This window comes from Sulfitobacter alexandrii, assembly GCF_001886735.1.
Taxonomy (GTDB): Bacteria; Pseudomonadota; Alphaproteobacteria; order Rhodobacterales; family Rhodobacteraceae; genus Sulfitobacter; species Sulfitobacter alexandrii.
The window spans coordinates 1,119,797-1,177,467 of the sequence record NZ_CP018076.1; the positions used below are offsets into that span (position 1 = coordinate 1,119,797).

48 protein-coding genes and 1 pseudogene (2 of these 49 running past the window's edge) are annotated in these 57,671 nt (G+C 66.2%); 25 read left to right on the forward strand and 24 right to left on the reverse strand.

Annotated features, from left to right (window positions below; translation table 11 throughout):
* Positions 1-267: the 5' portion of a polyhydroxyalkanoate depolymerase gene (phaZ, locus tag BOO69_RS05505; protein ID WP_071971045.1), read on the reverse strand. It extends 1,068 nt beyond the left edge of the window; only the first 267 of its 1,335 coding nucleotides appear in the window; it begins with the start codon at positions 265-267; the stop codon falls past the left edge of the window.
* 99 nt (positions 268-366) lie between these two features.
* Between phaZ and BOO69_RS05510 the strand changes: the two genes are divergently transcribed.
* From BOO69_RS05510 to phaR, 3 genes are all read left to right on the forward strand, one after another.
* Entirely contained in the window at positions 367-2,172 is a 1,806-nt protein-coding gene (locus BOO69_RS05510) for a PHA/PHB synthase family protein (protein WP_071971046.1), read from the forward strand.
* 181 nt (positions 2,173-2,353) lie between these two features.
* The gene (locus BOO69_RS05515) at positions 2,354-2,797 is read left to right on the forward strand and encodes a phasin family protein (protein WP_071971049.1); all 444 of its coding nucleotides are present in this window, start codon (positions 2,354-2,356) and stop codon (positions 2,795-2,797) included.
* 124 nt (positions 2,798-2,921) lie between these two features.
* Positions 2,922-3,494 (forward strand): polyhydroxyalkanoate synthesis repressor PhaR, encoded by a 573-nt coding sequence (phaR, locus tag BOO69_RS05520; RefSeq protein WP_071973658.1) that lies wholly within the window; start codon positions 2,922-2,924, stop codon positions 3,492-3,494.
* A 21-nt stretch (positions 3,495-3,515) separates the two neighbouring features.
* On the opposite strand, the gene BOO69_RS05525 is transcribed toward phaR, so the two are convergent.
* The 17 genes and pseudogenes from BOO69_RS05525 to secG all read right to left on the reverse strand — a co-directional run bounded on the left by BOO69_RS05525 (position 3,516) and on the right by secG (position 19,843).
* Entirely contained in the window at positions 3,516-4,691 is a 1,176-nt protein-coding gene (locus BOO69_RS05525; RefSeq protein WP_071971050.1) for a DegT/DnrJ/EryC1/StrS family aminotransferase, read from the reverse strand.
* A 100-nt stretch (positions 4,692-4,791) separates the two neighbouring features.
* Positions 4,792-6,096, reverse strand: coding sequence for an NAD(P)/FAD-dependent oxidoreductase (locus BOO69_RS05530; protein WP_071971052.1), 1,305 nt, complete (start codon positions 6,094-6,096; stop codon positions 4,792-4,794).
* Between the two features lie 22 nt (positions 6,097-6,118).
* Positions 6,119-7,477, reverse strand: coding sequence for a glutamine synthetase family protein (locus tag BOO69_RS05535; protein ID WP_071971053.1), 1,359 nt, complete (start codon positions 7,475-7,477; stop codon positions 6,119-6,121).
* On the reverse strand, positions 7,477-8,154 hold the full coding sequence (locus BOO69_RS05540; protein WP_071971055.1) for a type 1 glutamine amidotransferase: 678 nt from the start codon (positions 8,152-8,154) through the stop codon (positions 7,477-7,479). Before BOO69_RS05540 ends, BOO69_RS05535 begins: the two co-directional genes overlap by 1 nt.
* Before the next feature lie 8 nt (positions 8,155-8,162).
* The gene (locus BOO69_RS05545) at positions 8,163-9,497 is read right to left on the reverse strand and encodes a glutamine synthetase family protein (protein WP_071971057.1); all 1,335 of its coding nucleotides are present in this window, start codon (positions 9,495-9,497) and stop codon (positions 8,163-8,165) included.
* 92 nt (positions 9,498-9,589) lie between these two features.
* The gene (locus BOO69_RS05550) at positions 9,590-10,396 is read right to left on the reverse strand and encodes an ABC transporter permease (RefSeq protein ID WP_071971059.1); all 807 of its coding nucleotides are present in this window, start codon (positions 10,394-10,396) and stop codon (positions 9,590-9,592) included.
* The gene (locus tag BOO69_RS05555; protein ID WP_071971061.1) at positions 10,393-11,274 is read right to left on the reverse strand and encodes an ABC transporter permease; all 882 of its coding nucleotides are present in this window, start codon (positions 11,272-11,274) and stop codon (positions 10,393-10,395) included. Before BOO69_RS05555 ends, BOO69_RS05550 begins: the two co-directional genes overlap by 4 nt.
* A 107-nt stretch (positions 11,275-11,381) precedes the next feature.
* A complete protein-coding gene (locus BOO69_RS05560; protein ID WP_071971063.1) occupies positions 11,382-12,116 on the reverse strand; it encodes a transporter substrate-binding domain-containing protein in 735 nt (244 codons plus the stop codon).
* Positions 12,117-12,150: 34 nt separating this feature from the next.
* Positions 12,151-12,927, reverse strand: a complete 777-nt coding sequence (locus tag BOO69_RS05565) for an ABC transporter ATP-binding protein (RefSeq protein WP_071971065.1) — start codon at positions 12,925-12,927, stop codon at positions 12,151-12,153.
* Positions 12,928-13,082: 155 nt separating this feature from the next.
* Complete coding sequence (locus BOO69_RS05570; RefSeq protein WP_071971067.1) at positions 13,083-13,520, reverse strand: tellurite resistance TerB family protein; 438 nt, start codon at positions 13,518-13,520, stop codon at positions 13,083-13,085.
* Positions 13,521-13,556: 36 nt separating this feature from the next.
* Positions 13,557-13,994, reverse strand: coding sequence for a tellurite resistance TerB family protein (locus BOO69_RS05575; RefSeq protein ID WP_071971069.1), 438 nt, complete (start codon positions 13,992-13,994; stop codon positions 13,557-13,559).
* 10 nt (positions 13,995-14,004) lie between these two features.
* Positions 14,005-14,655: a hypothetical protein gene (locus BOO69_RS05580; protein WP_083545456.1), complete on the reverse strand. Its 651-nt coding sequence runs from the start codon at positions 14,653-14,655 to the stop codon at positions 14,005-14,007.
* A gap of 21 nt (positions 14,656-14,676) precedes the next feature.
* Positions 14,677-14,970: a DUF1330 domain-containing protein gene (locus BOO69_RS05585; protein WP_071971071.1), complete on the reverse strand. Its 294-nt coding sequence runs from the start codon at positions 14,968-14,970 to the stop codon at positions 14,677-14,679.
* 9 nt (positions 14,971-14,979) lie between these two features.
* Positions 14,980-15,758, reverse strand: a pseudogene (gene rlmJ, locus BOO69_RS05590) (23S rRNA (adenine(2030)-N(6))-methyltransferase RlmJ).
* Between the two features lie 192 nt (positions 15,759-15,950).
* Positions 15,951-17,309 carry a biosynthetic peptidoglycan transglycosylase gene (locus BOO69_RS22825; protein WP_083545457.1) on the reverse strand — a complete coding sequence of 453 codons (1,359 nt, stop codon included), beginning with the start codon at positions 17,307-17,309 and terminating at the stop codon, positions 15,951-15,953.
* A 353-nt stretch (positions 17,310-17,662) separates the two neighbouring features.
* A complete protein-coding gene (locus BOO69_RS05600) occupies positions 17,663-19,309 on the reverse strand; it encodes a CTP synthase (protein WP_071971075.1) in 1,647 nt (548 codons plus the stop codon).
* 174 nt (positions 19,310-19,483) lie between these two features.
* Positions 19,484-19,843: a preprotein translocase subunit SecG gene (secG, locus tag BOO69_RS05605; protein ID WP_071971077.1), complete on the reverse strand. Its 360-nt coding sequence runs from the start codon at positions 19,841-19,843 to the stop codon at positions 19,484-19,486.
* 363 nt (positions 19,844-20,206) lie between these two features.
* Here secG and nthA point away from each other — a divergent pair, with 363 nt between their 5' ends.
* From nthA to BOO69_RS05620, 3 genes are all read left to right on the forward strand, one after another.
* On the forward strand, positions 20,207-20,821 hold the full coding sequence (nthA, locus tag BOO69_RS05610; protein WP_071973660.1) for a nitrile hydratase subunit alpha: 615 nt from the start codon (positions 20,207-20,209) through the stop codon (positions 20,819-20,821).
* A gap of 67 nt (positions 20,822-20,888) precedes the next feature.
* Entirely contained in the window at positions 20,889-21,566 is a 678-nt protein-coding gene (gene nthB / locus BOO69_RS05615; protein ID WP_071971078.1) for a nitrile hydratase subunit beta, read from the forward strand.
* Positions 21,563-21,886: a nitrile hydratase accessory protein gene (locus tag BOO69_RS05620; RefSeq protein ID WP_071971080.1), complete on the forward strand. Its 324-nt coding sequence runs from the start codon at positions 21,563-21,565 to the stop codon at positions 21,884-21,886. The genes nthB and BOO69_RS05620 overlap by 4 nt, the downstream gene beginning before the upstream one ends.
* A gap of 27 nt (positions 21,887-21,913) precedes the next feature.
* Here BOO69_RS05620 and BOO69_RS05625 read toward each other — a convergent pair whose 3' ends face one another.
* A complete protein-coding gene (locus BOO69_RS05625; RefSeq protein ID WP_071971082.1) occupies positions 21,914-22,309 on the reverse strand; it encodes a DUF6524 family protein in 396 nt (131 codons plus the stop codon).
* Between the two features lie 169 nt (positions 22,310-22,478).
* On the opposite strand from BOO69_RS05625, the gene BOO69_RS05630 reads away from it, so the two are divergent.
* Together BOO69_RS05630 and BOO69_RS05635 are read left to right on the forward strand one after the other, a co-directional pair.
* Positions 22,479-23,771 (forward strand): adenylosuccinate synthase, encoded by a 1,293-nt coding sequence (locus BOO69_RS05630; RefSeq protein ID WP_071971084.1) that lies wholly within the window; start codon positions 22,479-22,481, stop codon positions 23,769-23,771.
* Between the two features lie 9 nt (positions 23,772-23,780).
* Positions 23,781-24,005, forward strand: coding sequence for a DUF2842 domain-containing protein (locus BOO69_RS05635; protein ID WP_071971086.1), 225 nt, complete (start codon positions 23,781-23,783; stop codon positions 24,003-24,005).
* 102 nt (positions 24,006-24,107) lie between these two features.
* Here BOO69_RS05635 and BOO69_RS05640 read toward each other — a convergent pair whose 3' ends face one another.
* Positions 24,108-26,468, reverse strand: a complete 2,361-nt coding sequence (locus tag BOO69_RS05640; protein ID WP_237267573.1) for a hypothetical protein — start codon at positions 26,466-26,468, stop codon at positions 24,108-24,110.
* A gap of 141 nt (positions 26,469-26,609) precedes the next feature.
* On the opposite strand from BOO69_RS05640, the gene BOO69_RS05645 reads away from it, so the two are divergent.
* Complete coding sequence (locus BOO69_RS05645; RefSeq protein WP_071971090.1) at positions 26,610-27,323, forward strand: thiamine diphosphokinase; 714 nt, start codon at positions 26,610-26,612, stop codon at positions 27,321-27,323.
* On the opposite strand, the gene BOO69_RS05650 is transcribed toward BOO69_RS05645, so the two are convergent.
* Together BOO69_RS05650 and BOO69_RS05655 are read right to left on the reverse strand one after the other, a co-directional pair.
* The gene (locus BOO69_RS05650) at positions 27,259-28,182 is read right to left on the reverse strand and encodes a DMT family transporter (RefSeq protein WP_071971092.1); all 924 of its coding nucleotides are present in this window, start codon (positions 28,180-28,182) and stop codon (positions 27,259-27,261) included. The two genes, BOO69_RS05645 and BOO69_RS05650, sit on opposite strands and share 65 nt — an antisense overlap.
* Positions 28,183-28,223: 41 nt before the next feature.
* Positions 28,224-29,645: a diguanylate cyclase domain-containing protein gene (locus BOO69_RS05655; protein WP_071971094.1), complete on the reverse strand. Its 1,422-nt coding sequence runs from the start codon at positions 29,643-29,645 to the stop codon at positions 28,224-28,226.
* 100 nt (positions 29,646-29,745) lie between these two features.
* On the opposite strand from BOO69_RS05655, the gene BOO69_RS05660 reads away from it, so the two are divergent.
* The 7 genes from BOO69_RS05660 to BOO69_RS05690 all read left to right on the forward strand — a co-directional run bounded on the left by BOO69_RS05660 (position 29,746) and on the right by BOO69_RS05690 (position 36,165).
* Positions 29,746-30,030: a DUF3572 domain-containing protein gene (locus tag BOO69_RS05660; RefSeq protein ID WP_071971096.1), complete on the forward strand. Its 285-nt coding sequence runs from the start codon at positions 29,746-29,748 to the stop codon at positions 30,028-30,030.
* Positions 30,027-30,737, forward strand: a complete 711-nt coding sequence (locus BOO69_RS05665; protein ID WP_156874867.1) for an HAD family hydrolase — start codon at positions 30,027-30,029, stop codon at positions 30,735-30,737. Before BOO69_RS05660 ends, BOO69_RS05665 begins: the two co-directional genes overlap by 4 nt.
* 91 nt (positions 30,738-30,828) lie before the next feature.
* The gene (locus BOO69_RS05670; protein ID WP_071971100.1) at positions 30,829-32,391 is read left to right on the forward strand and encodes a trimethylamine methyltransferase family protein; all 1,563 of its coding nucleotides are present in this window, start codon (positions 30,829-30,831) and stop codon (positions 32,389-32,391) included.
* A gap of 102 nt (positions 32,392-32,493) precedes the next feature.
* Entirely contained in the window at positions 32,494-33,081 is a 588-nt protein-coding gene (locus tag BOO69_RS05675; protein ID WP_071973661.1) for a heme NO-binding domain-containing protein, read from the forward strand.
* Positions 33,078-34,112: a GGDEF domain-containing protein gene (locus BOO69_RS05680; protein ID WP_071971102.1), complete on the forward strand. Its 1,035-nt coding sequence runs from the start codon at positions 33,078-33,080 to the stop codon at positions 34,110-34,112. Before BOO69_RS05675 ends, BOO69_RS05680 begins: the two co-directional genes overlap by 4 nt.
* Before the next feature lie 77 nt (positions 34,113-34,189).
* Entirely contained in the window at positions 34,190-35,233 is a 1,044-nt protein-coding gene (locus tag BOO69_RS05685) for a glycosyltransferase family 2 protein (protein ID WP_071971104.1), read from the forward strand.
* Entirely contained in the window at positions 35,230-36,165 is a 936-nt protein-coding gene (locus BOO69_RS05690) for a glycosyltransferase family 2 protein (protein WP_083545458.1), read from the forward strand. The genes BOO69_RS05685 and BOO69_RS05690 overlap by 4 nt, the downstream gene beginning before the upstream one ends.
* 5 nt (positions 36,166-36,170) lie before the next feature.
* Here the strand turns inward: BOO69_RS05690 and BOO69_RS05695 are convergent, their stop codons facing one another.
* The gene (locus BOO69_RS05695) at positions 36,171-36,917 is read right to left on the reverse strand and encodes a WecB/TagA/CpsF family glycosyltransferase (protein WP_071971108.1); all 747 of its coding nucleotides are present in this window, start codon (positions 36,915-36,917) and stop codon (positions 36,171-36,173) included.
* A 205-nt stretch (positions 36,918-37,122) separates the two neighbouring features.
* Here BOO69_RS05695 and BOO69_RS05700 point away from each other — a divergent pair, with 205 nt between their 5' ends.
* The 8 genes from BOO69_RS05700 to BOO69_RS05735 all read left to right on the forward strand — a co-directional run bounded on the left by BOO69_RS05700 (position 37,123) and on the right by BOO69_RS05735 (position 55,887).
* Entirely contained in the window at positions 37,123-38,580 is a 1,458-nt protein-coding gene (locus tag BOO69_RS05700) for a hypothetical protein (RefSeq protein ID WP_071971110.1), read from the forward strand.
* A gap of 257 nt (positions 38,581-38,837) precedes the next feature.
* Positions 38,838-45,287, forward strand: coding sequence for a type I polyketide synthase (locus BOO69_RS05705; protein WP_071971112.1), 6,450 nt, complete (start codon positions 38,838-38,840; stop codon positions 45,285-45,287).
* The gene (locus BOO69_RS05710; RefSeq protein ID WP_071973662.1) at positions 45,287-46,279 is read left to right on the forward strand and encodes a glycosyltransferase family 2 protein; all 993 of its coding nucleotides are present in this window, start codon (positions 45,287-45,289) and stop codon (positions 46,277-46,279) included. The genes BOO69_RS05705 and BOO69_RS05710 overlap by 1 nt, the downstream gene beginning before the upstream one ends.
* Positions 46,276-50,895: a MupA/Atu3671 family FMN-dependent luciferase-like monooxygenase gene (locus BOO69_RS05715; RefSeq protein ID WP_071971114.1), complete on the forward strand. Its 4,620-nt coding sequence runs from the start codon at positions 46,276-46,278 to the stop codon at positions 50,893-50,895. Before BOO69_RS05710 ends, BOO69_RS05715 begins: the two co-directional genes overlap by 4 nt.
* Positions 50,888-51,565 carry a 4'-phosphopantetheinyl transferase family protein gene (locus BOO69_RS05720; protein ID WP_071971117.1) on the forward strand — a complete coding sequence of 226 codons (678 nt, stop codon included), beginning with the start codon at positions 50,888-50,890 and terminating at the stop codon, positions 51,563-51,565. Before BOO69_RS05715 ends, BOO69_RS05720 begins: the two co-directional genes overlap by 8 nt.
* 4 nt (positions 51,566-51,569) lie before the next feature.
* Positions 51,570-52,526, forward strand: coding sequence for a hypothetical protein (locus BOO69_RS05725; protein ID WP_071971119.1), 957 nt, complete (start codon positions 51,570-51,572; stop codon positions 52,524-52,526).
* Positions 52,523-55,060 carry a hypothetical protein gene (locus tag BOO69_RS05730; RefSeq protein ID WP_071971121.1) on the forward strand — a complete coding sequence of 846 codons (2,538 nt, stop codon included), beginning with the start codon at positions 52,523-52,525 and terminating at the stop codon, positions 55,058-55,060. Before BOO69_RS05725 ends, BOO69_RS05730 begins: the two co-directional genes overlap by 4 nt.
* Positions 55,033-55,887: a glycosyltransferase family 2 protein gene (locus BOO69_RS05735; RefSeq protein ID WP_071971123.1), complete on the forward strand. Its 855-nt coding sequence runs from the start codon at positions 55,033-55,035 to the stop codon at positions 55,885-55,887. The genes BOO69_RS05730 and BOO69_RS05735 overlap by 28 nt, the downstream gene beginning before the upstream one ends.
* Here the strand turns inward: BOO69_RS05735 and BOO69_RS05740 are convergent.
* Complete coding sequence (locus tag BOO69_RS05740; RefSeq protein ID WP_071973663.1) at positions 55,884-57,080, reverse strand: glycosyltransferase; 1,197 nt, start codon at positions 57,078-57,080, stop codon at positions 55,884-55,886. The two genes, BOO69_RS05735 and BOO69_RS05740, sit on opposite strands and share 4 nt — an antisense overlap.
* Positions 57,081-57,231: 151 nt before the next feature.
* Between BOO69_RS05740 and BOO69_RS05745 the strand changes: the two genes are divergently transcribed.
* Positions 57,232-57,671, forward strand: the beginning of a protein-coding gene (locus tag BOO69_RS05745; RefSeq protein WP_071973664.1) for an oligosaccharide flippase family protein. It continues 865 nt past the right edge of the window; 440 of the gene's 1,305 nt are visible here — the first part of the coding sequence; its start codon is at positions 57,232-57,234; its stop codon lies beyond the right edge, outside the window.

The following is a 57,671-nucleotide window of genomic DNA, read 5'->3' on the forward strand; positions in this document are numbered from 1 at the left end:
GAAATCGCGCGAGAGCACCACTTCGGCCGTGACGACGTGATCCTGCCCGTCCTCGGCGGGGATGGGGGGAATGTTCCAGTCCGGCTTGACGACCATCCGGCTGAAGGTGCGTTCCGCCACTTCGCCCCACGCGGCCATCCAGTTCAAGCCAGGGTTTGGAAACATCGAGAAAGCAGGGTAGGATGCAAAGGCAAGCGCCGATGCGCCGAGCCATTGATTGGTATTCCTGACGGTCTCCATCAGGTCGTAAGATGCCATAGTCCGCATTTGGGTCTCCTTTGGGACCTGATTTGCGCATTCACCGGCCCGGTCCCTGAAGCGGTTCTTCAAATGCTGCACCTGCAAAGATAGGAGCAAAAGGTTAAGATGACAACTAAAAGCACAGGCGATACCGGATTGAGCGAGGCATCCCTGGCACGGATGGCGGCGAACATGAAGAAGGTCGAGCAGCTGACGGAACGCCTCGGGCAGGTCATGGCGCACCGCAAGACCCACCGGCAGGCGCTCGATGGACCGAACCACGATCTCTTTGCCAAGGCGCAGCAGGCCTACCTGACGGAGGCGATGACGAATCCCGCGAAGCTGATGGAACATCAGCTGGGTTTCTGGACCAAGACGATGACCCATTTCGTGGAGGCGCAGCAGGCGCTGGCCAAGGGGACGCTGTCCGCGCCCGAGGACAAGACACCGAGCGACCGGCGGTTCACCAATCCGCTGTGGCAGACGCATCCCTATTTCAATTTCGTCAAGCAGCAGTACCTCATCAACGCGCAGGCACTGGAGCAGGCCGTCGAGGACGTGACCGACATGGACCCGCGCGAGAAGAAGCGGCTGGCCTATTTCAGTCGGCAGATCATCGACATGATGAGTCCGACCAACTTCCTTGCCACCAACCCCGATGCGCTGGAGCGGGCGATCGAAACCGAGGGCGAGAGCCTGGTGAAGGGGATCGAGAACCTGATCTCGGACCTCGAGGCCAACGACGGCGAACTGATCGTGCGGCTGGCGGACGAGAAGGCGTTCAAGCTGGGCGAGAACATCGCGACCACGCCGGGCAAGGTCGTCTACCGCAACAAGATGCTGGAACTGATCCAGTACACGCCGACCACCGAGAAGGTGCACAAGACGCCGCTGCTCGTGTTCCCGCCATGGATCAACAAGTTCTACATCCTCGACCTGAAGGAACAGAACTCGCTGGTGAAATGGGTGGTCGACCAGGGCTATACGCTGTTCATGGTGTCCTGGGTCAACCCCGACAGCACCTACCGCGACGTCGGGATGGAGGACTACATCGAGGACGGGTACCTGGCCGCGATGCGCGAGGTCAAGGAGATCACCGGCGAGGATCGCATCAACGTCGTGGGCTACTGCATCGCGGGCACGACACTGGCGATGGTGCTGTCGCTACTCAAGCAGCGCGGCGACGATACGGTGAAATCCGCGACCTTCTTCACCGCGCTGACCGATTTCTCGGACCAGGGCGAATTCCAGCCCTTCCTGACCGACGATTTCATCGACGGGATCGAAGGCGAGACCAGGGACAAGGGGATCCTGCCATCGGTCATCATGGCGCGGACCTTCTCGTTCCTGCGGTCGAACGACCTGGTCTATGGCCCGGCCGTGAAGCACTACATCATGGGGGAGACACCCCCGGCGTTCGATCTTCTCTACTGGAACGGGGACGGGGCGAACCTGCCCGCGAAGATGGCGATGCAGTACCTGCGCGGTCTGTGCCAGCGCAACGAGCTGGCCGAGGGCGGCTATGACCTGCTGGGCCACACCCTGAAACTGGACGATGTCGACGTGCCGCTGTGCGCGGTCGCCTGCGAGACCGACCACATCGCGCCGTGGAAGGACAGTTTCCGCGGGGTGCAGAAGATGGGATCCAGCGACCGGACCTTCATCATGACGCAGTCGGGTCATATCGCGGGGATCGTCAACCCGCCGTCCAAGAAGAAATACGGCCACTACGTGAACCCGTCGCTGGAAGGGGATCACACGCGCTGGCTGGAAGAGGCGAAGTTCCACGAGGGGTCGTGGTGGCCGCGCTGGGAAAAGTGGCTGAAGAAGCGGTCGGGCACGCGGATTTCGGCACGCACGCCGGGCGACGACGGGCGCAAGATCCTGTGCGATGCCCCGGGCGACTACGTGGCGAAGAAGGCAAATAGCTGATCTCGCTGTCATTTTCTGCATGCGCGAGGAATTATGCTGCAATGCAGAAAAAACCTTGAAATGCTGCGACGCAGCATGTATATACTTTAGGCAGACGCGGAAAGCTGGGTTCACCACTGGACGCGGAAGGCGGGGATCGCCCCCGTTGAAGTAAACAGAGTAACCTGAAGGATATACAGAGATGACCAAGACACCTGATATGACCGCGATGTTCAAAGACGTTATGGGCTCCTTCCCGGTCGACACCGCCGCAATGGAAGGCGCGTTCAAGACAAGCGCGACCCTGAACGAGAAACTGTCCGGCGTGGCGCTGAACGCCGTCGAGAAATCCACCGAGGTTTCCTCCAAGTGGACCAAGGACACCATCGCCAAGATGACCGAGATGTCCAAGGCGAAGGCCGAGCCTGCCGACTATGCCAAGGCGATGTCCGAGTTCGCATCGGCGTCGGCCGAATCCGCCGCCGAGCACATGGCCGCCTTTGCCGAGATCGCGAAGAAGGTCCAGATGGACACCGTCGAACTGATGATGGCCGCCGGCAAGGACATGCAGGAAGAAACGACCGCCGCCATGAAGAAGGCGTCGAACGACGTGCAGGCCGCCACCAAGAAGGCGACCGCGAAGTAAGAGAAGACGCGCGACCCCATTCCCTGATCGGGGGAGCCGAAGGGCGGGTGCTGATGCACCCGCCCTTTCTTTTTGTGAAACATGGGCCTAAGCTGCAATGCAGCACGTATTCGGGAGGATGACTGTGGCGGACCAACCCAAGCCTTTGCTGATCAAGCGCTACGCGTCTCGGAGGCTTTATAACACCGAGACCAGCGATTACGTCACGCTGGAGGATATCGCGGGATTCATCCGCGATGGCCGCGAAGTGCAGATCGTGGATCTCAAGTCGGGCGACGACCTGACGCGGCAATACCTGTTGCAGATCATCGCCGAGCACGAGAGCCGGGGCGAGAGTGTGCTGCCGGTGGAAGTGCTGAACGACCTGGTCCGCAGCTACATGTCCGGCAACGTATCGGTCGTGCCGCAATTCCTGCAGGCGTCCTTCGACATGCTGCGCGACGGTCAGGCCAAGATGATGGAGAACATGTCGTCGATGAACCCGATGGCGACGATGCCGGGGATGGAGGCGGTCAAGGCGCAGCAGGAAGCCTTCATGAAGGCGATGACCGCCGGATGGGGCGGCAAGGGCGGGATGGGGACCACGATGCCCGAGATGCCGTCGAAGGACTCCGAGCCGTCAGAGAGCGCCGAGGATCTTGACGCGATCAAGAAGCAGCTGGCCGAGCTGCAGGACAAGCTCTCACGGATGAAGTGATCCGACAGCCGGGGTGCGCGGTCAGGCGGCGGCCCGTGCCGTACGGTCGAGCGCCCTGAGGATCACGTCGCACACCGCGTCGAGCTGTGCGGGTGCCAGATGCACGGGCAGACGCAGATCGCAGGCGCGCATCAGCATGGCGCGGGTCCGCGGCAATTCCGGCAGGTCGGGGATGAACCGCCAGTTCCAGAAGGCGCGCGCGTTGTCGGTGCTCTGCCCGAAGACCTGAACCTTGATCCCCATCTCTGCCGTGGTGGCGGCGAAATCGCGGATCGCGCCGTCGTCCATGCCGACAAGGTTGAACTGGATCGAATCCGGCGCGCGTTCCTCGCCCGTCAGGGGGGCGGGGACCTGCACGTGGGGCGACACGGACAGCCGTGCCGCGACGTGGTCGTGGTTGCGCTGTCCATCGCGTACCCGGCGGGGCAACTGCGGCAGTTGCGGCCGGATCACTGCGGCGGCAAGGTTGGACATGCGCATGTTGTAGAGCGGGAGCGTGTTCTGCAACGGCGCGAAAGCCTCCGCCAGCACGGGGTGCTTGTTCCAATTGTGCTCGTAGGCGCCTGACATGATGACCGCGCGGGCCGCCAGATCGGCGTCGTCGGTGATCAGTATGCCACCTTCGCCCGCGTTGATCATCTTGTAGGACTGGAAGGAAAAGCAGCCGATCCGCCCGATGGTGCCGATCTTGCGCCCCCGCCAGACCGTGCCGAGAGAGTGGGCCGCGTCCTCGATCACCGGGATGCCAGCGGTATCGCACAGCGACATGATGGCATCCATGTCCGAGGTATGGCCGCGCATGTGGCTGACGATGACGGCATCGACGCCGGGCAGTTTCACCGCGAAATCATCCATGTCGATGCGGTAGGTGTCGCCGACCTCGCAAAGCACGGGGCGGCAGCCGGCATGCAGGACCGCCGACGGGACGGCGGCAAAGGTGAAACCGGGTATCAGGACGCGCGCATTTTCCGGCAGGTTCAGGGCCTTGAGTGACAGGAACAATGCGGCGGAGCAGGACGAGACCGCAAGGGCATAGGTGCTGCCCATCATATGCGCGAATTCCCGTTCCAGCAGGCTAACCGGCGCCTTGGTGGCGGCGGTGTAGCGAAAGAGGTCCGCATCCTGCATCAGGCGCGTGATTTCGGCCAGGGCCTCGGGCGGGATGGGTTCGGCGCGGTGCAGATCCGGAAGGTTCATTTCACATTTCCCAAATTGGACTTTCCGTTTTTGTAAAACAAAAAGGCGCGCGCAAAAAGCGTTTTCAGGATCTGGATCGTGAAGGTTTGGTGACGTCCGGTCAGATGCCGAGGCGGTCCCGCAGGCTGTACCAGCTCATCGCCAGGACAAGCAGGGGGGTGCGCATCGCGGGGCCGCCGGGGAACGGGGTGTTGGGAATGGCCGCCATGGTGTCGAAGCCGTCGCTGTCGCCCATCACCGCCTTGGCCATCAGCGCCCCGGCGTGCGTGGCGGTGCCCAGTCCGTGACCCGAATAGCCGGACGCGGAAAGCGTATTCCGCCCGACGCGCGCGACGAACGGCAGGCGTTTCATCGTGATGCCCAGCGTGCCGCCCCATGCGTAGTCGATGCGCACGTCACGCAACTGCGGAAAGATCTTCGACATCGGTTCGCGGACCTTGGCGGCGATGTCGGCGGGAAACTTGTAGCCGTAGCTTTCGCCACCGCCAAAGAGCAGCCGGCCATCGTGCGACAGGCGGAAGTAGTTGACGACGAAACGGCTGTCGGCCACCGCCACGTCGCGGGGCAGCACGTCCCTTGTGCGGTCGCCCAGCGGTTCGGTTGCCGCGACGAAGTTGTTGATCGGCATGACCCGCGCCGCGACCTTGCGGTTCAGACCGCCCAGATACCCGTTGCAGGCGAGGATCACGTGTTCGGCCTCGATCCGGCCAGCGTCGGTGCGCACCGTGCAGGGGGTTCCGTCTTCGACGTGATGGGCCGGAGAGGTTTCAAAGATCCGTACCCCGGCAGCCGCGGCGGCCCGCGCGAGGCCAAGCGCGAAGTTCAGCGGGTGCAGGTGCGCGGCGCCCATGTCGAGGATGCCGCCCACGTAATCGGGGGAGGGGCAGACGCCCTGAAGCGCCGCGTGATCCAGCACTTCGATCTGGTCGTAGCCATAGCGTTTCTCGAGATGCGCGGCGTAGGCGTGCAGGTGGTTCAGGTCGCCCTTGTCCGAGGCGGTCCAGGCCACGCCGGGCTTCAGGTGGCAGTCGATCCCGTGTTCCGCGATCAGCGACTTGACCAGTGCCTTGGCGTCCTCGCCCATCTGCCAGAGGCGGGCGGCGTGGTCCTGCCCCACCATGCGTTCCAGCGAATCCTGTTCGACCCTTTGTCCGCTGCCAAGCTGGCCCCCGTTGCGGCCCGAGGCGCCGAAACCCACGCGCTGGGCGTCGATCAGGATCACCTTGCGCCCGCCCTTGGCGAGGTGCAGCGCGGCCGACAGACCGGTGTAGCCCCCGCCGATCACGCAGACATCGGCCTTGTGGTCGCCCTTGAGCGCGGGGAAACGCTCGTGCGGGGTCGCGGTGGCGGCGTACCAGCTTTGGGGATACTCGCCGCGGCGGTCGTTGGCGTAGAGCAGGTTCACATCGGTCTCCGGCGGGGGCGGTTCAGACGTTCATCAAGAGGTGTTCACGCTCCCAAGGGGAAATCACCTGCAGAAATTCGTCGTATTCGGCGCGTTTCACGATGGCGTAGACACGGGCGAATTCCGGGCCGAGCACCTCGTGCAGCTTCGTCGCTTCCTCAAAGAGGTCGAGCGCGTTGCCCAGAACCTGCGGAATGTCCCCGTCGCCGTCATAAGCATCGCCCTTGAACTCGGGCTTGGGCTTCTTGCCCTCCATCAGGCCGAGGTAGCCGCAGGCGAGGCTGGCGGCAATGCCGAGATACGGGTTGCAGTCCATCCCGGCGAGCCGGTTTTCCACCCGGCGGGATTCGGGCTTGGACAGCGGCACGCGGATGCCGGTCGTGCGGTTGTCGCGGCCCCATTCGAGGTTGATCGGCGCCGCGTGGTCCTTGACGTACCGGCGGTAGCTGTTGACGTAGGGCGCGATCACCGCGAGCGCGTCCGGCATGTGGTTCTGAAGCCCGGCGATGAAATGCGAAAAGGCGTCGGTCTCTCCGCCTTGCGGCCCGGCGAACAGGTTCTTGCCGGTTTCGAGGTCGAGGATCGAATGGTGGATGTGCATGGCACTGCCGGGTTCGTCCGCGATCGGCTTGGCCATGAACGTGGCGTAGCAGTCGTGGCGCAGCGCGGCCTCGCGGATCAGGCGCTTGAAGTAGAACACCTCGTCCGCCAGCTTGACCGGGTCTCCGTGTATCAGGTTGATCTCGAGCTGGCCCGCCCCGCCTTCCTGCGTGATGCCGTCGATCTCGAAGCCCTGCGCCTCGGCGAAGTCGTAGATGTCGTCGATCACCGGGCCGAATTCGTCCACCGCGGTCATCGAGTAGGCCTGCCGCGCGGCGGCGGGCCGGCCGGAGCGTCCCATCATCGGCTTGATCTCGTGCGCGGGGTCGAGATTGCGCGCCACCAGGAAAAATTCCATTTCCGGCGCCACGACCGGTTCCCAGCCCTGTTCGCGATAGAGGCCGACGACCCGCTTGAGCACGTTGCGCGGCGAGTAGGGCACGGGGTTGTTGTCGCGGTCGTAGGCGTCGTGGATCACCTGCAGGGTCCAGTCCGCCGTCCAGGGTGCCGCCGTGGCGGTATTCATGTCCGGGCGCAGGATCATGTCCTTTTCGATGAACCCGTCGTCGCCCGCGGCCTCGCCCCAGTCGCCGGTGATGGTCTGGAAAAAGATGCTGTCGGGCAGGTGGAAGTATTCCTGACGCTCGAACTTGGAGGCGGGCACCGCCTTGCCGCGCGCGATGCCGGGGAGGTCGGATATGATGCACTCGATCTCGTCAAGGCGTTTGCCTTCGAGGTAGAGTTGTGCTGCCGGGGGCAGCTCGGTCATCCAGTCGGCCATCAGGCCCTCTCTTTCTTGAAGAATTCGGCCATCTTTTCGGCGATGGCGTGGTTGTCGAGCGGCTGGTCCAGAAGGGTGGTCGCGGCATCGAGCTGGGCGTCGGGGACAACGCCCCGGCCCCTGTGACGGATCAGCCCGTCGATGAAGTCGGATTCGTATTCGGGGTGGGGCTGGATCGTCCAGATCCGGTCGTCGTAGAGCAGGGCCGCGTTGGCACAGAATTCGGTCGCACCGATGACCTTTGCGGTGTCGGGCTTTTCCACGACCTGGTCCTGGTGCCAGGCATTGATCGCATAGTTCTGTCCCTCGATCGGGTAGACCACCCGCCCGACGGACCAGCCGCCCTTGAACTTTTCGACCTTTCCGCCCATTGCCTGCGCGATGATCTGGTGGCCGAAGCAGACGCCGATCATCGGCACATGCGCGGCATAGCAATCGCGAATGAACTGTTCGAGCGGGGGGATCCACGGATGCGGCTCGTAGGCGCCGTGCCGCGAGCCCGTGATGAGCCAGCCCTCGGCGTCGTGGATGCTGTCGGGCATTTCGCCGTCGACGACGGACCAGGCCTGGTAGGTGAAATCGCGGTCGCCCAGCAGGCGGGCGAAATAGGCGTCGTAGCGCCCGCCGGACGAAAGTTCTTCGGGCGGGTGGCCGGTGATGAGAATGCCGATCTTCATGACTTCTCCTATACCGTGTCGAGGTAGATGATGACCCGCTCCTCCGGGGTCAGTTCCTGCATGTAATGCACTTCCTGCCGCTTTGTCAGCACGAGGTTGCGGATCAGCTCGGGCGCGAAGATGCGGGCAACCAGGGGGTCGGTCTCGAAGGCGTCGATCGCGGCTTCCCAGGTGGCGGGAATTTGCGGCAGGTTGGCCTCGTAGGCGTTTCCGGTGACGGGGGCGGGCGGGGTCGCCGCATCCTCGATCCCGGTGATCGCGGCCCCGAGAACGGCGGCCAGCATCAGGTAGGGGTTCACGTCGCCGCCCGACACCCGGTGTTCGATCCGCCGCGCGGCGCTGCTGCCCGAGGGGATCCGAATCGACGATGTCCGGTTCTCGTAGGCCCAGCTCACGCCGGTGGGCGCATGGTTTCCGGGAACAAGCCGGTCGTAGCTGTTGAGATGCGGCGCAAAGACCAGCGCGGAGCCCGGCATCGCCGCAAGGCAGCCTGCGACGGCGTTCTTCATCAGGTCGGTGCCCTCGGGCCCGCCGTTGTCGAAGACGTTCCTGCCGTTCTGGTCCAGCACCGAAAAATGCGTGTGCAGCCCCGATCCGGGATAATCCTCGTACGGTTTGGCCATGAAGGAGGCGGCAAAGCCGTGACGCCGCGCCAGTCCCTTGACCAGCATCTTGAACAGCCAGGCATCGTCGGCGGCGCGCAGGGCGTCGTCGGAATGCATCATGTTGATCTCGAACTGGCCCAGACCCGCCTCGGAAATGGCGGTATCGGCGGGAATGTCCATTTCCTCGCAGGCGTCGTAGAGATCGGTGAAGAAGTTGTCGAACTGGTCCAGTGCCCGGATCGACAGCGTTTCCGCCGCCTTGCGCCGCTTGCCGGAGCGCGGGCTGACGGGCACTTGCAGGTTGCGGCCCGAATCGTCGATCAGGAAGAATTCCAGTTCCACCGCGCAGACCGGCGTCAGGCCGCGGGCCTTGAATCGGTCCAGCACGGCGCGCAGCGCGTGTCGCGGATCGCCATCGTAGGGGCGGCCATCCTCGTGGAACATCCAGATGGGGAGCAGGGCCGAGGGCGTTTCGAGCCATGGCATCGGGAGGAAGCCCCGTTCGGTCGGCCGCAGCACCCCGTCGCGGTCGCCGCTGTCAAAGACCAGCGGGCTGTCGTCGATGTCCTCGCCCCAGATGTCGAGATTCAGGACAGAGAAGGGGAACCGGGTGCCCTCTGTCGTTACCTTTTCGGCAAAGCGGGTCGGAATACGCTTGCCGCGCGCTTGCCCGTTGAGGTCGGCCGCCGCCACACGGATGGTGCGGACATGCGGGTTCTTGCGGAGCCAGTTCTTCATTTCTCACCTGTCGGGCGGTGGGCCGGGCCTTGCGGTGGTGCCACGCGGCCAGTGCCGCCCATACGCCGGATAATTTGATCAAAAGTTTGATACTACCGGATCAGATTGGGGCGCAAGCGTATTTTTTGGCGGCCGTCCCGGGGCAGGTGCCGGTTGAGCCGGGCGTTGACGAGGCCGAAGAGCCCGATGATGACCAGTGTCAGCAGGATGAAATAGCCCGCGAGGATCGGGTACGGAATGAAGGGGTTGAAGGTCTTGTCCGCGAAATAGCTGGCGTAATACAGCGCGTCGCCTTTCTGCTGGACCGCCGGAAAACCGCTGAAGAACACCAGCGTGGTGGCGTGGAACAGGAAAATGGCCTCGTTCGTGTAGGCGGGCCACGCAAGGCGCAGCATGGTGGGCCAGATCACCCGGCGAAATCGTTTCCAGCCCGACAGGCCATAGGCGTCGGCCGCTTCTATGTCGCCCTTGGGAACCGATTGCAGCGCCCCGTAGAAGATCTCGCCCGTGTAGGCGGCCGTGTTGCAGAACAGCACGACCAGTGCCCCGAGCCACGCGGCGGAAAAGGGATCGAAGATCGCCGCCTGCTGCTTGAGCGTGAGGAACAGGAAATAGCCGAAGAAGAACTGGATGAAGAGCGGCGAGCCGCGGAAGATGAAGATGAACCACTCCGACGGTTTGCGCAGGAGCGGGTTCGGGCTGGCCTTGCCCACGCCCAGAGCGGTGGCCAGAAAGAAACCGCTGAGCAGCGCGAGGGTGCCGAAATAGATGTTCCACAGCATCCCCGAGCCGATCAGCGTGAACTGGTCGCACAGGGTGAAGTTGTCGCGTGGCAGGAGGCGTTCGCCGATGCCGAGCGATCTCAGCCCGTAATCCTGGATGGTCTGCAGGCAGCTCATGCCGCTTTCCTTTGCGCTTCGCCGCCCATGGTGGCCTGGCCCCGCGTCAACCTGTTCATCAGGCGGCCCAGCACGATTTCCGACACCCGCGTGAAGACAAGGTAGAAGACCAGCAGCGCGAGGAAGTACCACACCCGCCAGTCGCCATGCGGATAATCGGTGAAGCGCGGGGTCTTGGCCGCCCCGAGCTCCCGCGCCCAGTAGACGATGTCCTCGACCCCGAGCAGGAAGAGCAGGGGGGTCGACTTGATGAGCACCATCCACAGGTTCGACAGGCCGGGCAGGGCGTAAACCCACATCTGCGGCACGAGAATGCGCCAGAAGGTCTGGCGCGGCGACATGCCGTAGCTTTCGGCGGTCTCGAGCTGCGCGCGGGGCACGGCACGCATCGCGCCGAACAACACGTTGGCCGCGAAGGCACCGAAAACGATGGCAAAGGTCAGCACCGCAAGTGCGAAACCGTAGGTTTCGTGCACCCACTGCGGGGAATTGCCGAGCGGCATCTTTGCGGCCTGGCAGACCAGAAAGTCGCTGCCCTGCCGGATCGGCTGGTCCCAGTCGGGGCATTTCCACAGGTGGCGCAGGTATTCGATTGCCTGGTCCAGCGCGATGACGAAGAAAAGGAAAAAGGCGATGTCGGGCACGCCGCGGACGATGGCGATGTATCCCTTGCCGAACCAGCGCAGCGGCGCGAAACGCGCCCTGGCTGCCATGGCCCCGCCAAAGCCGAAGGCCAGCGCGGTCGGCGCGGTGATCGCCAGCAGCAGCAGCACGGTCCCGAAGGCGGTGTAGAAGGCGAGATGCTTGCCCGTCGTCAGGTAGCACCACAGCCAGCCGAACCCCTCCAGCGTCGACGGATCGGCGCAGGCTTCAAACATGGCGCGGTCCGGTGCTGGCGCCCGTGGCCGCGAGGCGGAAAAGGGGAAGGTCAGGTATCATCGTGCAGAAGGGGCGGACCGCCGGCCCGCCCCGTTCCCTTTTGGGATCAGAATGTCTTGGCGTCTTCGCCGAACCACTTGATGATGAGTTCGTTCAGGCTGCCGTCATCCTTCATGGACTGGATCGCCGCGTCGAGCTTTTCCTTCAGCTCGGTATCGCTTTCGCGGACGCCAACGCCGATGCCGCCACCGAGCGGCACATCATCGCCGACAAAGCTCAGTTCGCCGCCGGATTCCTCGACCGTGGGGGCCAGGGCGTCCTTGTCGGCGAAGACCGCATCGGCTTCGCCCGACATCACGGCGGCGACGGTTTCGTCGTAGGTTGCGAATTCCAGCAGGGTTGCGCCGGATTCGGCGACATGCGCCGCCTGGATGGTGCTGGTCTGTGCCGCGACGACGCCGCCGGTCAGGTCCGCGTCGGCGGATTTCGCGACATAGGCGGAAGCGGCGGGCGGGAAGTAGTTCTGGGTGAAGTCGATGACCTCGTCCCGTTCATCGGTGATCGACATGCCGGCGATGATGGTGTCGTAGTTGCCGGAGGTCAGGTTGGGGATGATGCTGTCCCACTCGTTGGTGACCCATTCGCAGGTCAGCTCGGCACGCGCGCAGAGCTCATCGCCCACTTCACGCTCGAACCCGTCCACTTCGCCCGCGTCATTGAGGAAGTTGTAGGGAGGGTAGGCGCCCTCGGTGCCCATGCGGACGGTGCTGGAATGCGCGTCGGCGAATGCCGATCCGGCCATCATGGCCAGCGCCGTGGCGGAAAGGATGATCTTTTTCATAACTGGATACTCCCGTTGTGTTTTTCGTTGCGGTTTACGTTGCGTGGGTTGCCGAAAGGAACCCGCGCAGGCGTTCTGATTTGGGGGCGCCGAACAGGGCGTCCGGCGCGCCTTCTTCCTCGATCAGGCCCTGATGCAGGAAGATCACGTGGTCCGACACGTCGGCGGCGAGCTTCATGTCGTGGGTGACGATGAGCATGGTCCGCCCTTCGTTCGCCAGATCCTTGATGACCTTGACCACTTCCTGCTCCAGCTCCGGGTCGAGTGCGCTCGTCGGTTCGTCGAAGAGCAGCGCCTCGGGTTCCATGCACAGGCCGCGTGCGATGGCCGCGCGCTGCTGCTGGCCACCGGAAAGCTGGGCGGGGTAGACATCGCACTTGTCGCCGATGCCGACCTTTTCCAGATAGCCGCGGGCCGATTTCTCGACCTCCGCCCGGTCGCGTCCAAGCACGGTGAGCGGCGCCTCCATCACGTTCTGGAGGATGGTCATGTGAGACCACAGGTTGAACTGCTGGAACACCATGCTGAGATTCGTGCGAATGCGCAGCACCTGTTTGGGATCGCTGGGGCGGCGCGCATGGCCGCTGCCCTTCCAGGTCACCGGTTCCCCCTTGAACAGCACCTCGCCCTGCTGGCTGTCTTCGAGCAGGTTGCAGCATCGCAGCAGCGTGGATTTGCCTGACCCGGACGATCCGATGAGAGAGATCACGTTGCCCTTCGGCGCGCTCAGGCTGACGCCCTTGAGCACCTCCAGCGCCCCATAGGCCTTGTGCAGGTTCTTGATCTGGATAACCGGGGTCTCGGGGGCCACGTGTGTCACTTCTTGTCGTTTCGATGTGACATAAGGGAATAATTTCCCCCGGATTGCAACGCCGCGTTTGGGAAGGGCGCCCATGAAACGGGCTGACCAAGGGTCAAGTGCCCACGGGCAGGGCGGTCGGCCGTGTCGCGGGCCGGATCGACCCGTCAATCGCCCTCGACCCGCTGGCGCGCCATGGCGCTGTCCTTGTCCTCGACCCCCAGCAGGTTGGTCACCAGTCGCAGCAGCGCGTCTTCCTCGTCGGCGCGGGTGCCGTCGGCGAGGACAACCTTCCAAAGCGCCTCGATCACGGCGACGCGATTCTCGTAAGGCACCGCGTCCTTGATCGCGCGGGTGAAGCGGACGGTATCCGGCGCCTGCGATTCGAGTTCTTCGGCATCGGCCCGCAGGGCGGTCGCCTCGTTCTCGGTCAGACCGTAGCGGTCGCGGCAGATCTGCTCGATCCGTAGCACCTCGTCCGCGTCGTAGTCGTTGTCGGACCGGGCCACGCGCACGAGAAGCGCCGTCAGCGCAAGACGGGCATCCGTGTCGGCAAGGGGGGCGGGATCGGGCTGGGTCAGCCGTTTGATGAAATCTGCGAACATGCGCAGGATATAGAGCCCGGTGCGGGGCTTGCCAACTCAGAGATTGCGCAAGGCATCCTCGCGGGCGATCTGCATGTCCTGATCGGTCAGCCCCAGCGCGGTTTCGATGGCGAGAAGCTGGATTTCCTCCTTCTCGTCCCGCGCGCCGTCGGCCAGCGCGACGGACCACATCGCTTCTCCCAGTGCCTTGCGGTCGGCATAGTCGACTTCCTCGCGCAGGAGTTCGACGAACTCCGGCGTTCCGGGCGCATCCCGCTCGAGCGCCTCGCAGGTGGCACGCAGCTTGGCGGCCTCCAGCGGTTTCAGCCCGAAGGTCCGTGCCAGGATCCGGTCGATCTGGCCCACCTCGGCGGCGTTGTAGTTGCGGTCCGCCAGGGCCACGCGCACCAGAAGCGCCCCAAGCGCAAGTTGGGCGTTGGGCTGGGGCAGGGGTTTGGGGGCCGGTTTGCGGCGGGGAAAGAGGCGTTCGAACATGACGGTCTACCTAACTCAGGTCCGGTGGATTGCCAAAGCGTAAAGTGTCGATCGCGATGCCCTGCGGATCGGTATTCGTCAAGACCACGCCGGCGATGTCGCGGATGTCGCCCGCGCGGGCGAAGCCGAGCGTCATTTCGCCCAAGGGTTCGACAGGCACGGCCCCGATCACCGAACCGTCCCGGCGCAGGAACTGCGCCAGCGCGGCACCCTCCTCGCCGCCGCGCAACTCGAAGGACAGCGCGCTCTGGTCGTTGTCGAATAGCCACGCGATCGCGCCCTCGCCCTGTCCCTCGCGGCGCGGATAGCCGGCCGGGCCGTAGCCGTTCAGAACCGAGTTGCCATAGAAATGCACGACGGACAGGTTCTGCCCCGGGGCCCCCGGCAGCAGGATCAGCGGCCCCAGCGCCGCCCCGATCACCTGATCGTGGGTGTCAGCCGCCGCGAGACCCTGACCGGCGAACCGTTCGCCGAATCCCGCGCCGTCCAGTATCAGGACATCATCCATGCGCAGGCCGGGGCCCCCGCCGGACCGGATATCGTCGAACGTGATGACCCGCGTCAGCGCGAGGCTGTCGGGATCGACGAGGCAGACCGGCGCGCCGCAGGCCAGCAGGCCCGTGGGCGTCAGGGACAGAAGGAGTGCGCGCAACAGCATCATGCGCGCAGATTAGCACGAATTTCAGCCGTCGTATCCTTCGACGATCACGAGATCGCCTTCGGAGACGGGCAGGCGTATGTCCTTGGCGCTTTGGTAGGCATCGCTCTCGTAGCAGGCGATGGCTGCGGCGAGGCTGGGAAACTCCAGCACCACGGTGCGTGCGCGCCAGTCGCCTTCGCGCAGGTCCTGCGCGCCGCCCCGCACGAGGAACCGCGCCCCGTATTCGGCGAAGGGCGCGGCATTCGCCGCCCGGTAACGGTCGTAGGTTTCGGCGTCTTTGACGTCCATCCGGGCGATCCAGTATCCCTTTGGCATCGGGGTCTCCTATCCGAGGTTGGCGAAATGAGAGGCAAGGCGTTTCGCTTCGCCCTCCAGCCCGTAGGGCGGGTTGAGGATGAAAAGGCCCGATCCGACCATGCCGTGTCCGGGCCGCGCGGGGGGAAGCGGACCTCGTGACGCAGGGCCTGCGGATGCGCCCCCGCCAGCGCGGCGAGCATGGGCTGGTGCGCCTGCGTCGTCAGGATGGGATACCACAGGGCGATGATGCCGACGTTCCAGGCGCGTGCCAGCCTTTGGATGGTGCGCGGCAGGGTCTCGTAGTCCGACTTGATCTCGTAGCTGGGGTCGATCAGCATCAGGCCCCTTCGCGGGGTCGGCGGGACGAGGGCGAAGGCCGTTTCGATCCCGTCGCGCAGGTGGCACTTCGCCGGGTAGGGCGACATGGCGAGGTCCAGCGCGGCGTGTTCGGCGGGGTGCAGTTCCGCCAAGTGGATCCGGTCGTCGGGGCGCAGCAGCCGCGCGGCGATCAGCGGCGAGCCGGGATACGCGCTTGGCCCATGATCAGCCCGCACGGCATCCAGCACGCGGAGGTAGGGGTGATCCGCCGGGAACCAGCCACGGGCGCGGTCGATGCCCTGCGCCGCCTCGCCGGTCTTGCGCGCCGCGGCATCGGCCAGATCATAAAGCGCCCGCCCGCCGTGGGTTTCCATGTAGGTCAGCGGCTTGTCCTTGGCGGTCAGGTAATCGAGCATCCAGGCCAGCAGCCCGTGCTTGTGAACGTCCGCAAGGTTCCCCGCGTGATAGATGTGCTGGTAGGAGAGCATGGGGTGGTTCTAAGGGATGGGATGGGAGAGGGGAAGGGTGGGTTAAGGGTTAGAGCGGGCCGGTTAGGTCTTTCGCGCTGAACGCGGCAAAGAAGGGCTTGGAGTCAAAATTGATGGCGTCGACACTAGTTGAGTTCGGAATTGCGGCGTCCAAATGGCTCGGCGAATGAGCGGCCTAAGGAATTGGCCTATTTAGGCCTTTGCGAAGCACGCCACGATGTCCGAAGGAGTTATGGTAGTATTATTAATGATCTTCTGTGCGTTAATCAGCTGCTCATAGAGTAGCCCGACCCTCTTAACGTCGTCGACGCTCATAAGGCCTTCCGACACTAACCGCTCTAAAAGTTGCCGGATACGTTCAGCTAGAAAGAGCGAGCGAATATTTCCTAAGCGTTCGACTAGAATGAACGAAACGGCTCGATCAATTTCCGGCTCCTCAGGGAAGAAGTGACGGTGAGCTCTATGGAATCCGTATATGCCCGGATCAAACCTAGCGGTGGTCAAATAAATCCGAATGATCTCTTCTTTACTCAATACGCTTTCGAGCCATCTAGCCAAAGCGAACTCAACAATTTTTCTTCGCCACGCAGGCGAAAGTTTAGCAAGGAAATTTGTACGAGCGCACTGCTGAGTTATTGAAGAACCGCCGGATATCCGGCGTCGGCGAGCGAACTGCCAACTGGCTCGAGCGACCCCCCGCCAATTTATGCCACGGTGACTATAGAAAGCCTGATCTTCAATCGACAGTGCGAACGGAATAATAATATCAGTCCGGGCACCGATTCTTGCTGCTTCGGAAATCTCAAGTTTGCTCCGGTACAAATTGTACTCGACGTTGCTTACCAGTGGAATTCTTGCCAAAAACGAAGTCACTCGAGCGCCCCAAAGAAACAAGTTTTCGTTTTGCTCCCTTAGGCTTAATCGAAAAATAAAGGTTCCGATTAAAAACCAGACAGCGCCTGCGACCACGGCAGTTTGGGAAGGATCAATCAGCTCAAATTCATTAGGAGAAAATTCACCGAGTGGAATATTATCAAAGAGCAGTATGATAGATAGAGCCGAAAAGCTAAGCAATAGAAAGACTGGAAAGGAGGAATATGAAAAGTAACCAGAAAAAAGTTTCAATCCAAATGGATTGTCTGCGCCTTCCAGCCTCCAAGACGGCAGCACCAGAGAGTTTTCTCCATATCGAACTCCCATAGAGCGTCGCAGAAGAACAATCTTTCTCTCAGCAAAAACTCTATTCCGTCGCGAGCTTGCAACGTGATTTATCGACATTACGGAGAAAAATGTTGAGAATATGATAAATGCGGTTGTAATCAAAGGCAGCACATCGGGCTGAACGTCGTTCGCAGTCCAGTCTACGTGCAACTGGTATCCAAAGAACCAGATGACTGGGGCGAGCAATGAAGTAGTATTGGTCGCCCACAGAAATGCTTTCTCTTCGGCGTCAAGTCTTTTCGCGGCTAGCTCGAACTCGGCTAAGCCTATGCCGTCGTCGAACCTGTGCCCCGCATAGAACCGTTCGTCCAGATCAAGCTTGTTTTCCAATGAATTTGCGCCCGACCGCTATAGTTTCTTCCACGTCCAAGCTACGCATAGACAGAACAAAAGACAATTCAGCACCATTCATCGAAACGCTGTTGCGTGAGACTTAGCAAATCCCGCTATATTTGCATATGCCTTTGATAGCCGGCGCAGCATGAATGACGTCTCTATGTCATTTGAATGCTCGCTTTCCTCGAACTGAGGCAACAGACGCAGCGAACCTCCGCTTTCCGTTCCTTTTGACTATGCCCGCTGTCGGCTATGCGTCGACTAAGCGCATGAAGCAAACGGCAGAAAGGTCCCACATAGGCGTTGATGCCTAATGCCGGGAACGTCCGCCCTCCACCAACTCCTCGTCAAACCAACCGCGAGACTTCCTTCGCCGCCCGGACGAAATCCTTGAACAGCGGGTGCGGGGCAAAGGGTTTCGATTTCAGCTCGGGGTGGAACTGGACGCCGATGAACCACGGGTGGTCGGGCCACTCGATGATCTCGGGCAGGCGGCCGTCCGGGGACATGCCGGAGAAGACGAGGCCGGTGTCCTCGAGCTTTTCCTTGTAGGCGATATCGACCTCGTAGCGGTGCCGGTGGCGTTCGTCGATCTCGGTGGCGCCATAGGCTTCGGCCACGCGGGAGCCGGGGGTCAGCACCGCGTCGTAGGCGCCGAGCCGCATGGTCCCGCCCTTGTCGTCGCCGACCTTGCGCTCGACCTTGTGGTTGCCCTGCACCCATTCCTTGAGGTGGTAGACGACCGGTTCGAACCGTTTCCTGCCGGCCTCGTGGTCGAATTCCTCGGACCCCGCGGTCTTGAGCCCGGCGAGGTTGCGCGCGGCCTCGATCACCGCCATCTGCATGCCGAGGCATATCCCGAGGTAGGGCACCTTGTGCTCGCGCGCGTATTGCGCCGCCTTGATCTTGCCCTCGGTGCCGCGTTCGCCGAAGCCGCCGGGCACGAGGATGGCGTGGAAGCCTTCGAGGTGGGGCGCCACGTCCTGCGCCTTGTCGAAGATCTCGGAATCGACCCATTCCACGCGCACCTTCACGCGGTTGGCCATGCCGCCGTGGGTCAGCGCCTCGGCGATGGATTTGTAGGCGTCCTCGAGCTGGGTGTACTTGCCCACGATCGCGACCTTGACCTCACCTTCGGGGTTGTGGATGCGGTCGTAGACGTCGTGCCACATGGCAAGGTCGGGCCGGGGGGCCGGCGAGATGTCGAAGGCGTCGAGCACCGCCTGGTCCAGCCCTTGGGCGTGGTAGGCGAGCGGCGCCTCGTAGATGGATTTCAGATCGTAGGCGGCGACCACGGCCTCCTTGCGAACGTTGCAGAACAGCGCGATCTTCTCGCGTTCCTTTTCCGGGATCGGCTGCTCGGAGCGGCAGACGAGGATGTCCGGGGCGATCCCGATGCTTTGCAGTTCCTTGACGGAGTGCTGGGTCGGCTTGGTCTTGAGTTCGCCCGAGGCGGCGAGATAGGGCAGCAGGGTCAGGTGCATGAAGATGCACTGGCCGCGCGGCTTGTCGTGGCTGAACTGGCGGATCGCCTCGAAGAAGGGCAGGCCTTCGATGTCGCCCACGGTGCCGCCGATCTCGCAGAGCATGAAATCGACCTCGTCATCCCCGATGTGTAGGAAGTCCTTGATTTCATTGGTGACATGGGGAACCACCTGGATGGTCTTCCCGAGGTAGTCGCCGCGGCGTTCCTTTTCCAGCACGTTGGAATAGATGCGCCCCGACGAGACGGAGTCGGTCATGCGGGCTGGCACGCCGGTGAACCGTTCGTAATGGCCGAGATCGAGGTCGGTTTCCGCCCCGTCGTCGGTCACGAAGACCTCGCCGTGTTCGAAGGGCGACATGGTGCCGGGGTCGACGTTCAGGTAGGGATCGAGCTTGCGCAGCCGCACGGAGAAGCCGCGCGCCTGCAGCAGGGCCCCCAGCGCCGCCGAGGCCAGTCCCTTGCCCAGCGAGGAGACCACACCGCCGGTGATGAAGATGTAACGCGCCATGTTCTGGAAAGCCCCCGTGTTGTCGCATTTCTGTGGCAAAACAAGCCTGACGCGCTGCGGAAAACCGCAGCACCACGGGACTTAAGCCTTACAGGATTCGGTTGTTCTAGGCAAGGGCATCCGCAACATCATGTTGCGAAAAACGTCCCCGCCTCAAGGTGTTGTGTTTTCAGATCAATCTGCCGCCGGGACGAGCGGTGCGTCGTCGCCCGCGGTGGGTGGCAGCAGGCTGTCACCGGCCGGTGCGGTGCCGTCCGTGTCGGACTGGCTGGCAGGCGCCACGCCCAGACGGTCGATGACGGAAGCGCCCGAGGATTTCTGCGCCACGATGATGGTCAGCGAGATGGAGGTGACGAGAAACGCCGCGCCCAGCAGCCACGTCAGCTTGCCCAGCGCCGTCGCCGCCGCGCGGCCCGAGACGGCACCGCCGCCGCCGCCCATGCCAAGACCGCCACCTTCGGATCTCTGGAGCAGGACGACCGCGATCAGGCCGAGGGCCAGCAGAAGGTGAATGATCAGAAGGACGTTTTCCATGACACCGCTTTCGTTTCCGTTTGGGGGTATCTAGGCGTCTTTTTTCCGCGGGGCAAGGGAGGATTGGCCCTGCCGCGTGGCCCGGTGGCCCTCCGCCGACGGCCAAGACAAAGACCGCCCAACGGGGTGGGCGGCCTTTCTCGAAGCGGTTCTCGACCACGCCTGAGGTTAAGAGGGCTATCCTGGAATTGAGGTGTATCAGACTCGCTTCTTGCAACCAAGATACCACAATTCGCGGTGGATTTCGCCTGCAAAGTGACGGGCGATCAGAAGGGGTTGGCCGATTTGCCGCTTACCGGCGCCCCGCGATCTCGGCATGTCGCGGATATGGACAAGCGCGGGGGACTGGGGCACTGTCGGCCCATGCCGCACGACCATTCCTCCGACGATCCCCATGCGCTCCTGCCGCCGGAACCGGCGCTGCGGGTCAAGGCGCTGGAGACCTTGCTGACGCGGAAGGGATTGATAGACCCCGCCGCGCTGGACGAGATCATAGACACCTACGAGAACCGCATCGGCCCGCAAAACGGGGCGCTCGTGGTGGCGCGGGCGTGGTCGGACGCGGGGTTTCGCGCAGCACTGTTAGAGGACGCAACCGCTGTCGTGGCCGAACTGGGGTTCTTCGGCCGGCAGGGCGAGCACATGATGGCGGTGGAGAACACGCCGGCGCAGCACAACATGGTCGTCTGCACCCTGTGCAGTTGCTACCCCTGGCCGCTGCTGGGCATCCCGCCCGGCTGGTACAAGTCCGACGCCTACCGGGCCCGCGCGGTGCGCGAACCGCGCAGGGTGCTGGCGGATTTCGGGGTGGAGCTGCCCGCCGAAACCGCGGTGCGGGTGTGGGATTCGACCGCCGAGATGCGCTATCTCGTAATACCGCGCAGGCCGGAGGGGACCGACGGCATGGACGAGGAGGCGCTGATGAAACTCGTGACCCGGGACAGCATGATCGGCACGGGCCTCGCGAGGACGCCATGAGACCACGCATGGATCGCACCGGAACCGACCGTACGGGCGCTGACCCGGTCCTTTCGGGGGCGCTGCCGTGACCCGCGTGCATGACATGGGCGGACGCTACGGGGACGGGCCGGTCGTGCCCGAAGAGGAAGGCGTGCTGTTTCACGCCGACTGGCACCCGCGGGCGATGGCGGTGACACTGGCGGCCGGGGTGCTGGGGCAATGGAACCTCGACATGTCGCGCCACGCGCGCGAACGGCTGGCGCCGCAAACCTACATGCGCTTTTCGTACTACGAGAAATGGATGGCCGCGCTGGCGAACCTGCTGGTGGAGCAGGGGGTGGTGACGCGGGGCGAATTGTCGGGCGAGACCGAGCCGCAACGCAGTCCCCTGGCCGAAAAGGCGCTGAAACCCGCAGAGGTGGCGGCCGTGCTGGCGCGCGGGGGGGCGGTGGACCGGCCCGGCGGGCCTGCGCCCGTTTTTGCGGTGGGCGATGCCGTGATGACGCGCGCGCCCGCCGAGAATCCGCAGGTGCGGGGAGGGCATACCCGGCTGCCCGCCTATGCGGCGGGTGCGCGGGGGCGCATCCTGCGGCTGCATGGCACCCATGTGCTGCCCGACAGCAATGCCCACGGGAAGGGCGAGGCGCCCGAGCCGCTTTACGCGGTGGCGTTCCCGGCCTCGGAACTCTGGGCGCATCCCGAACATCCGGGCGACGAGGTCGTGCTGGACCTGTGGCAGAGCTACCTGCGCCCCGCGCCATGACGCGGCCCGAACCGGTCTTCGAGGCGCCCTGGCATGCGCAGGTCTTTGCGCTGACGGTCCATCTGAACGAGGCCGGGCAATTCAGCTGGCCGGACTGGGCCGACCGGTTCGGCGCGACCCTTCAGCGGCACGGGATGGACCGTGACCTGAACGGAGGGGAGGATTACTTTGCGGCCTGGCTGGAAACGCTGGAGGCGCTGCTGGCCGAGCGGGGGATGGCGGACACGGGCGATGTCGGCGCGCTGCGGGACGCCTGGGAAGCGGCCTACCTGCGCACGCCGCACGGGGCGCCGGTCCGGCTGGACGACGCTCCCGGCTGACGCCGGGTCGCCCCGCCCGCCGTCCCGTCATTCGTCGACGTCGTCGATGTCGGCCTGACCCGAGAGCGCGCGGCGCACGTGGCTCCAGCTCAGCCCGATGCCGAGCACGAGGCTCAGCGCCCCCAGCGCCAGCCAGACGTTGAAACTCGAATTGTCGAGCCGCAGCACCTGCAGGTCATACAGCACCCAAAGCGCCGCACCGACCACCGCCAGCACCAGCAACATGCCGAAAGCCCCGATGGAGCGGAGCGTGGCGCGCAGGTAGATGATGTAGCCGATCAGCAGGAGCAGCCCCAGCAGGACCGCGATCGACAGGTTGGCGCCGCCGTAGTCCATCACCCAGTTGGTGTAGTTGTACTCCGTCGGATTGAAGGTCGCCGCCAGAAGCAGGAAGGCGCAGAGCCAGCGCGTCATGAAACCCATCTTGAGACCCCTCTTTGCCGTGTGGCGCCGTGCATAACGCCTCGGCCCGGACAAAGTCCATGTTTCCGACGGGCCGCCGCGCATGTCCCGCGGGTTTCGGCGTTTTTCAGTTTCACCCGGCCGGCTTCGACGTTATAGCGAGGCCGGTTGCCAAAAGGGGAAATTCATCATGGCCAATGTCGTTGTTGTCGGTGCCCAGTGGGGAGACGAGGGGAAAGGCAAGATTGTCGACTGGCTGTCCGAGCGCGCCGACGTGATCGCGCGGTTCCAGGGCGGGCATAACGCGGGCCACACGCTGGTGATCGACGGCGAGGTCTTCAAGCTGAGCCTGCTGCCCTCGGGCATCGTGCGGGGCGGAAAGCTGAGCGTGATCGGCAATGGCGTGGTGCTGGATCCGTGGCATCTGGTCAAGGAGATTGAGGGGCTGCGGGGACAGGGTGTCACCATCAGCCCAGAGACGCTCATGATCGCGGAGAACACGCCGCTGATCCTGCCGATTCACGGCGAGCTGGACCGCGCGCGCGAGGCGCAGAATTCGGTGGCCAAGATCGGCACCACCGGGCGCGGCATCGGCCCGGCCTACGAGGACAAGGTGGGGCGCCGCGCGGTGCGTGTGGCGGACCTGGCCGACGAGGCGACGCTGGAACTGCGCGTCGACCGCGCGCTGGTGCACCACGACGCGCTGCGCCGCGGGCTGGGGCTGGACCCGGTGGACCGCGACGCGCTGCTCGCCGCGCTCAAGGAGATCGCACCGGCGGTGCTGGAATACGCGGCACCCGTCTGGAAAGTCCTGAACGAGCAGCGCAAGGCCGGCAAGCGTATCCTGTTCGAGGGCGCGCAGGGTGCGCTTCTGGACATCGACTTCGGCACCTACCCCTTCGTGACCTCGTCGAACGTGATCGCCGGGCAGGCGGCGACGGGGACAGGCATCGGGCCCGGCTCCATCGACTTTGTCCTTGGCATCGTGAAGGCGTACACCACGCGGGTCGGCGAAGGGCCGTTCCCGGCGGAACTGCACGACGCGGACGGCCAGCGGCTGGGCGAGAGGGGGCACGAGTTCGGCACCGTTACGGGACGAAAGCGCCGTTGCGGCTGGTTCGACGCGGTTCTGGTGCGCCAGACCTGTGCCACATCCGGCGTGAACGGCATCGCGCTGACCAAGCTCGACGTGCTCGACGGCTTCGAGACGCTGAAGATCTGCGTCGGCTACGAGCTTGACGGCGAGACGTTGGAGCATCTGCCGACCGCCGCGGATCAGCAGGCGCGCTGCACCCCGATCTTCGAGGAGATGCCGGGCTGGTCCCAGTCGACCGAAGGCGCACGCAGCTGGGCCGATCTGCCGGCGGAAGCGATCAAGTACGTGCGCCGGGTGGAGGAGTTGATCCAGTGTCCGGTGGCGCTACTCTCCACCTCGCCGGAGCGTGAAGACACCATCCTGGTGACCGACCCCTTCGCGGACTGAGGAGGTTCCATGGCCCTGAGTTACAAGGCCCGGCGCCGCTGGGCGCTCGTCATCCTGCTGATCGGGCTGCCGCTGTACATCGTGGTGGCGCTGAACGTGGTGGCGATGTTCGATCGCCCGTCGATCCTCGTGGAACTGGCGATCTACGTCGGGCTTGGCATTCTCTGGGCGATCCCTTTCAAGTTCGTGTTCAAGGGGATCGGGCAGGCCGACCCCGAGACGCGGGACGACTGAGGCCACCCTCTCGGCAAGGGCCGGACCACCTGCACAGGCCTGCCGCGCATATGAAAAGGGCCGCCCTGGTGGGCGGCCCTTTTCATGAGGTGGTATCGGGTCTCAACCGGCGGCGCGCTGGTCCGGCCGGTAGCCGATATCCTCCGACACGGTGAAACGGCCGCCCTTGATCTTCTCGATCTTGCCCGCGCGCAGAAGCTGGCCGAACGAGCGCAGCCCGTCCTCCCGGCTGAAGCCGTCCTCGGGGCCCACCTGGCGCACCTTGGTCATCAGTTGCGGGCGCGAGAACTGTTCGAAACCCTCGACGAAAGACATGTAGGCGGCTGCGGCCTCAAGCAGTTCGGACAGGGAATGGGCGCCCATTTCCTCGGCGTATTCGGCGAAACTGACAGCGCCGTTCGCGGGCGCCTTGGGTTCGGCCACAACGGCGGAGACGCGCCGGGGCCGTACCGGCCCCTCGGCGCGCGGACGGTCCACGTCGATCCGCTGTTCGGCGACCAGTTTCAGCGGGGCGGGGCGCGCCTCGCCCGGTCGGGCGGTGCGGCTGCCCGACCCGACGGGCCGGCGGGGGCGCACGACCTCTGCCAGGTCCGAGCGGAAGGCGCGGTCCTTTTCCTCGCGCTCCGTGTCGGTGCCGATGGCGCTGTCCGCCTTCTTGGCCGCCACGGCGGCGCGCAGATGGGCAAAGGCATTGCGGCGGGTCGTGCTTTCGGGCTCGTCCATCTGGTGGTCGGCCTCGGCCATCAGACGTGTCATGTCGCCGCTGCTCTCGTCTTCGATCGCGGGCAGGGTGTGGCGGGAGCTGCCGGCGACATGGCCAGACGCGGGATTGCGGTCCAGCGCCGCGCTGTCGCCCTCGATGTCCTTTTCCAGCTCGGCCAGTTCGCGGGCCAGTTCGCGCTCGTCCTCGGGCGACAGCGAGGTGCTGCCGCTCTTGGCGGGCGCGAGATCGTCGAGGTCCATGTCGCCGTCGGCGTCATCGTCGGAGAGCGAGAAGTCGTCCTCATCGTCGTCCAGCGACATTTCGAGGTCGTCCTCGTCGTCGTATTCCTCGAGCTGGCCGCGCGCGATCGCGGCTTCGAGGTCGGCGCGTTTGACCTTGATGACGCGCGCGCGGGGCTGTGGCGCCTGCGTGTCGGCCTCTTCGGTCTCCTGTGCCGTCTCGGCGTCGGCGACGTCGCTGTCCTCCGCCCATGTCTCGTCCTCGGTCTCGGCCGCGATGTCGAAATCGTCGTCATCCTCCGCGAAGGCGGCATCCTGCGCTTCTTCGGCCCGGTCCTGTTCGAGCGGGGCGTCGTCCTCGTCCGCCTCGTCCGTGTCGAACAGGTTCGAGAACGCCTCGTCGGTGTCCTCGGTCTCCGCCTCGTCGGAAAGGGCCGCCGCCTCAGCGTCGTCCTGCGTATCGTCCTCTTCCATCGCGAGGCGGTTCAAGATGTCGGTGTAATCGTCGTCTTCCGCGGCCTCGTCCTCGGCCTGCTCTGCCGCGTCGTCCGCGTCCAGCGCGTCTTCGATGTCGTGGCGGGCGAGGACGACAGCGTCCTGTTCGGCCACGTCCTCGCCGCCCATGTCGTCGTCGCCGTAGAAGGCGTGCGAATCGGCGGAGGCCGTGGCGATAGCGTGCTCGTCCTCGACATAGCTTTGGTCATCGGCGCTGTCATCGTGCTGGGCGACCACGGCGCGGATGCGCTGCAGCTTGGCGGCGATGCTGTCCGGGGCGGGGGCGGCACGGGGCGCCGGCATCGGCTCGGCCTCAGCCTCGGCCAGCTCGGGCTGGTCCGCGATATCGGCGGGCTCTTCCTCGAAATCGTCCGACGCGGCGGCATCGGGGGTGCTGTCGGCGAAGAAGGATTCGACGTCGGCATCCGGTTGGCCGGGAACGATGTCGCTCTCCTCCTCCTCGGCAGCGGCCGCTTCGAGTGTGGCGACGGCGGCGGTATCAGCGACATAACCGATCTCTTCGGCCGGCATTTCCGCTTCCGGTGCCGTCTCTGCCTCTGCCTCGGCCTCGGCGGTCGCGGTGTCTGGCAGGTCGGCGACATCGACATGCGCCTCCGCCGCGATCGCGGCGTCCCGGGCATCGACTTCGGGCTGGGCCGGAGCTTCGGCGGGTGCCTCGGCGACGGGTGCCTCGGGGGCGGGAGATGCGGCGGCAGCCTGCGGTTCCGAAACGGTGGATTTGGCGACCGGCGTCTGCGGCGCCTCGCGGTAGTCGTCCAGCGCGCTGAGGACGATCTTGCCCTCGTGTTCGCGCGCCTGCACACGGCGCGAGATTTCCTTCTGAGCGATCCGGGCCAGCATTTCCGCATCGGGCTGCGGCGGCTCGGCGCCGAAGTAACGGTCATCCGCCGCCAGGTCGCGGAAATACTCCGCAATCGCCTTCATGGTGCCGAAGCTGTCATCGAAACCTTCCAGCGTGCACGAAAACGTGCCATAGGAAACGGTCAGGATCTTGTTGTTACTCATCATCGGATGCTCGTCCTCTGCGGTTGTGCAGAAATCTGTTTACCACGATGTCCAAGACCAAACCGGCCCGAATCTGTGCAAGGCATCGTATCATTTCAAGGCCAGAATGTGATCTGTTTCCAATACGAGGGCAAATGAGCCATGACTGACGGCATTGTTGCCGGGACGAAAAGCATTGTTCACGATGCGGGTCCAATCACGCTGGTAGGTGGGGGCCATGCTACCGCGCAAGAACTTGCCGAAGCGTTGACGCTGGCGCCCAGGTGCGTCGCGGCCGATGGCGGCGCGGCGATGGCGCTGCGCGCGGGCGTGATGCCCGAAGCGGTGATCGGGGATTTCGACTCCCTCGCGACCGAGGACCGGCTGGTCATGCCGGCGGAGCGCCTGCATTTCATCGCAGAGCAGGACAGCACTGATTTCGAAAAGGCGCTGACCCGGATCGCGGCGCCTTTGGTGATCGCCGTGGGCTTCACCGGCGGCCGGCTGGATCACCAGTTGGCGGCGCTGCACACGCTGATGGTCTGCGCCGACCGCCCCTGCATCCTGCTGGGCGCGGAGGAGGTGACCTTTCTGGCGCCGCCGCGGATTTCGCTGCCGACCGTACCGGACGAGGTGGTTTCCCTGTTTCCGCTGGGGCCCGTCACGGCGCGCAGTTCCGGGTTGCACTGGCCGCTCGACGGGCTGGAGTTCGCGCCCGGCGTGCAGTCTGGTACATCGAACCATGCCACCGGGCCGGTCACGGTCGAGGTGGATTGCCCGTCGATGCTGATGCTGCTGCCGCGCAGGATGCTCAGGCCGGTTGCGGCTTCACTTGTTGCGCCAGAAGCCGGGCGGTGGCCTGCTCGCGCAGGATGATATAGAGGCCCGCGACCATGGTGACGACGATGCCCGCACCGGCAAGAAGGTTGGGCAGGTCGCTGAAGATCACCCAGCCCAGCAGCGTGGCGAAAGGAATTTCGAGGTACTGCATCGGGGCCAGCGTGGCGGAAGGCGCGTAGCGCAGCGACCATGTCATCAGCAGGTGGGCGAGGGTGCCGAGCACGCCGATGGCGATCAGCAGGCCCCATTCCCGGCTGTCGGGGCTCTGAAGGCCGAGCACCGGCAGGTCGAGGAGGGAGCCCAGCAGCAGGAGGGGCGCGATCATCACCACCGCCATGACCCCGCTGACCGCCTGAAGGCCGATCGGATCGGTTTGCCGCGCGATCTGGCGCGTGATCAGCATGAAGACCGAGAAGTTCGCGGCGACGAAGACCGGGAGTAGCGCGGGCCAGCCGACCTCGGCAAAACTGGGCTGGACCACGAGCAGGGTGCCGATGAAGCCGACAAGGCAGGCGAAGAGGCGGCGGACACCGACTTCCTCTCCGAGCACGAAGCGGCCAAGGATCAGCATGAAGAACGGCATGACGAACAGGATCGCGATGGCGTCGGCCAGCGGCAGATAGGTCAGGGCCGTGAACATGCCCAGAATGCCAACGACATGCAGCAGGGTCCGCAGGAGTGTCAGTGCCAGCACGCGGCCCCGCATCCGCCAGAGCCGGCCCGTCGCCCAGACCAGCGGGATCAGCATCAGCGCCTGAATGGCGAAGCGGAACAGGACGACCTGCACAAGCGGGACGGACGCGCCCAGCAGCTTTGCGATGGCATCTCCGGCGGGTGCGAGGATGCAGAAGCCCAGCATGAGGCTGATTCCAAGGAGGGGGCGGTCTTCACTCATCCGCGCAAGCTATGCTGTCGCGCGGGGGCGGACAAGGCGGCCTATGCGGCGGGACGGCCCAGCTCCACCTGGTTGCGGCCCTTGACCTTGGCGGCATACAGCGCCCTGTCGGCCTCTTCCATCAGGCGGCTGCCCCTTTCCTGGGGCGAAACACGGGCATGGCCCGGCTCCGCGACAGCGGGAGGGATGGACGCCATTGCCATCCCGATGCTGATCGTGATCCGCACGGGCGTCGCGCTGCCGGGCAGGTCGAACGGCCGGGAGCCGATCAGGTTGCAAAGCCGCCCCGCTGCCTGCCGCGCTTCGGGCAGGGTCAGGCCGGGCATGACGATCATGAATTCCTCGCCGCCGATGCGGGCTGCCAGATCGGCCGGGCGCAGTGCGCCGCGCAGCCTGTCCGCCACCTGCACCAGCGCGGCATCGCCCGAGGCATGGCCGAAAAGGTCGTTGATCCGCTTGAAATGGTCGAGGTCGCAGACCATCACCGCAAGGGGGCGTCCCGCGCCCTGGGCCTGGTCGGCGAGCTTGGTCAGGTGCGGCATCGCGTAGCGGCGGTTGTAGAGGCTTGTAAGAGGGTCGAGGCTGGCTGCCCTGAGGCCCGAGCGGATGGTGTGGCGCAAATTCTCGGTCATGCGCTTGCGCCGCAGCAACGTCCTGAGCCGCAGGGCCAGTTCGCCTGCGTCGAAACCGTCGGTCATCAGGTCATCCGCGCCGAGGTCGAGCGCGCTGGCGGCAAGCGCCGCGTCGGCCACGGTCTGCAGAACGAGGATGCCCGCGTGCCGGGTTCGCGCGGTCGCCCTGAGGGCGGAGATCAGCCGCAGGTTATCCTCGGGCCGGACGACGGTGCCGTCTATGACGAGGACGAAAACATCCGGTGCCGTGGCGATGACGCGTTCGCTCATGACGTCGCTGCCGCCGGCCAGTCGCACCCGCCCCCCAAGGAGCGGCCGCAGCGCGATGGACCAGCGTTGCAGCCTTGCGCTGTCCTGTCCCACGAGGACGAAATCGCCCTGTGGACCGAAGGGCATTTCCGGTTCGGCGAAGCCGAGCGCACGGTCCGCGTCGTCGCGAAAGCGCAGGTCGGCTTCGGCATTGAAGGCGCGGATCAGGCTGCGCACCCGGCTGAGAAGAAGGGTCTCGTCGAAAGGGCGGACCAGCACATCCTGCACACCCGCCTCGAGCGCGGCCATGCGCGTGGTGCGATCGTTCTCTCCGGCGAGGGCAAGGACAGCGACAGGTCCGCCGCGGGGCCGGTCGGACAGCCGCCTGCAGAGGTCTGCCGCCGATCCGTCGGGCAGATCCATCGCGCTGATGATCAGGTCGGGCCCCTGCGAACGTGTGATTTCCAGCGCTTCCGCCAGCGTGCCTGCCTGCAGCACGCCGAAGAACGCGCTGGCGAGCTTGACCTTGAGCATGATCCGGTTGGTGGCAATCGGATCCACGATAAGGATTTTACCTTGCATGCCCCCGTGCTCCGCGAGATGAATGAACAGACTTGATCACCAACTTCTTGGGCCCATTGGTTAACAAAGCGTTGCCAGGCCCTCAAAAACCGGAGATCCCATGCGAAATGCGCAAGAGTCTGCCGAACGTTTTGCCCTGCAGGCGTTGGCCTGGCTGGTCGGCAACGACGACCTGCTGCCGGTGTTCCTGGGCAGCACGGGCGCGTCCGAGGCAGACCTGAAGCAGCGTGCGGCCGATCCGGTCTTTCTCGGCGCCGTGCTCGACTTCGTCATGATGGACGACGCCTGGGTCGTCGCCTTCTGCGATTCGGTCGACGCGAGCTACGACAGGCCGATGATGGCGCGGGCCGCCCTGCCGGGTGGCGAACAGGTGAACTGGACATGAGCGCGTTCGGCGCTGTGCTCTTCGACAAGGACGGTACCCTGTTCGATTTCGCCGCCACCTGGGAGGCGTGGGCAACGGCCTTTCTGACCAGATTGTGCGGCGCGGATACCGACCGGGCCGTGCGCGCGGGCAAGCTGATCGGTTTCGACCTGCGGACCGCGAAGTTCGCGCCCGACAGCGTGGTCATCGCCGGCACGCCGAGCGAAGTGGCAGAGGTGCTGCGCCCGTCGTTTCCGGAGCTGTCCGGCCCGGCGCTGATCGCCGTGCTGAACGAGGAGGCCGCGCGCGCACCCCAGCGCGAGGCGGTGCCGCTGGTGCCCCTGCTGACGGCGCTGCGCGACCGGGGTCTCGCGCTGGGCGTGGCCACCAACGATGCGATCGGCCCCGCGCGCGTGCACCTGGCGGAAGCGGGGGTCGCCGGGCTGTTCGATTTCATCGCGGGTTTCGACAGCGGTTACGGGGCCAAGCCGGAAGCGGGCCAGATGTTTGCCTTCGCCACCGCCTGCGATCTGCCGCCGAGGCGGATCGTCATGGTCGGGGACAGCGCCCATGACCTGCATGCCGGGCGCGCGGCGGGAATGGCCTGCGTGGCAGTGCTGACCGGGATGGCCGGGCGGGACACGCTCGCGCCGCTGGCGGACGCGGTCCTGCCCGATATCGGGCATCTGCCCGCATGGCTGGACGCGCAGGGCGACACAACCGGCTGAGGGTTTCCCCAAAGCGACATGATCCGTCGCGAACGGAACGGATGGGCGCGCGGGCCTGATGCCTTCTGGGGGAAGCCTCAGGAGAGCGATCATGACAGAGACCCTTACCAAACGCAAAACGCGCAGCGGCGGGCGCGCGGGGGCCAAGACCCGACGCGGCAGCGCGGTGATCGAGCAGATGCCGTGGAACCCGCCGGTCAATCTCGACCGGCCCACGGAACCGCTGACCGAGGAAGGGGTGCTGGCGATCCACGACGGGGCGATGCGCATCCTCGAGGAGATCGGGATCGAGTTCCTGAACCCGGAAGCGGCCGGAATTCTGGCACGGGCGGGCTGCACGGTGGACGGAGACAACGTCCGCATGGGGCGGGACATGGTGATGGAATGGGTGGGCAAGGCCCCGTCCGAATTCACGCTGACCCCGCGCAACCCGGACCGTCGGATCACCGTCGGCGGCAGGAACCTGCTGTTCGGCAACGTTTCGTCGCCGCCCAACTACTGGGACATGGGGATCGGGCGCAAGGTGCCCGGCACCCGCGAGATGTGCCGCGACCTGTTGCGCCTGACCCAGTATTTCAACTGCATCCATTTCGCCGGTGGCTACCCGGTTGAACCGGTGGACGTGCATGCATCGGTGCGGCACCTCGACGTGCTCTACGACAAGCTGACGCTGACCGACAAGGTGATGCACGCCTATTCGCTGGGCAAGGAGCGGGTCGAGGACGTGATGGAGATGGTGCGGATCAGCCAGGGTCTGACGCACGACGAGTTCGACGCCAAGCCGCGCATGTACACCAACATCAATTCGACGTCGCCGCTCAAGCACGACCATCCGATGATGGACGGCTGGATGCGCCTCGCCCGGCGGGGGCAGGGGCTGGTGGTCACGCCCTTCACACTCGCGGGGGCGATGGCCCCGGTGACCATGGCCGGGGCGGTCGCGCAGTCGCTGGCCGAAGCGTTGTGCGCGGTGGTCCTTGCACAGATCATCCGCCCCGGCTGCCCGGTGGCGATCGGCACCTTCACGTCCAACGTCGACATGAAATCGGGGGCGCCCGCCTTTGGCACGCCGGAATACATGCGCGCGACCCAGATGACAGGACAGATGGCGCGGTTCTATGGGCTGCCGTTGCGGTCGTCGGGCGTCTGCGCGGCCAACGTCCCGGATGGGCAGGCGATGTGGGAGACCTCCAATTCGCTCTGGGCGGCGGTGCAGTCGGGCACCAACATGGTCTACCATGCCGCCGGCTGGCTGGAGGGCGGGCTGATCGCCAGCCCCGAGAAGTTCATCATGGACTGCGAAGTGCTCCAGCAGATCCAGCGCTACATGCAGCCCGAGATCTGCGCCACGGGGCCCGACGAAATCGCGCTCGATGCGATCAAGGCGGTGGGCAACGCGGGCCATTTCTTTGGCATCCAGCACACGCAGGACCGGTACACGACCGCGTTCTACCAGCCGTTCCTGTCGGACTGGAAGAACTACGAGGGATGGGAGGCCGCCGGATCGGTCTGGACGCCGGAGCGGGCGCACCACATGTTCAAGGAGATCGTGACCAGTTTCGAGCCGCCGCCGCTGGACATCGCGATCCGCGATGAACTCGCCGACTTCGTCGCACGGCGGAAGGCCGAAGGAGGCGCGCCGACCGACTTCTGACCACGGCGGCGTCGGGGTCCCTGTCGGAGCCCCCCAGCGTTGACGGGCTGTTAATTCCTTTGCGCCATGGTGACCGAGGGGCATCATGGGAGCAAGGGACGCATGCACGGTCTTATCAACCGCAGCATCCAGAACTACATCTGCGCGAATTTCGGTGCGCACGGCTGGCGGGAAGTGGTGCGGCACGCCCGGCTCGAATTCGACAATTTCGAAGCGATGCTGATCTACGAGGATCGGCTGACACACGCCGTGGTGGATGCGCTGATCCTGATGGCCCGCCGCAGCCGCGACGACCTGCTCGAGGATTTCGGGACCTTCCTGGTCGCGGACCGGTCGTTCGAGGGCGTGCGCCGTCTTCTGCGTTTTGGCGGGGTCACGTTCGAGGATTTCCTGCATTCGCTGGACGATCTGCCCGACCGCGCACGGCTGGCCGTGCCCGACCTGCACCTGCCCAGCATCGAGCTGCGTGCCGAAATGCCGGGACACTACAGGTTGTTGTGCCGGTCGCCGCTGGCGGGTTTCGCGCACGTCATGGTGGGCGTGCTGCGCGCGATGGCGGACGATTACGGGGCGCTGGCCCTGCTTGAGCCGACCGGCGCGGACGGGGACGCCGAGACGCTGTCGATCACCCTGATCGAAGCCGACTACGCAGAAGGCCGCGCCTTTGAACTGGGGGCTCGGGCGGGATGACGGTGGCGTTCGGCGCGTCGGCTCTCGATGTTCTTTGCCCGATGCATCTGGTGATCGGCGCGGCGGGCCGGATCCTGCACGCGGGGCCGACAGCGTGCAAGCTGGGCCGGGACAGGCGGCTGGAAGGGCAGGAGTTCCTCGACGTGTTCGCTGTCAACCGGCCCCGCGCCATCGCGTGCTTCGACGACCTGCGCCGCCTGCGGGATACCCGTCTGCACCTCGAGATGCGCGCCCCGCCGCACACGGCGCTCAAGGCGGTCCTCGTCCCGGCGGGGGATGCGGAGGAAAGGCTGATCGTGAACCTGTCGTTCGGCATCTCCATCGCGGAGGGCGTCCGCGACTTCGCCCTCAGCAACGCGGATTTCGCCGCCACCGACCTCGCGATCGAGATGCTGTACCTGATGGAGGCCAAGACCGCCGCGATGGAGGAATCGCGCCGGTTGAACCACCGGCTTCAGGGCGCGCGGATCGCGGCGGAGCAGCAGGCGGTCACCGACACGTTGACGGGCCTCGCGAACCGCCGGGCGCTGACCGGGGTGCTGGCGCGGCTTGCGGCGGGGCGGGTGCCCTTCGCGCTGATGCAGATCGATCTCGACTTCTTCAAGGCGGTCAACGACACGCTGGGTCACGCCGCCGGCGACCACGTGCTGCGGCAGGTCGCCCGGATCATGCGCGAGGAAACGCGCGACTGCGACACCGTCGCGCGGGTGGGGGGCGACGAGTTCACGGTGGTCCTTCCGGATGTGCACAGCGCAGACACCTTGCGCCGCACGGGCGCACGGATCATCGAGCGGGTGGCGGAACCGATCCCCTTCGACGGTCACCAGTGCCGGGTCTCGGCCAGCATCGGTACTGTCTGGGCGCGTGAAGGCCACGCGGGCGGGATGGATCTGCTGATGGCGGACGCCGATCTCGCGCTCTATGCCTCCAAGCGGGCGGGGCGGGCGCGTCACACCTTTTTCGACCCCGCCATGCGCGCGCCGGGGCCGGACCGCCGCCGGCGCGACCGGCGCGATCCACAAACCGCCTGAGACCGTGGCCGGGCAAAAGCGTTCGGAGAGGCGAGGAACGATGGACGGCTGCGCGGCCCTGTCGTATCACCCCTGCCATGAAAGGCCCCCTTCACCTCATGCGCCGTGCCGTCGAGCGGCTGTCGGAACGCCGCCGCCGCGCGCGCTTTGCCGCGTCGCTGCGCCATCTCCACGGCCCGCGGCGCCTGGAGACGGCGCAGGGCGATGTCGTGGCAATCGTTCTCGTGCGGAACGGCAGCTACTACCTCGATGCGTTCTTCGACCACTACCGCAGCTTGGGCATCCGGCATTTTGCCTTCATCGACAACGGATCGACGGACGACACGCTGGATCGGCTCGCGGCACGGACGGATTGCGTCGTCGATCAGTGCACCCTGCCGTTGTCGCGCTACGAGGACCTGATCCGCGCCTACCCGGCCGACACCTACGGCCGGGACCGCTGGTGCCTTTACGTGGACATGGACGAGATCCTTGATTTCGAGGGCGCTGCGACCCACGGCATACGGGCGCTGACCAGTTACATGGAGGCGAAAGGGCATACCGCGATGGTCGCCCAGATGCTGGAGATGTTCCCCAAGGCGCCGCTGGCCCAGACCGCGCACCTGCCGTACGACCGAGTGCTTCGCGAATTTATCTACTACGATATCGGCAGCGTGACCCGCTACGATTACCACAGTCCCGAGATCCCTTTCTCGGCGCTGCTGCGCGACAACCGGCTGTCGAGCGAAGCGGTGAAATTCCGTTTCGGCGGGGTGCGGGGCAAGGTGTTCGGGGAAAACTGCTGCCTGACCAAGCACCCGCTGATCTTCAACGGGCCCGGCGTCAGGCCCGCGCCGCACCCGCACCTGTCGATGGGGGTCACCGTTTCCGATGTGACACCGGTCATCCAGCACTACAAGTTCGCCAACGACTCGCTCAGACGGGACGCGGAATCGTTGTCTTCGGGCGATCTGGCGCATGGCGAGGACGCGGCGCGCGCGCAGGTCCAGTCGGCACATCCGGACCTTAGCCTGTTCTCGCTGGACGCCCGGCGCTGGAACCGGGTGGAACTGCTGGCGCGGGCGGGCTTCACGGTCACATCGCAGGCCTATGCCGACCATCTCGAGGCGCTTTCGCCGTGACGCTGGCGGCCATCGTCATCGGCCGGAACGAAGGGGCGCGGCTGATCGCCTGCCTCGACGCGCTGGAAGGTCAGGCGGACCTCGTGATCTATGTGGACTCGGGCTCGACGGACGGGTCCGTCGCGGCGGCCGAGGCGCGGGGCGCGCAGGTCATCTCGCTGGACATGTCGCAGCCCTTCACCGCGGCGAGGGCCCGCAACACCGGGCTGTCCGCGCTGCCGGGTGACACGGAGCTGGTCCAGTTCCTCGATGGCGATTGCGTATTGCGAACCGGTTGGATCGACACCGCGCGGGCGTTCCTTGAAGGGCACCCGCAGGTCGCCGTGGCCTGTGGCCGCCGCCGCGAAAGATATCCCGAGGCAAGCCTCTATAACGCGTTGATTGATGCGGAATGGGACACGCCCGTGGGCGAGGCGAAGGCCTGTGGCGGCGATGCCCTGATGCGGGTGGCGGCGCTGCGCGCGGTGGGTGGATACCGCGATACGCTGATCGCGGGCGAGGAACCTGAACTTTGCGTGCGCCTGCGCGCCGCCGGTTGGCAGGTCTGGCGGCTGGACGCCGAGATGACGTGGCACGACGCGGCTATGACCCGCTTTGTCCAGTGGTGGAAACGGACGCGCCGCGCTGGCCATGCCTTTGCCGAAGGGGCGGCCCTGCATGGTGCACCGCCCGAGCGGCACTGGGTGGCCGAAACCCGGCGCGCGCTGATCTGGGGCGCGGGGATGCCGCTGGCGATCGTGCTGCTGGCGCTGCTGGTCACGCCCTGGGCCCTGGTGCTGTTGCTGGTCTACCCGCTTCAGGTCCTGCGGTTGTCGCGGCGGGGCGGCATGACCCGGGCGCTGTTCACCGTGCTGGGCAAGTTTGCCGAGGCGCAGGGCGCGCTCCAGTTCCTGCTGGGCCGCGGGCGGAGCCGCATCATCGAATACAAGTAACCGGATCAGCGGCGGCGCAGGGCCTGCCGCGTCAGTCCCGGCAGGATCATCAGGCATTTCGCGTAGCGTGGCACCATGCGCCGCGGTGATTGCAGGGCACGCCACAGCCATTCCAGCGCCAGCATCCGCATCAGGCGCGGGGCGCGGACCTGATGCCCCGACAGGAAATCGAGCCCGGCGCCGATGGAGGCGAATCCGACGCGTGGGGCGCGGTCCCGTCCACGGGCCGCAAGGATTTCCTGCTTGGGCGCGCCGAGCGCGACAAAGCACAGCCCCGCGCCGCTGGCGGCAACCGCGTCGAGCAGCGCATCGGCTTCGGCCCCGGCGGGGTCGAAGCCGTAGGGCGGGGCGTGGAGATGCACGATATTCAGGCCCGGCGTGCGCCTGACGAGAGCATCGGACGCCCCCTCCAGCGCGTGCTGGCTGCTGCCGACAAGCGCCACCGGCACGCCCGTTTCGGCCGCCAGATCGCACAGCGGCAGGATCATGTCCGATCCCGGCATGAGTTCGAGCGGACGGCCAGCGAGACGCGACAGCCAGACGATGGGCCGGCCATCGGCCACGACCAGATCATGCGCCCGGTAGGCGGCCAGAAAGTCCGGTTGCCGGGGCAGCTTGGTCAGATGATCGAGGTTGAGCGTCGCCAGCGCGAATCCGTCGCGCGCGATGAATTTCTCCTTCACCGCGCGAAACAATGCGGCGCGTGTGGGGATATTGACCTCGACTTCGGTGGGGGGCGTGCCAAATTTCACACGTCACCGGCCTTTGCCCGACCCCGGGACGGCGCCGCCCGGAGCGACAGGTGTTCAAGAAAACAAAGCATGATCAGCGGGTTACATTCAATCTTTTGCGCGACTTGTTTGGTTCGGGGGGAATCTAGCCAGATGACAGGGCGCGGGCCAGATGATAATTTCATGCCTCGACCCCCACATCCGACGCCGGGACAACGATCCGCCCATGCCCAACGGCCTTGCCTATCTGATGCTGATGATCTGGCCGATGGTGTGCCTTGTGCTCTTCCGCACGCAGAAGCTGGAGCGCGCGCTCATCTGGTCCATCCTCGGAGGCTACCTCTTCCTGCCGCCGCTGGCCGAGTTCAACCTGCCGTTGGTCCCGGCGATGGACAAGACCTCGATACCCAACCTGAGCGTCCTGCTGATCCTGTTGTTCGGTGTGCAACACAGGGTCAACCCGTGGCCTCATGCCCGCACGGCGCAGCTGCTGGTGGCGGGGCTGATCCTGTCCGCCATCCCGACCGTGCTGACCAACGGCGACCCGATTACATTCGAGGTGCTGAGGGATGCGGACCCGATCGTCTTCATCGTCGACCAGTTGCCGGGGCAATCGGTCCGTGACATCGGGTCGGTCCTGATCGCGCAGATCCTCAGCCTGGTGCCGTTCCTGCTGGCGCGCCAGTTCCTCGCGTCTGAAAGCGGTCTGCGAGAGCTGCTGACCGCGCTGATGGTGGGGGCGCTCGTCTATTCCGTGCCGTCGCTGATCGAGATCAGGCTTTCGCCGCAGATCAACGTCTGGGTCTACGGGTTCTTCCAGCACTCGTTCGAGCAGATGATGCGTGCGGGGGGATTCCGGCCCATCGTATTCCTGCCTCATGGCCTGTGGCTGGCACTGTTCGTCTGCACCGGGCTGATCGCCGCTGCCGGGCTTGCGCGGGTGGCCGAACCCGAGCGGCGCCTGCGTGCCTTCGCGATCGTCGCCTATCTCGCGGTGCTGCTGGTGCTGTGCAAGAGCCTTGCCTCGCTGGCCTACGGCCTCGCACTGACACCGCTGGTGCTGTTCGCGCCGATACGCTGGCAGGTGCGGCTGGCGCTTCTGTTCGCGGTGGTGGCGGTGGTCTATCCCATGCTGCGCAATTTCCAGCTGGTCCCGCTGGATGCCATCCTTGCGCAGGCCGAAGCGATCAATCCCGCGCGGGCGCAGTCGCTGGAGTATCGGTTCAACAACGAGGAGCAGCTTCTGGCGCGGGCGGCGGAAAAACCGCTGTTCGGCTGGGGGGGCTGGGGCCGCAGCCTGATCCGGGACGGGGAGACGGGCCAGATCCTGTCGATCCCCGACGGGCGCTGGATCATCATCTTCGGCACGTTCGGCTGGCTGGGCTACATCTGCGAGTTCGGCCTGCTGGCGCTGCCGATCGTGATGCTGGCCGTCTACATGCGCCGCCAGGGCGAGGGCGCGCTGTCGCCGCTCGTGGCGCCGCTTTGCCTGATCCTCGGGATCACCATGGTGGACATGCTGCTGAACGCGACCCTCACGCCGCTGACTTGGCTGACCGCCGGCGCACTTCTGGGACATGCCGAACGGCTGATGCCGCGTGGGTCCGTCGCACCGCGGCATGCGCTGGGGCAGGCGGCCATGACCCCGACCCGCCCGCGCGAGGGCAAGCGCACGGTGCTGTGAACGGCCCAAGCCGGGCCGATTCTGATGAATGTGGCAGTATTGTTTCCACACGCGGAAAATTGATCCGTCACCGCCGCGATTGTTGTGTTAAAGGAGAGTCGGAAGTGGTCGGCATCTTGGCAATCCCCTTGAAAACATGGGGTGCGGCAAAATAAGGCATAAAATTGCCTTAATTGGCCTGTTGATACACCCGGTATTTCTGAACTCGGACATGGGGCCCAGACCTGCCGCACGCACAGGCCGGGGATGATTTGAACATGAAGACGTCTCGCAACCGCACGCCGCTCGGCGAGGACATCGCAATTGTGGGCATGTCGGTGAACGTACCGGGTGCCGCCGGAGTGGATGCCTACTGGGCCAACCTGCGCGACGGGGTGGAAAGCATCCGCCGCCTGTCGGAACAGGATCTGCTCGACGCGGGCGAAAGCCCCGAGAACATCGCGCGCCGCAACTACGTGCCGGCGGCCGCGCCGATGGAGGGATTCGAGACCTTCGACCCCGAGTTCTTCGGGTTCTCCCCAAAAGACGCCGCCATTCTCGACCCGCAACACCGCAAGTTTCTCGAGGTCGCGTGGGAGGCGATGGAACAGGCGGGTCATCCGCCCGAGACGATCGCGGGCGACATCGGTGTCTACGCGGGCTGCGGCATGGGCAGCTATTTCTATTTCAACATCTGCTCCAACCCCGATCTGGTGGACGACGTGGGCATGTTCCTGCTGCGTCATACCGGCAACGACAAGGATTTCCTGTCGACGCGGGTCAGCCACGTGTTCGACCTCAAGGGACCGTCGATCAACCTGCAGACGGCCTGTTCCACGTCGCTGGTGGCGATCCACTATGCCGCGCAGGCGCTGCGCGCGGGCGAAGTGGACATGGCGCTGGCGGGCGGCGTCACGATCGAGCTGCCGCAGGGGCGGGGGTATCTGTTCAAGGAAAACGAGATCCTGTCGCCGGACGGGCATTGCCATGCCTTCGACCATCGCGCGCAGGGCACCGTCTTCGGCTCCGGCGCGGGCTGCGTGGCGCTGCGCAGGCTCAGCGATGCGGTGGCGGACGGCGATCACATCTGGGCGGTGATCAAGGGGTCGGCGGTGAACAACGACGGCGCGGCCAAGGCAGGGTATCTCGCCCCGTCGGTGGACGGCCAGACGGCGGCCATCACGGCGGCGCTGGATGCGGCTGGCGTCGCGGCGCAGAGCATCGGCATGGTGGAATGTCACGGCACCGGCACCTACCTCGGCGACCCGATCGAGGTCGCGGCCCTGACAGAGGCCTACCGGACCCGGACCGACGCCGCGGATTTCTGCCGCATCGGCTCGGTCAAGACCAACATCGGCCATCTGGACACGGCGGCGGGGGTCGCGGGCTTTGCCAAGGCCGCGCTGGCGCTGCACCACGGTCAGATCCCGCCATCGCTGGGATTCGAGGCTCCGAACCCGGCCATCCCCTTCGAAGGCAGCCCGTTCCGGGTGAACGACCGGCTGACCGACTGGCCGGGCGGCGAGACGCCGCGCCGCGCCGCGATCAACGCGCTGGGCGTGGGCGGCACCAACGCCCATGCTATCATCGAGGAAGCGCCCGAGCGGGCCGCCTCGGATGACAGCGACTGGCCGTTTCATCCGCTCGTGATCTCGGGCCGCTCGCGCGCCGCGCTCGATGCCAATGCCGCCGCGCTGGCCGCGCATCTGCGCGCCCATCCCGAACAGCCGCTGGCCGACGTGGCGTTCACCCTCAAGGAAGGCCGCCGCGCCTTCGACAAGCGGCGGGTCGTCGTCGCGACCACCCACGCCGAGGCCGCCGATTTGCTGGAGGCGGGCGACTCCCGCCGCGTGTTCACCCACGACACCCTCGGTGACAGCCCCGAGGTGGTGTTCATGTTTCCCGGCGGGGGAGCGCAATACGCCGGGATGGCGCGCGACCTCTACGAGACGGAGCCGGTCTTTGCCGACTGGATGGACCGGGGTCTGGCGCATCTTCAGCCGCAGCTCGACTACGATATTCGTGCGCTCTGGCTGCCCCGGCCCGCGGACCGCGCCGCGGCGGATCGCACCCTGAAGAAGCCCTCGGCGCAGCTGCCTCTGATCGCCATTACCGAATACGCGCTGGCGCAGCTCTGGATGTCCTGGGGCGTGCAGCCTGCGGCGATGGTGGGCCATTCGATGGGCGAGAACGTCGCCGCGTGCCTTGCCGGCGTGATGAGCTTTGAAAACCTGATCGACCTGGTGCTGCTGCGCGGGAGATTGTTCGACGAGGTGCCGGCGGGCGGCATGTTGTCGATCTCCGCCCGGCTGGAGGACATAGAACCGCTGCTGGGTGACGATCTCGACATCGCATCGGTCAACGCGGCCGAACTGATCGCGGTATCCGGGCCGCAGGCCGCGCTGGACGAGATGCAGGCACGCCTGACCAAGGCCGGGTTGGACCATCAGCGCATCGCCATCGACATCGCCGCCCACAGCCGGATGCTGGAGGGGATCCTCGGCCGTTACCGCGACTTCCTTGCCGGTCTTGACCTGCGCGCGCCGCAGATGCCCTTTGCCTCCAACCGGTCGGGTGAGATGATCACGGCCGCACAGGCCACGGACCCCGATTACTGGGTCGCGCAACTGCGCAACACCGTCAATTTCGCCGACTGCATCACCACGCTAAGCGCGGCGCGCAAGCGCGTGTTCCTTGAGGTCGGGCCGGGCAAGGCGCTGTCCTCGCTGGCGCAGATGCACCCGTCGGTGGCGACGGGACAGGTCCTGTCCTCGCTTCGTCATCCGGAGCAGGACCTGCCCGACGATCTCTACTTCATCACCGTTTTCGCGCGGCTCTGGGCCTGCGGCGTCTGGGCCGACTGGTCGCAGATCTGGGGCGAGGCGCGGCGCAACCGCGTGCTGCTGCCGACCTACCGCTTCCAGCGGGCCAGCTATTTCATCGCGCCCGGTGTGGCCGCGCAAGCGCTCCCGCAGCCCGCCCTGACACGGTCCGACGACATCTCGGACTGGGGCGCGGTTCCTGCGTGGAAACCCGCTTTCGCCGACGTGGACCTCGATGTGCTTGCCGATCTCGGCGCGCAACCGCTGACATGGCTTGTCTTCGAGGATGACGCGGGCCTGTCCGCGCCCGTCATCCACCGCCTGCGCGAGGCGGGCCACCGGGTCGTGACGGTGCGCGCGGGTGACGCGTTTTCCCGCGTGGCCGAAGACGGTTTCACGCTGGCAGCGGAACAGGGCAGGGCGGGCTATGACCAACTGATCGCGGCACTGCGCGAAGGCGCGCTGATACCGGACCGGATCGCACATTTCTGGCTGACCGACGACGCGGTCGCGCCGCGGCCCGGTTCCTCCGTCTTCGATCGCAACATCGAACAGGGGTTCTGGAGCCTCACGTGGCTGGGGCAGGCGCTGACCGAAGCGGGCATCGACGGCACGCTCCAGCTGATCGTGTTCACGAGCGGCGCGGCACAGGTCGGGACCGAGGCGCTTCCGCATCCCGAAAAGGCGCTGGTCACCGGGCCGGTGGGGGTCATCCCCCGCGAATTGGCCGAGGTGACGGCAACGCAGGTTGACCTGCCCCACAGTGCCCCCGTCACGGCGCGTCGCGGCTGGTTCGACCGGTCGGAAACCGCCCCGGCGCGGGCCGACCTGACCGACCGGCTGATCGAGGAACTGATGTCGGCAGCGGGGTCGCGCATCGTGGCCTACCGCGGGGAAAAGCGGTACGAGATGGGGTACAAACCCCTGCCGCTGACCGAGGCCGAAGGTGCTGATTTCCGCGACGGCGGCACCTACCTCGTCACCGGCGGCTTTGGCGGGATCGGCCAGACCCTCGCCGCCGACATCCTCGCGCGGCACCGGGCGACCGTGATCCTTCTGTCGCGAGAGGCGTTGCCACCCCGTGCGACGTGGCAGGACCATATCGCGCGGCACGGTACCGCTGATCGCACCGCCCGCCGGATGCAATCCGTCATGCGGCTCGAGGAAATCGCCCGCGCGCGCGGCGGGCAGATCGAAGTGGCGGGAGGCGACGTGGCCAACCTCGCGCAGATGCGCAGGGTGCTCGACGACGTGGCGGCGCGTCACGGCGGCCTGACCGGAGTGATCCATGCCGCCGGTGTGCTGGACGATGCGCCGATGCTGGGCAAGGACGACGCCCAGATGGATGCCGTGCTCACGCCCAAGGTACAGGGCCTGCGGGTGCTCGACCAGCTGCTGCCGGACGGGACGCTCGAACTGCTGGTTCTGTTCTCCTCCACGTCGACGGCGACGCGCGCGGCGGGGCAGGTGGATTATGTCGCCGCGAACGCATGGCTCAATGCCTTTGCCGCCGCGCGGCGGGGCGGCAGGACGCGGGTGGTCGCGGTGAACTGGGGCGTCTGGGCCGACGTCGGCATGGCCGCGAACGCGCTGCCGGGCACGGCCAGTGACGTGCTGCCGGCGCGGCCGCTGGACGCGGCGCTGCTGCGATCCGCGGGATCCGACACACGGGGCGACACGGTGCTGACCGCGCCGCTCGATACCGGGCACTGGGTACTGGACCAGCACCGGACGTCGGAAGGGCAGGCGATCCTGCCGGGCACCGGCTATGTCGAGTTGCTGGCCGAAGCGGCGGCGACACAGGGAATGGATTCCTTCGATATCGAGGATCTCTACTTTCTCCGCGCCATGCCGGTGGCCGAGGATACCCCGAGGCAGATGCAGATTGCCCTGTCGCCCCGCGATCGGGGGGTCGCCGTCGAACTGCGCAGCGATTGCGTCTTCTCGGGCAAGCCGGGGTGGCAGCTTCATGCGCAGGCGGTACTGGCCCCGCTGGCCGAAGCGCGACCCGTCGCGCTGGACCTCGACGCGATCGCGGCGCGCTGCCCGGACGTGGCGCAGGGCGGAGAGACACGCCTGACCTCGCCGCAGGAGGCGCATCTGTCCTTCGGACCGCGCTGGCACGTCCTGCGTCACACGGCATTGGGCGCAGCCGAGGGGCTCGCCACGTTGTCCCTGCCGGAAGAGGCCCGGGGCGACCTCGAAAACGGCTACCTCCTGCATCCGGGTCTGATGGACCTCGCGACCGGCTGGGCCATCTCGCTGGTGCCGGGATACGCGGCGGCGCACCTGTGGGTGCCGGTGTCCTACGGCCTGATCCGGGTGCACGGCCCGCTTCCGGCCGAGATCTGGTCGCATGTGCGTCTGGCGGCCGGCCATGCCGCCGATGGGTTCGCCCGTTTCGACGTGACGGTGACCGATCCAGCCGGCACCGTGCTGGTGGAGGTGCGCGATTTCGAGATGAAGCGCCTCGAGGGTGGGTTCGCAACCCCGCCTCTGACAGCCGGCGAAGTCCGGCTGGAGGACGAAGCGGAGCGGGATGCGCCCATGTCCGCCGCCGAGGAACGGCTGGCCTACCTCGTGTCGCAGGGCATCCGCGCGGCGGAAGGCCCCGAGGCACTGCGCCGGGCCCTCTCGCTCAGGCGGCCGCAGGTCATGGTCTCGTCCCTGCCGCTGGACGCCCTGATCGCGCAGGCCGACCAACCCGTGAAGGCGCCGCTCAAAAGCGGGCAGAGCTTCGAGCGCCCGGACCTCGACGGCAGCTATGTCGCCCCCCGCAACGGGATCGAGGAACGCCTTGCCGAAATGTGGGAGGGTCTGCTCGGCGTCAGCCCCGTCGGGGTCGAGGACAGCTTCTTCGATCTTGGCGGCCACTCGTTGATCGCGGTGCGCCTGTTTGCCAGCGTCAAGCGCGAGTTCAAGGTCGAATTCCCCATTTCAGTGCTGTTCGAAGCGCCCACGATCGGGAAATGCGCGGCGCTGATCGCGGCGGAAACCGGAAGCGCCGGCACCTTGGCGAAAGACGGGGCGGCGGCGCCCGCGCCCGAGAAGTTCGAGTTCCTGGTCCCGCTGAACCAGAGTGCCCACAAGCAGGCCGCGCCCCTTTACGTGGTCGCGGGCATGTTCGGAAACGTCCTGAACCTGCGCCACCTCGCGCTGCCGTTCACCGCCGAACGCCGTGTGATCGGGGTTCAGGCGCGCGGGCTGATCGGGGACACGCCGCCGCATCTCACGATCGAGGAGGCGGCAGCCGATTACCTGCGGGAGATCAAGCGTCTGCAACCGGAGGGGCCCTATATTCTCGCCGGGTATTCCGGTGGCGGCATCACCGCCTACGAAATGGCGCAGCAATTGCGCGCCGCGGGTGACGACGTGGCGGTGCTGGCCATGCTCGACACGCCGCTGCCGGTACGCCCGTCCCTGTCGCGGCCCGACAAGGCGCTGATCAAGCTGGCCGAACTTCGGCGCAAGGGGCCCGCCTACCTGGCCGAATGGGCGCGCAACCGCTGGTCTTGGGAAATCGAGAAACGCCGCGGCCTGCATCAGCCGGGGCAGGACGCGCCGGGGGCGGAGTTCAACAATCACAAGATCCAGGCGGCGTTTCTCGGCGCGGTGGCGCAGTACCGCACGCCCGCATGGGACGGTCCGATGACATTGTTCCGGCCTCCGATGGACCTGCATTGGCAGGTGACCGGCGGCAACTGGGTGTCGGCGGAGCGTGAATACGTGTTCGAGGACAACGACTGGCGCAAGTTTGCCCCCAACATGGAGGTCGTGGAAGTGCCGGGCGATCACGTGAGCATGGTCTTGGCGCCCAACGTGACGGTCCTGGCGCAAGAGTTGCGCGAGGTGATCGCGGCAGCGTTGCTGCGGGATGACGACGTGCGGGCGACGGCGGCGGAATGATGGCAGATCCCCGCGTTCTTGTCGTGCTGCTGAACTACCGCACGCCGCAGATGACCTTGCGGGCGGCACAGTCGGCGCTGGCCGACATGCCGGCGGAGGCCGAACTTGTCATCGTCGACAACGCGTCCGGCGACGGGTCGATGGTCATCTTCGAACGCGCCGCGTCGGAGTGGAACCTCGGGGCGCGCCTGCGCCTCGTCCAGTCAGACCGGAACGGCGGTTTCGGGGCGGGCTGCAACATCGGGCTGGCGCAGCGGATGTCGGACGGCAGCGCGCCCGACTTCTATTACCTGCTCAATTCCGACGCCTTTCCGGACCCCGGCTGCATCCGCACGCTGCTCGACCACCTCGGGCGTCATCCCGAAGCCGGCTTTGCCGCCAGCCACGTGCGCGGCGAGGACGGCGTGCCGCATACAACCGCTTTCCGCTTTCCGTCGATCGCGGGCGAGTTCGAGGGGGCGATGCGGCTCGGCCCCGTGTCGCGCCTGCTGCGCCACGCCATCGTCGCGCCACCGCTGCCGACCGGGCCGACGCAGGTGGACTGGGTCGCGGGGGCCAGCGTGATGATCCGCGCCGCAACGCTGGACGAGATCGGCACATTCGACGAGACCTTCTTTCTCTATTTCGAGGAAACGGATCTGATGAAGCGGGCGGCGCGCGCGGGCTGGACCTGCTGGTACGTGCCCGAGGCAAGGGTGGTGCACATCGGGTCGGTCTCGACCGGGATGAAGGAATGGCAGCGCATGCCCGCGTACTGGTTCGCATCGCGGCGTCACTACTTCGTCAAGACACACGGGCGGGCCTATGCCGCCGCCGCCTGGGCCGCTCGGCTCGGCGGGTCGGCCCTGCACGCGCTGCGCTGCGCGCTGACCGGCCGCAGACCGCAGGACCCGGCCCATTTCACCCGCGATCTGGCGCGCCACGGTCTTGGGCTGCGGCCGGGCATCGCCGGCGCCCCGCCCCGTGGCACCGCAACGGAGGACAGACCATGACCGCCACTTTCCAGCCCGCCGGTTTCAGCGCCATCGTGATCGGCGACGAAAGCCTCACCATCGCCTGCGGAGACATGATCCTCGCCGGCGGACACCGTGTCGTCGCCGTGGTCACGCGGGACACCACGGTGCGGGGCTGGGCCGAGGGCCACGGCATCGCCACGTTCGACGCCCCGCGCGACCTGCTGGGGGCGGAGGTGCGCGCGGACTGGCTGCTCAGCATCGCGAACCTGCGGATGATCCCGCAGGATGTGCTCGCTCTGCCTGCCAAGGGAGCCATCAATTTTCACGACGGCCCGCTGCCCGCCTATGCCGGCCTGAACACGCCCGCCTGGGCGATCATCAACGGCGAGACGCGGCACGGCGTGTCCTGGCACGTGATCGAAGGCGGCGTGGATGAAGGCGACCTGCTGGCGCGAAAGCGCGTGGACATCGCCCCGGATGACACGGCATTCAGCCTGAATTCCAAGTGTTATGCCGCCGGTATGGAGAGTTTCGGCACGGTGCTGTCGCAGCTCGAGGCGGGCACGCTCGACCGCAAGCCGCAGGACCTGAGCCAACGCAGCTATTTCGCACGTGACGACAGACCGGCCGGTCAGGGCGTGCTGGATTTCGCGCGCCCCGCACGGGAACTGTCGGCGTTGGTGCGCGGTCTCGACTTCGGTGAGTACTGGAATCCCCTCGGTCTGCCGAAGCTGGCACTGGCCGAGCGGGTTGTCGTGATCGGCGGTCTCGACCTGACCCGGCAGAGCGCCGCGCCCGGCACGGTGATCGAGGTCAGCCGCAGTTCCGTGACCGTGGGCACGGCGACACAGGCTGTCCGCCTGAGCGATCCGGTCGATTTCAGTGGTGCGCCGGTCGACCTGACCCGCTGGCTGGAGGTGGGGGACGTTCTGGCGGCTCCCAGCCTTACCGATATGCCCGTCGATGGCGAAGCGCACTGGCGCGGTCTGCTGGCGTCATACGAACCCGGGAAGCTGCTGCTGGCCGGTGCAGGGTCGGAGGCGCCGGATATCGCGACGATCCCGCTGGAGACCGGGACCCTCGAACAGGGCCAGATCGCTGTCGCTGCCGCGCTGGTCGCGCTGCGGTCGGCGGGGCAGGACGCCGCCCTGCTGGCGCTGCCCGCGGGCGGACAGGGTCCGCTTGCCGCCCCGTGGCTTCCCCTCGCGGTGGCGGCAGAGAACGACACGCGGCCCCAAGACGTGGCGGCCGCGGTTGCCGCGGGTCTTGACCGCGCCAGCAAGAGCGGGGGACGGGCCGCCGATCTCGGCCTGCGCGATCCCCGGATCGACCCCAGCGCCATGCCCGATGTGGGCCTGACAGAGGCGGACGGGCTGGTCCCGGGCACGGCTGCGACCGTCTCTCTCTCGGGGCGGCTTTTCTACGATGCCGCGCGGATGGACGCGGAAGCGGCCGGGTTGCTGGCCGCCCGTCTGAACGCGGCCTTCGCGGCACTGCCTTCGGCGGACACCTGCGGCGCGGTGTGGGCCTTGCCGGAAGACGAACGGCGACGGATGCTGGTCGAGTGGAACGCCACGGACCGGCCCTACGATGCCGTGACGATCCACGCGGCCTTCGAAGCGCAGGTAGCGCGCACGCCGGACGCGGCGGCACTGGTGTTCGAGGACGAAATCTTCAGCTATCGCGCCCTGAACGCCGCCGCGAACCGGCTGGCGCACCGGCTGCGTGCAGAGGGGGCAGAGCCGGGCATGCCGATCGGGCTTTACTGCACGCGCAGTCCTGACCTGCTGATCGGCGCGCTTGCGATTCTCAAGGCCGGCGGCGCCTATGTCCCGCTCGACCCGGCGTACCCGGCGGACCGGATCGCCCACTACATCGCCGACAGCGCCGCGCCATTGATCGTCGCGCAGTCGAAGATCGCGGCGCAACTGCCTGACAACGCGGCGAAAGTCGTCATGGTGGACGCGGATCACGGCGCGGAGAGCGACAGCGATCCCGACCCTGTCGCGCGCCCCGACGATCTTGCCTACCTGATCTATACCTCCGGTTCCACGGGAACCCCGAAGGGGGTGATGGTGACGCACGGCAATGTCGCCAATTTCTTTGCCGGAATGGACGACCGGATCGACCACGACGAAGGCTCGGTCTGGCTTGCGGTCACATCGCTGTCCTTCGACATCTCCGTGCTGGAGCTGTTCTGGACGATTTCGCGCGGGATCAAGCTGGTGCTGACGGGCGACGAAAGCCGCACCTTGGTGTCGAACGGCCCGCTTGCGTCGTCAGGGCGGGGCATCGACTTCAACATCTTTTACTGGGGCAACGACGATGGCGTCGGTCCGGCCAAGTACGAGCTGCTGCTGGAAGGTGCGAAATTCGCCGATGCGCACGGTTTCAACGCGGTCTGGACTCCCGAGCGTCATTTCCACGCCTTCGGCGGCCCCTATCCGAACCCCTCCGTCACCGGTGCCGCGGTCGCCGCCGTGACATCGAATCTGGCGATCCGGGCCGGGTCCTGCGTCGCGCCGCTACACCATCCCGCGCGCATCGCCGAGGAATGGGCGGTGATCGACAACCTGACCAACGGGCGCGTCGGGCTGGCCATCGCGAGCGGCTGGCAACCCGATGATTTCGTGCTGCGGCCCGAGAACACGCCGCCGGACAACAAACCGGCGATGTACACGTCCATCGACCAGTTGCGCCGGCTCTGGTCGGGCGAGGCCGTCGCGTTCAACAAGAAGGATGGCACCCACCACGCGGTCGTCACGCAGCCGCGGCCCGTGTCGAAAACCTTGCCCATCTGGGTCACCACGGCGGGAAATCCGCAGACCTGGAAGGAAGCGGGCGAGATCGGCGCAAACGTGCTGACCCATCTTCTGGGCCAGTCGATCAACGAGGTCGCGGACAAGATCGGCATCTATCACGCCGCACTGCGCGAAGCGGGCCACGACCCGGCCGATTTCAAGGTGACGGTCATGCTGCACACCTATCTGGCCGAAACCCGCGAGGAGGCCGAGGCGGTGGCCCGTGAGCCGATGAAGGATTACCTGCGTTCGGCCGCCGGGCTCATCAAGCAGTACGCATGGGCGTTTCCCGCCTTCAAGAAGCCCCAAGGTGCCACCAATCCCTTCGACGTGAACCTCGATGGTCTTTCCGACGACGAGATGGACGCGATCCTCGAATTCGCCTTCCAGCGCTATTTCAACGACAGCGGCCTGTTCGGCACCGTGGCGGACGGGGTGGCAAGGGCGGAAGAGCTCAAGGCGATCGGCGTGGACGAGGTGGCGTGTCTGATCGACTACGGCATCGCCGTTCCCGACGTGCTGGAAGGGCTGAAGCCGCTCGCGCAGGTGCTTGCCCAGGTCAACCAGGGGACCGAGCTGGCGGATGACGATTTCTCCATCGCCGCGCAGATCCAGCGCCACGGGGTGACCCATCTGCAATGCACCCCGTCGATGGCGCAGATGCTTGTCACGAATGACGAAGCGCAGCAGGCGCTTGGCAGTGTGCGGCACCTGATGATCGGGGGAGAGGCGCTGCCCGGTTCGCTCGTCTCGGCGTTGCAGGCGCACAGCGGGGCACGGATCCAGAACATGTACGGCCCGACGGAGACGACGATCTGGTCGACGACGCAGATGATCGGCGGGTCCGACGCTGTCACCGCGCCGATCGGGACGCCGATCGCGAATACGCAGGTCTTCATCCTTGATGACAAGATGCAACCGCAACCCATTGGGGTTGCAGGGGAACTCTGGATCGGCGGCGATGGTGTGACGCGTGGCTACTGGCACCGCACCGAGATGACGGCAGAGCGGTTCGTGCAGAATCCCTTTGGCACGGGGCGGCTTTACCGCACGGGCGACGTGGTGTCTTGGGATGCGTCGGGATGCCTGCATTTCGCGGGCCGCGCGGATGCGCAGGTCAAGATCCGGGGCCACCGGATCGAACTGGGAGAGATCGAGGCGCGCCTCGCGGCGCTGCCGGGGGTGACCCAGGCCGTGGTGATCGCCCGCGAGGGGCCGGGCGGTGCGCAACTGGTCGGTTATGTCACGCCGAAGACCGCGGTGAGCGAAGCCGCGGCCAAGGCGGCGCTCTCGCAGGATCTGCCTGCCATCATGGTGCCGGCCGCCATCGTCGGGTTGGACGCCATGCCCCTGACGCCCAACAAGAAAATCGACCGCAAGGCCTTGCCTGCGCCCGCTGCGCGCGTTGCCGTGCCGCGTCCCGCGCCGGAGGCGGCGCAGGTGGCGGATCACGCCCCGGCGCAGGCAAGCACGGAAACGTTGCAGCGCGTCGCGCAGGTCTGGACCGGGCTGCTGGGCGTGGCCGATATCCGGGCGGAAGACAACTTCTTCTCGCTGGGTGGCCATTCGCTGCTGGCGGTTCAGGCGCACCGCGACATCAAGGCGGCACTGGGGGGCGTGAGCCTGTCGATCACCGACATCTTCCGCTTTCCCACGTTGGGTGCGCTTGCCGGACACATCGACCGGGCCAGTGGCGGCGCGGCCCGGAGACGACCGGCGGCGCCTGAGGCCCGGTCGGCCGGTCCGGCGCCGGAACTGCGTCAGGCCATGCCCGAACTGCCGCCGCAGACGGCCGATATCGTCCGGAAGCGCCGGGCCATGCGCGCCGCGCGGCGCGGGGCGGATGCCTGACCGCGCCGCCCTCCAGCGCGCGGTCCGGGGCCTGTTCGACGGGCCGGTGGCGGTGGGCCTGAGCGACCCGTCGATGCCGCAGCCCGGCCTGTTTCCCGAGGAGGAGGCGGCGCTGGCGGGCATGGTTCCGGACCGGCGCAGGGAATTCGCGGCGGGACGGGCGGCCGCCCGGCTGGCCCTTGCAGAGGCCGGTCACGCGGCGCAACCCATCCCGATGCAGGACAACCGTGCGCCGCTCTGGCCCCCGGGGGTGGCGGGCAGCATCACGCACACCCGGCGCCTGTGCATCGCCGTGGTGTCGGATCGGGTCCGCGCGCTTGGCCTGGATGCAGAGGAAGATCATCCGATGGATGAGGAAATGATTTCAACCATCTGTTCGGAAATGGAAATATCAAGATCCGGTTCTATCCCGGAACAGCGTTTCGCCACGATGATATTCTCGGCCAAGGAGGCGGTCTACAAGGCGCAGTTCGCCCTGACGGGCGCGCTGTTCGGATTCGAGGTGCTGGACGTCACGCTGGAGCCCGATGCCGGCCGCTTTGCCGCGCGATTCCTGCAGCCCGTGGGCCCCTTCGCGGTCGGCGACAGCCTGCCGGGCCGGATCGCCGAAGTGGCCGGGCATCTTGTCACCGGAGTTGCGATTGGGCAACGTCCCGGCAAAGGAGCCTGACCCGATGGAACCCGTTTCGCGCCGCTTTGCCCTTACCGGCCTGACGCTGCTCACGCTCTCTCTGGGCGCCGGGGCGGCGTACATGACCCGCGGCCGCCGGCATGGCGCGGCGGAGGCGGAGGCGCTCTATGCCGAGCCGCTCAGCCCGCCGGCCGGGGCTCTCGATGTCTATCATCTGGGTCACAGTCTCGTGGGGCGGGACATGCCCGCGATGCTGGCGCAGCTTGCCGGGCCGGGGCACGGCTATCACACGCAACTGGGATGGGGCACGTCGCTGAGGGACCACTGGGAACCGGAGGTGCCGATCAACGGCTTCGCCGAGGAAAACGCACACGACCGGTTCCGCCCCGCGAAGGAGGCGCTGCGGTCCGGGGACTACGATGCGCTGGTGCTGACCGAAATGGTCGAGATCCGCGATGCGATCCGGTATCACGACTCCGCCGAATATCTTGCCCGATGGGCCGGGCTGGCGTGGGATGCCAATCCGGGCACGCGGATCTACCTTTACGAAACGTGGCATCACACCGACGACGGCAATGGTTGGCTGGCCCGGATCGACCGTGACCTGCGGAAATTCTGGCAAGGGCGGGTCAAGTACCCGGCGCTTGCAGCGACGGATGCCCCCATTCACCTGATCCCGGCGGGGCAAGTCATGGCCGCCTTCGTCCGGGAGGTCGAGGCGGCGGGCGGCATCGGCGGTATCACCAGTCTGCATGATCTCTTCACGCGACGGGCGGACGGGACGCCGGATACCATTCATTTCAACGATCTGGGGGCCTATCTGGTGGCACTGACACATTACGCGGTGCTGTATCACCGTGATCCGCGCGGGCTCCCTCACGCGCTGAACCGCGCCGATGGCAGCGCGGCGACTGCGCCGTCCGCCGAGGCCGCAAAGGCGATGCAGAAGGTGGTTCGGGAGGTCGTCGCGCGCCACCCCGAGACCGGTGTGGCGGCATGAGCCTGCTGGGCATCGCCGCATCGGTCGTGATGATCGGTCACAGCCTCTTCGGGACGGACGGCCCCGACATGCTTCAGGAGGCCCTGCGCGCCGGAACCGGCGAGGGGACCGTGCGGGCGCAGATCATCAATGGCGCGCCTTTGCAGTACAACTGGAACGAATCCGCCAATGCCGAGGGCATCGACGCGCGGTCGGTCCTGCCGGAAGGCGGTACCACACACGTCATCATGACCGAGGCGATCCCCCTGGCGAACCATCTCAAGTGGTCCGATACCTTTGTCTATGCGCAGGCTTTTGCGGGTCTTGCCGCCTCGGCCAATCCCGACGTGCACATCTACGTGCAGGAAACCTGGCATTCGCTGAAAAGCGGGACCGGTGCGCCGGTCGAGAATGACGAGGGCGCAGGCACACCCTGGCGCGCGCGGATCGACGAGGATCTACCGGCCTGGGAGGAGATCGTGAAACAGGTTGCCGCCGTCACGCGCGATGACAGCACCGTGGTCGGCCTGATCCCGGCGGGTCAGGCGATGGCGCGGCTGCATGACGAGATCGCGGCGGAGCGGATACCGGGGCTGACCGACATCTCGGCGCTGTTTGCCGATGACATCCATCTCAACGACACAGGCCACTACTTTGTCGCGATGGTGCAATACGCGACGCTGACCGGACAGGATCCGCTGGGCCTGCCCACGGATTTTCACGACCGTTGGGGACAGCCCTTCGACACCCCGGACGAAGATCTGGCACGCCAGTTGCAGCGGGTCGCCTTCGAGGCGGTGAAGGCCTACGGCGGCACGGTGGTGGCCCCGGTGCCGCCCGCCAGTGGCCCGGTGGCCGCCGGGGCGAGTCCGACTGCGCCGACGGGCCCGCCCGCATTGCCCGAGACACCCGCGCCCGACCTCGTCGCCGCGGCGCAGGGGGAGGTCGAGGGAACGAACCGCGTGGCCATCGGGCTCGCCGCGGTGACGGACTGGAGCACGCAGGCGCCTTTCATCGACTTGATGAAAACCGCGCGCCGCTGGATCGGCCATGAACCGGGCCGGTTCGGGGGGATGGAATACGAGGAGCTGCTGGCCGGCGGGTTCCTGGACGACGACGGCTGGCCGCTGCGCAAGCCCCGCACCCTGAGCAGCATCGGCACGCTGATCCTCACCGACATGCCTCCCGAGGCGCAATCGCTTGCGGGGCGCTACCGGCTGGCGTTCGACGGCAAGGGCGTGATCGAGGTGACGGGCCGGGCCGAGAACGTGCGCTACGGCGACGGCGAGGTGACCTTCGACTACACGCCCGGTCCGGGCAGCGTCGACATCCGTATCCAGCGGATCAACACGTCGGACCCGCCGCGCGCCATATCGGTGGTCAAGCAGGAGAACCTCGACCGTTTCGCCGCGGGTGCGGTCTTCAACCCGGACTGGACCACGCGCATCGGCCAGTTCAGCGCCTTGCGGGTCATGGACTGGATGGAGACCAACGATTCCACCCTCGCCAGCTGGGCGGACCGGCCCATGCCGGATGACGCGACCTGGGCAGGGGGTGTGCCCATCGAGGTGATGGTCGATCTTGCCAACGCGATGGAAACAGACCTCTGGGTGAATGTGCCGCATCTTGCGGACGATGATTTCGTCCGCGAATTCGCGTCGCTGGTGAAGGCGCGGCTGGACCCCGCGCTGAAGGTCTACGTGGAGTTTTCGAACGAGGTCTGGAACTGGCAGTTCGAACAGGCCCGCTGGGCCGATGTGCAGTCGCGGGCGCGCTGGGATCAGCAGGACAAGTGGATGCAGTACTACGGCCTGCGTGCGGCGGACGTGGCGCGCCAGTGGGCCGAGGTCTTTGCCGGGGAGGACCGCGCGCGGCTCGTCAACGTGATTTCCAGCCAGACCGGATGGCTGGGCCTCGAGACCGAGGCGCTGACCGCGCCGCTGGCGGTGGCGGAGGGGCTGCCACCCCCCGTGGAGGCGTTCGATGCCTATGCGGTGTCGGGCTATTTCGCGGCCGGGCTGGGCACGGCGGAACGCGCGCCGATGGTGCGTGACTGGCTGGGCGAAAGCCGCAAGAGGGCCGAAGCCGCGGCACAGGCGGAAGGGCTGACCGGGACGGCGGCGGAAGACTACGTCGCGGCGCATCGTTTCGATTTCGCCTTTGACCTTGCGGCGCGCGAGCTGCGGGATGGCGGAGTCAGCGGCGCGACGGAGGACACGGTGGCAGACCTCATCACGCGGGTCTGGCCCTATCACGCCAAGGTGGCGCAGGCGCATGGCCTTGACCTGGTGATGTACGAGGGCGGCAGCCACGTGGTCGGCATCGGCGCGATGGTCGATGACGCGGAACTCACCTCTTTCTTCCAGGCGCTCAACTATTCGCCGCAGATGGGCGCGCTCTACACCACGCTGCTGGAGGGGTGGAAGGCCGTCGGCGGGCAACTCTTCAACGCCTATTCGGACGTCTACGCCCCGACGAAGTGGGGATCCTGGGGCGCGTTGCGATTCCTTGGGGACGACAATCCGCGATGGGATGCGCTGGTGGCGTTCCAGTGAGGACGAGCGTCCTGATCCCCGCCCATGACGAGGCCGCCTATCTGCCGGGGTGCCTGCGGGCGCTGTTGGCGTCGGAGGATGTCGCCGGGGGCGTGGAAGTCATCGTGATTGCCAACGGCTGTTCCGACGAAACCGCCGAGGTGGCGCGCGGTTTCACGGCGCAGACGCAGGCGCGGGGCTGGGAGCTGATGGTGCTGGAGCTTGCGAAGGGCGACAAGCTGGGGGCCTGGAACGCGGGCGAGGCGGCAGCCGGCGGTGCGGTGCTGATCTACCTCGACGCGGATGTGACCGTGTCACCGCCGCTGATCGCGCAGCTGGCAGAGGCGCTCGACACCGACGCGCCACGTTACGCCAGCGGTCGGCCGCGGGTCACCGTCCCCGAGGACACGCTGACCCGCCGTTACACGAGGTTCTGGCTGACCACCCCGTTCATGACAAGGGGGGTGCCGGGTTTCGGGGTGTTCGCGATGAACAGGAACGGCCGGGCGCGCTGGGGCGACTGGCCCGATATCATCTCGGACGACACGTTTGCGCGGCTGAACTTCACCCCCGAGGAACGCCTGTCCGTCCCGGCCTCCTACGACTGGCCGATGGTCGAAGGCTTTGCGCGGCTGGTGAAGGTCCGGCGGCGACAGGACATCGGCGTGGCCGAGATCGCGCGCCGCTACCCCGAACTCGTGACCCATGACGATCCGCCGGGTGGGACAAGGCCCGTCTGGCGGCGGGCGTTTCAGGATCCGGCAGCTTTCGCCGCCTTTTGCGCGGTCCGCGCCGCGATCAACCTGCCGGTGCTGCGCAGCACCGACCGCTGGGCGCGCGGGCGCTAGTCTTTCGCCGCCGTCATATGCCCTGCGAGCTTTGCCGCTTCGATGTCTATGTCGTGGCGTTCCAGCGCGCGGGCCCGTCCGGCATCGGCCATTCGGCAAAGGCGGTCGTGCGGGGCCTCGGCGAGGTCTTCCATCGCACGGGCGAGGGCGGCCACGTCGCCCGCGGGCACCAGCCAGCCGGTTTCGTCCGGGCGTACCAGTTCGGGTGTTCCGGCGATATAGGTGGCAATGACCGGTCGTGCGGCGGCCATCGCCTCCATCACAACCATCGGCAGACCCTCGGCAAAGCTGGGCATCACGAGCGCGTGGGAGGCGGCCAGTTCAGCGTTGACCCGTGCCTCGTCCACCCAGCCCGTCAGTGTCACCCGCGCGCCAAGGTCCAGATCCGCGATCAGGGCCTCGATCTGGCCGCGCATCTCGCCGTCGCCCAGCAGCGTCAGGTGCAGGTCCGCCGTGACTTGGGCCATGGCCTGAACCAGCGCCAGCTGGCCCTTCTGCTCCACCAGCCGGCCAATGGCCACCACGCGGCGCGGTCCGCCCTGCAGCGGGACGGGGTTCGCAAAGCGCGCAGGTTCGATGCCGCAGTGGACCACGTGGATGCGATCCCACCCCGCCGGGTCCGCCCAGCGCATGAGCTGGGAGCGTCCGAAGTGGCTGACCGCGACGGTAAAGGCGGCCCGGCGCATCTTCATGCCCAGCGACAGGGCGCGCGGGGCGTCGAACTCCTCGGGGCCGTGGACGGTGAAGGAATAGGCCGGCCCGCCCAGCATCCGGGACAGCATCGCGACCGCCGCGGCATTGGTCCCGAAATGGGCATGAACATGGTCGATCCCGGCGGCGCGGCACTGGTGCGCGACCTGCGCGGCCTCGGCGAGGTAGATCAGATGACGTAGCCGCCCGACCTCGGACACCCGGCCCATCTGCCACGCGACGCGCATCGCGGCCACGAACGCGGCAGGAGCGCGGCCCAGCGCACGCAGCGCCGCGCCGGCAAGGGTCGAAGCCCCCTTTGACAGGACGTAGTCGGTCCGGTCTGCCTCGTGCCGGTCCTGCGTGTCCACGAGCCGACCATCGTGCGGGCGCATGGCGATCCGCGTCACCTCGTGCCCCTGCCGTTCCAGTGCGCGGATCTCGCGGCGGATGAAGCTCTGCGACGGCTGGGGATACGTATTGAGAACGTAGGCGATTTTCACGGTCTTTTTCCGGCTTTCACAACTTTGCCCCATTGCCATGTCATGACGCTGGCGCAGGACGCAAGGACGCATTATGCAGCGCCTGAGGCAGAAGTGAGGCGTTTTTCGAGTGTTTGCGCGGGTTTTCGATGTGCTGAAAGGCAATCGCCTCATGGCCCGCGCCCTGCGCTCCGCCTCGTGGATCGTGCTGGGGTACGGGGCGTCACAGGCCATCCGCCTCGCGTCGAACCTGATCCTGACCCGGCTGCTTTATCCCGAGGCGTTCGGCCTGATGGCCCTGATCAGCGTGATCACCGTGGGTCTCACGCTGTTTTCCGACGTCGGCATCACGCCCTCGATCTCGCAGAGCAAGCGCGGCGACGACCCGGATTTCCTGAATACCGCCTGGACCATACAGGTGATCCGCGGCGTGCTCCTGTGGCTGGCCGCCTGCGCCATGGCCTATCCGGTCTCCGTCTTCTACGACCAGCCCGATCTGGCCCGGTACCTGCCGATCGCGGCGCTGGCGCTGATCCTCGGCGGCTTCAACCCGACCCGCATCGAGACCGCGCAACGGCACCTTCTGGTGGGGCGGCTGACGGTGCTGGACCT

Bases quoted from the DNA above. Each gene is read 5' to 3' on its own strand.
- BOO69_RS05510 (WP_071971046.1), top strand. From the start codon at position 367: ATGACAACTAAAAGCACAGGCGATACCGGATTGAGCGAGGCATCCCTG.
- BOO69_RS05515 (WP_071971049.1), top strand. From the start codon at position 2,354: ATGACCAAGACACCTGATATGACCGCGATGTTCAAAGACGTTATGGGC.
- BOO69_RS05525 (WP_071971050.1), bottom strand. From the start codon at position 4,691: ATGAACCTTCCGGATCTGCACCGCGCCGAACCCATCCCGCCCGAGGCC.
- BOO69_RS05535 (WP_071971053.1), bottom strand. From the start codon at position 7,477: ATGGCCGACTGGATGACCGAGCTGCCCCCGGCAGCACAACTCTACCTC.
- BOO69_RS05540 (WP_071971055.1), bottom strand. From the start codon at position 8,154: ATGAAGATCGGCATTCTCATCACCGGCCACCCGCCCGAAGAACTTTCG.
- BOO69_RS05545 (WP_071971057.1), bottom strand. From the start codon at position 9,497: ATGAAGAACTGGCTCCGCAAGAACCCGCATGTCCGCACCATCCGTGTG.
- BOO69_RS05550 (WP_071971059.1), bottom strand. From the start codon at position 10,396: ATGAGCTGCCTGCAGACCATCCAGGATTACGGGCTGAGATCGCTCGGC.
- BOO69_RS05555 (WP_071971061.1), bottom strand. From the start codon at position 11,274: ATGTTTGAAGCCTGCGCCGATCCGTCGACGCTGGAGGGGTTCGGCTGG.
- BOO69_RS05560 (WP_071971063.1), bottom strand. From the start codon at position 12,116: ATGAAAAAGATCATCCTTTCCGCCACGGCGCTGGCCATGATGGCCGGA.
- BOO69_RS05570 (WP_071971067.1), bottom strand. From the start codon at position 13,520: ATGTTCGCAGATTTCATCAAACGGCTGACCCAGCCCGATCCCGCCCCC.
- BOO69_RS05575 (WP_071971069.1), bottom strand. From the start codon at position 13,994: ATGTTCGAACGCCTCTTTCCCCGCCGCAAACCGGCCCCCAAACCCCTG.
- BOO69_RS05580 (WP_083545456.1), bottom strand. From the start codon at position 14,655: ATGATGCTGTTGCGCGCACTCCTTCTGTCCCTGACGCCCACGGGCCTG.
- BOO69_RS05585 (WP_071971071.1), bottom strand. From the start codon at position 14,970: ATGCCAAAGGGATACTGGATCGCCCGGATGGACGTCAAAGACGCCGAA.
- BOO69_RS05600 (WP_071971075.1), bottom strand. From the start codon at position 19,309: ATGGCGCGTTACATCTTCATCACCGGCGGTGTGGTCTCCTCGCTGGGC.
- secG (WP_071971077.1), bottom strand. From the start codon at position 19,843: ATGGAAAACGTCCTTCTGATCATTCACCTTCTGCTGGCCCTCGGCCTG.
- nthA (WP_071973660.1), top strand. From the start codon at position 20,207: ATGCCGCACGACCATTCCTCCGACGATCCCCATGCGCTCCTGCCGCCG.
- BOO69_RS05620 (WP_071971080.1), top strand. From the start codon at position 21,563: ATGACGCGGCCCGAACCGGTCTTCGAGGCGCCCTGGCATGCGCAGGTC.
- BOO69_RS05625 (WP_071971082.1), bottom strand. From the start codon at position 22,309: ATGGGTTTCATGACGCGCTGGCTCTGCGCCTTCCTGCTTCTGGCGGCG.
- BOO69_RS05630 (WP_071971084.1), top strand. From the start codon at position 22,479: ATGGCCAATGTCGTTGTTGTCGGTGCCCAGTGGGGAGACGAGGGGAAA.
- BOO69_RS05635 (WP_071971086.1), top strand. From the start codon at position 23,781: ATGGCCCTGAGTTACAAGGCCCGGCGCCGCTGGGCGCTCGTCATCCTG.
- BOO69_RS05640 (WP_237267573.1), bottom strand. From the start codon at position 26,468: ATGAGTAACAACAAGATCCTGACCGTTTCCTATGGCACGTTTTCGTGC.
- BOO69_RS05645 (WP_071971090.1), top strand. From the start codon at position 26,610: ATGACTGACGGCATTGTTGCCGGGACGAAAAGCATTGTTCACGATGCG.
- BOO69_RS05650 (WP_071971092.1), bottom strand. From the start codon at position 28,182: ATGAGTGAAGACCGCCCCCTCCTTGGAATCAGCCTCATGCTGGGCTTC.
- BOO69_RS05655 (WP_071971094.1), bottom strand. From the start codon at position 29,645: ATGCAAGGTAAAATCCTTATCGTGGATCCGATTGCCACCAACCGGATC.
- BOO69_RS05660 (WP_071971096.1), top strand. From the start codon at position 29,746: ATGCGAAATGCGCAAGAGTCTGCCGAACGTTTTGCCCTGCAGGCGTTG.
- BOO69_RS05665 (WP_156874867.1), top strand. From the start codon at position 30,027: ATGAGCGCGTTCGGCGCTGTGCTCTTCGACAAGGACGGTACCCTGTTC.
- BOO69_RS05670 (WP_071971100.1), top strand. From the start codon at position 30,829: ATGACAGAGACCCTTACCAAACGCAAAACGCGCAGCGGCGGGCGCGCG.
- BOO69_RS05675 (WP_071973661.1), top strand. From the start codon at position 32,494: ATGCACGGTCTTATCAACCGCAGCATCCAGAACTACATCTGCGCGAAT.
- BOO69_RS05680 (WP_071971102.1), top strand. From the start codon at position 33,078: ATGACGGTGGCGTTCGGCGCGTCGGCTCTCGATGTTCTTTGCCCGATG.
- BOO69_RS05685 (WP_071971104.1), top strand. From the start codon at position 34,190: ATGAAAGGCCCCCTTCACCTCATGCGCCGTGCCGTCGAGCGGCTGTCG.
- BOO69_RS05700 (WP_071971110.1), top strand. From the start codon at position 37,123: ATGCCCAACGGCCTTGCCTATCTGATGCTGATGATCTGGCCGATGGTG.
- BOO69_RS05705 (WP_071971112.1), top strand. From the start codon at position 38,838: ATGAAGACGTCTCGCAACCGCACGCCGCTCGGCGAGGACATCGCAATT.
- BOO69_RS05710 (WP_071973662.1), top strand. From the start codon at position 45,287: ATGGCAGATCCCCGCGTTCTTGTCGTGCTGCTGAACTACCGCACGCCG.
- BOO69_RS05715 (WP_071971114.1), top strand. From the start codon at position 46,276: ATGACCGCCACTTTCCAGCCCGCCGGTTTCAGCGCCATCGTGATCGGC.
- BOO69_RS05720 (WP_071971117.1), top strand. From the start codon at position 50,888: ATGCCTGACCGCGCCGCCCTCCAGCGCGCGGTCCGGGGCCTGTTCGAC.
- BOO69_RS05725 (WP_071971119.1), top strand. From the start codon at position 51,570: ATGGAACCCGTTTCGCGCCGCTTTGCCCTTACCGGCCTGACGCTGCTC.
- BOO69_RS05730 (WP_071971121.1), top strand. From the start codon at position 52,523: ATGAGCCTGCTGGGCATCGCCGCATCGGTCGTGATGATCGGTCACAGC.
- BOO69_RS05735 (WP_071971123.1), top strand. From the start codon at position 55,033: ATGGGATGCGCTGGTGGCGTTCCAGTGAGGACGAGCGTCCTGATCCCC.